We start from the raw sequence: 57,671 nt of genomic DNA on the forward strand, positions 1-57,671 counted from the left end.
TCGCTAGTTGCCTTGCTGAAAGGGGCTAATTTGTTGAGGTCTGGCGCTTGCTTGTTTTCGGTTACAGGGCGATAAACAATCTCAGGTAGGTCTCGTTGCCGTGAATGCGTTTACCTAACAAGTTTAAATTGTCAGGGAATGCTGCCGCGCACCCTGACCTACAAAGAACAGGCGGTTATTTTGTAAATAAGAAAAAACTTATTTACAAAATAAGACGACCGGTCGCATAATGCGGCCCATGGCGAAATTGGCACCCAAACAGCTCAAAAAAGACAAGCTCCTGGAGCAGGGCGTCAGCTTACTGCTGGAAAAAGGCTATCACGCCACCGGCTTGAAAGAGATCCTGGATACCGTGCAAATTCCCAAGGGCTCGTTTTACGCTTATTTTGAAAGTAAGGAACGCTTCGCGGCGGAAGCAATTCATCATTACATCGAGCCGTTCATTCAACGGCTGTCGGGATATTTGCAAAACCCGGAAACGGACGGCTTGGCGGCTTTGAAGGCTTACTACTTGGGATTGATAGCCGAGGTGGCGCAAACCGGTTTCAAGGGCGGTTGTCTGCTGGGCAATTTAATGGGCGAGATCGGCGACACCAGTCCCTTATGCCGCGATGCCTTATTGGATGCCGTCGGCAGGTATAGTGCGTTACAGCAAGCGGCGTTGGAACGCGGCCAAAAGCAAGGTTCCGTAAGACTGGATCGCTCGGCGAAAAGTATGGCGGATTTGATGTTGAACGGTTGGCAGGGGGCGCTATTGCGGATGAAGGTCGAACAATCAGTGGAGCCTTTGCAGGCGGTTTGTCGGGATTTGTTGGATGATTATTTTAGAGCGTGAATCGATACGGTTTTCTGCAAACTGTCATGAACGATATTGCTTTTGGAGGAGTTTTTTGAAAATCCTATTTATCCTGATTCCATTGTGTTTTTGTTTAGGGGGATGTTCCGAGCAATCTGAAACAACCTCCTCAAATAAGTCAGAACGGCCTGCTGTTGAACTTGTTGAAAAGCCAGAAGCGGTGGTAGCCGTTGTTTCAGAGAACCCAGTAGAGCCTCCCAAAAAGTCGGAAGCGATTCCTACAGAACTCGCGGTCGATAATGCGGAAGCATTGATTTTCGAGCTTCCCGAAATCAAAGCGTGGTCGGACTATATCGATCAAAAATCGCAAGGTAAGGTGCATGCGGCAATATTAACCACTGCTAAAGAGCCACAAGACATAGATGGAAAGCAATATTGGCCGGTTGATTTTTTTGAGAGTCAAGACACTCATATGCATCGTTGGGAGTCGTTTTGGGTGCGTATTGATGGAAAGGAAATATTGGTAGATGATTTGGCTGACGGTCCGATTAGCTTGCAGAACTGGCGAGATCAAAAGAAGCCGTTGGAACGAATAAAGTCTTAAAGAACCTTAGACATGCTAGACGCCGGAAGCGCAACTTTTAAAGAGGTAACAACTTTGGACATTCCACCGGAGCAACGAATTATGAACAACGACCCTAAACGCATCATTGACGCCGCGATGCAATTGGAACCAGCAATTCGCGCCTTCATTGCTGAAACGCTATTGGAATCCTTGGATTTTGAGGAAGACTTTCCCGTTTCGGCTGCATGGCAGGAAGAAATTCAGCGCCGTTGTGCTGCCATTGATAACGGAACGGCTCGACTCGTCGATCACGAATCAGCGATGGCTCAATTGCGCGCAAGCCTTGCCTAATGCTGGTTATTTGGAATGATGAGGCATTGACCGAAGCGAATGCAGCTACCTTGTATTATCGGGAAAAACAAGCGGAGTTGGGGCAGCGTTTTGTCGATGCTGTTGAGGACGCGGCAGCAAAAATCGCTCACCGACCATTGCTATATCGCAAATTAGCGGGCGATGTTCGCAAATGCAAACTACCTCACTTCCCTTTCGGCATTGTTTACAGCGTTCGAGAGGATGCGATATACATCATCGCCGTGATGCATATGCGACAAGAACCGGGTTATTGGAAGCATCGGATTAAAGCGTAAATCAGACATGACAAACAAATAACCGCTGCCCACCCGGCAGCATTTTTTAACGCCGGCAAATTAGACGACCGGTCATTTATTAGGAGATCATCATGCCCAAGTACATCATCGAACGCGACATTCCCGGCGCCGGCCAGCTGACGCAGGCCGAGTTGCAAGGCATTTCCCAAAAATCCTGCGGCGTGTTGCGCGACATGGGGCCGCGTATCCAATGGCTGCACAGCTATGTCACCGGCGACAAGGTGTATTGCATTTATATCGCCGAGAACGAACAAGCGATTCGCGAACACGCCGAGCATGGTGGTTTTCCGGCCAATCGCATTGAACAAATTACCACCATCATTGACCCGACCACGGGCGATTGATGATGACTTATGGTTCCCACGCTCCGGCGTTGGAACCGAGCCAGGGACGCTCCAGCGTCCCGAACCGCAGGAGCGGTTCAACATACATTCCCGCGCTGAAGCGTGGGTACAATAACAACAAGGGGAGAGAACACCATGACATTTAAACTAAGCACCTTTACCGCCGCGCTAATGCTCGGCACCGCCAGCTTGTCCGCCAGCGCCGACGAAACCTGCGCCTCGCCGTATATGGCGAAAATCACCGGCCAGGAGGATTTCGTGTACATCTGGACCTTGGGCGCGGAAGGCATTGGCGACGAGCAGGACAAGCTGGTCACCGTCGACGTCAATCCCAAGTCGGCCAAGTACGGCAAGGTGATCGGCAGCCTGTCGGTCGGCGGCCGCAACGAAGCTCACCATTCCGACTTTACCGACGACCGTAAATTTCTGTGGGCCGGCGGTCTGGATACCAACAAGATTTTCATCTTCGACGTGTCTACCGACCCGGCCAAACCCAAGCTCAGCAAAACCATCACCGATTTCGTGGCCAAGAGCGGCGGCGTAGTCGGCCCGCACAGCTTGTACGCCTTGCCGGGCCGGATGATCATCACCGGCTTGTCAAATAACAAAGATCACGGCGGCCGCACCGCGATTGTGGAATACAGCAACGCCGGCGACTACATCGCCACCTACTGGCTGCCGACCGACAGCAACTTAGAAGGCGCGATCAAATCCGGTAAATACGCCGACGGCTATAACTACGACGTGCGGGTATTGCCGCGTAAAAACTTGATGCTGACCTCGTCGTTTACCGGCTGGTCGAATTACATGATGGACTTCGGCAAAATGCTGGCCGACCCGGAAGCGATGAAACGCTTCGGCAACACCGTGGTGCAATGGGACCTACACAGCCGCCAGCCGAAAAAAGTCTTCGACGTACCGGGTGCGCCATTAGAAATTCGTTGCGCCTGGGCGGAAGAGCATAACTACTGCTTCACCAGCACCGCGTTGACTTCCAAAATCTGGTTGATTCATCAAGATGATAAGGGCGAATGGCAAGCCAAGGATGTCGCGGACATCGGCGAACCGGCCAAAATCCCGCTGCCGGTAGATATTTCCATCTCCAGCGACGATAAAACCTTGTGGGTCAACACCTTTATGGACGGCAAGACCCGCCGCTTCGACATCAGCGACCCTTTCCACCCCAAACAAGTGTTCGAGCAAAAAATCGGCGCCCAGGTCAATATGGTGTCTTCCAGCTGGGACGGCAAACGCCTGTATTACACCTCGTCGCTGCTGGCGAACTGGGATAAGAAAGGCGCGGACAACGAGCAATTCTTCAAAGCCTATAGCTGGGATGGCAGCAAGTTGACCGAGCAGTTCTCGATTGATTTCAATAAAGAGAAGCTGGGTAGGGCGCATCAAATGCGGTTTGGGGCGTATGCTTTATATGGCAAAGCGCCGTAAGTTAGTTGTAATGCATTTCAGTTGAAAATGACCGTGGCCTTTATGACGATTTGTTTATAAAGGCCATGAGGTATGCAGTATTATCTGAAGATGCGAATAGGAATGTAATGGTCGTGTGCCGTGGAGACTAGTCATGAATGCTCAACCTCAGTTTATTACCGATGCGAATGGCGAAAAAACGGCAGTCATTCTGCCAATAGCCGACTATCAAGAACTCATGGAAGACTTGGCTGATTTAGCCGCAATTGCTGAACGAAAAGACGAACCCAGCATTCCATTTGAGACGGCGTTGTCAGAAATAGGTTTATGACGGCCTATGCCGTTGAGATCAAGCGGAGCGCGCAAAAGGAGTTGTTGCAATTGCTTAAGGCGGTTGCTGAAAAGGTTGTGACGTAAATTAGATGCAGTCTGGGGTAAAGGTCATTATTAATTTGGTGTCGCTATCGCGACTGGTGTTTTAAAGTCGGGTCTCGGCCCGACGGCCGAGATACTTTCTTTTGCTCCGCCAAAAGAAAGTATCCAAAGAAAAGGCGGCCCGGATGCCGCTTTGATCCTGCGCTCCGAAGCTTTTATCGAGGGTCGGCAGAAGGGACTTCCCAGCCCCTCCGCCGACGCACCGCATCCCTGCGGCGCCCCTTCGGGCTGATCTCGATAAAAGCCCCGGTGCTCGGCGCGGCATACGGGAGAAACCCCGCGCTAAATCCGCAGCTTATTATTTACGAAGTTTTGTAGGGTGCATTAGCGGTAGCGTAATGCGCCGAATGATTAGTGCCAAAATACTCAATGCACCTTACGTCTTTTAAATTATGAGTTTAGGAAAATGCAATTAGCCAAACTACGTATTGAGCCTTCACACTTGGCTATAGCTGCTCTTTGTCTCTGGTTTTTTTCGCTCTTTTTTCCAGGGTTTAAATATGGATTTGGAGGAGAGACTCTAAATGGTATTTATATATTGTTACTCGGGATACCGTTTGGTTGGATGAGTAACGGATGGGCCGTTTATGCAAACGTATTCTTTATTTCAGTATTCTTTAAAGTAATCAGTGAAAAAAAACCGGTCTGGTCGGTTTTATTTATGGTTGGATTCGCAGCTACTTTGCCCCTCTGTAATGAAATACTTGTCAACGAAAATGGGGGAATGTCACCGATTACTGCCTGGGGGTGGGGCGCTATTATCTGGATTGAAGCTCTAATTCTGATGGCTTGCGCCGCATTCGTACAAATAGGGCTTCTAGGTGCTCGGGGTTTGTGGTTGTCGGGTATTTTAATGATTGCCGTATTTTTAGGCGTCTACCAGTTGCATTTGCGCCAATTGCGAGAAGCTAATGAGCAGGAAAAAACGCTGTTTCTAAGTGGAAAAATGGCGTTCATGACGCTCGATCCTTGTGGAATTGAAGTGACTTGGCCCGAACGACAAATGATCCAGTCTAATGCCACGCTTGGCGTATACATGGATGCCCAACTGACTGAACCAAAAAAAGGCATGCCTCATTTATATCTTCCTATGCCTGACAATTACATTGAAATACAGGATGACCGCGAATGGATGGTTTATGGGCAATATAAGGGTTATGGTATTCGTGTACTTCGAGCCAAACAGAATAACTATCCAGTATTGGAAGCCAAAGCAAATCAAGGTGGTGCGGTTATTCGATTGATCGGTGAAAAAAAAGAAGTATTGTTTGAACAGCTGTTAAGAATTAAGTCTCTGGGAGATCGTAGTTATTATTGCCCATTAGATAGTCAATATGAGAAGAATTATCCACAGGGAAAGTTGGCGGACGGGGTTGATTCCGCGTTAAAAATAGTTTTAGGTTTTAACGGCTCACCAAAACAAATGGAGAAAAAATCGGCAATATCGGATGAGCTAGCAGAGGAACACTGCGGCTTTCACATGATACGCCTTAAAGATGGAAAACTTCATGGTGTTATGGACAGACGTAATGTAATCATCGATTTTTCATGGATTGAAGATTACACGGAGTTTTGCTCGGATCATTACGTTGCGCTGGTTCAAGTTAACGAGGGGACCAAGAATGATCATTCATTAGGTGGTAGCATGTTTTTATTTGATCGGAACACACTACGCCCAATTGTAAGGTTTACAAGCAATTCCAGAAAAGGCTCTGATAAATATAGTTTTTTAAACCCGAACAAACTTCAATCTGTGCGTATCAGTCAGTCTTCAATGCTGGTGCAAACAGAAATCGGTCAACTAATAGCTGAAAATGCTGAGTTTTTTTAAGTTTTCACTTCGGTCGGTAGGGCCGTAGATGTGCTGAACAACGTTAAGCGCATCGTTCGCGATAGTTAATTTTGATATTCCGGGATGGTTTTATCCCCTATGCCGCGCCGAGCACCGGAGCTTTTGGATGGAATAGCCCGTAGGGGCGATGCATGGATGCATCGCGTTGCCGAAGGGGCAGGAAGCCCCTTTCGGCGACCCCGTTCAAAAGCGAGGAGCGCAGGAAATAAGCGGCATCCGGGTCGCCTTTTCTTTGGATACTTTCTTTTGGCGACGCAAAAGAAAGTATCTCGGCTGTCGGGCCGAGACCCGACATTAAATCAAGCCGTCGCGTCAGCGGCACCAAATGAGTAAACACCATCCATGAAACACCCTTATCGCCAGAGTTTACATTGTCTGCACCCCGACGCCCGAGCGTCCGCCGCAGCATTCCCACGCTGGAGCGTGGGAACGATAGGGCTCCTATGCTTCCTCTTTAACCTGGTGATGCCAATAAGCCAAGCGCAGGAAACTAAACCCTTAGCCCCCGGCTACACCGCCCTACCTTTCGAACCGGCAAAACCCGGCACCTACACCCTGCCGATTATCAATCCAGCCGCCAACGGCGAAGTCCTAACCACCAACAACCAGCCCAAAAAACTCCACGACTTGATGGGCGACAAAATCATAATACTCAGCTTCATCTACGCCGCTTGCAGCGACGTCAACGGCTGCCCGTTGGCAACCCAGGTGTTGCAAAAAATCAGCCGGCAATTGCAAAAACAGCCGGAGTTGGCTGACAAACTCAGATTATTAACGCTGAGCTTCAACCCCACGCAAGACACGCCGGAAATGATGCGCCATTACGGCGAGGGCTTTAAAACCGGGGATTTTGATTGGCAGTTTCTGACTACGCGCGACGAGGCCGCTTTGCAGCCGATCCTCGACGGTTACCAACAAAACGTGCAAAAAGTCTACGACGACAAAGGCCAGTTCACTGGTACGTTTTCGCATTTGCTGCGGGTGTATTTGATCGATAAAGACAAGAACGTCCGTAACATTTATAGCGTGGATTTTCTGCATGCCGACACCCTGATCAACGATGTAAAAACCTTGCTGGCCGACGCCAAACCGCAAGCCGCGCCGCTACCGGCACAGGCTGAAATGTTGTTTCAGCCCGGCGACAATAAGCAAAACTACCAACAAGCCGATTACCAAACTCGCTCCTTAGCGCTGGCCCAGCGTCTGGGTCAGCCGACTAATTTGCTGGTGTTTGCGCAAAAGCCGTTGCTGGGGTTGCCGAAATTGCCAGTGCCTGAAGACAATCCGCTCACGCCATCCAAAATCGCGCTGGGCCGTAAGCTGTTCTTCGACCGGCGGTTATCGTTGAACAATACCTTTTCCTGCGCGATCTGCCATATCCCGGAGCAGGGTTTTAGTAACAACGAAATGACCACCGCGGTGGGGATTGAGGGGCGTAGCGTCCGGCGCAACAGTCCGTCCTTATATAACGTCGGTTATGCGCAATTGTTGTTTCATGATGGCCGAGAGAACAGTCTGGAGCAGCAAGCCTGGGGGCCGCTGCTGGCGCATAATGAAATGGCGAACCCGTCCATCGGCTATGTAGTGGATAAGCTAAAAACCAGCGCCGATTATCGCGGGCTGTTCGAAAAAGCCTTCAACAAAGGGCCGACGATGGAAACCATCGGTCAGGCTTTGGCTAGTTATCAGCGCACTTTGAATGCGGCCGATTCGCCGTTCGACCGTTGGTATTTCGGCAAACAAAAAGACGCACTGAGCGAGACGGCCCAGCGCGGCTTTGCCTTATTCACCGGCAAAGCCGGTTGCAGTGCTTGCCATAGCATCGGTGAAAAATCCGCCTTATTTACCGATCAAAAGCGCCATAACACTGGTATCGGCTATACCGAGTCCATGCAAAAAGTCCCGGAAAAGCAAAGAGTGCAAGTCGCGCCCGGCTTGTTTGTGGAGGTAAATAGCGACAATCTGAAAGGTCTGAATGCTGATAAACCGGGCGATCTGGGCTATTACGAGATCAGTCAAAATCCCGCCGACCGCTGGGCTTACAAAACCCCGTCGCTGCGTAATGTCGCGCTCAGTGCGCCCTACATGCATAACGGTTCCTTGCCGACTTTGGCAGAGGTGGTGAAGTTTTACAATCAAGGCGGCGCGGCCAACGAAAATTTATCGCCCTTGCTCAAACCGCTGGGATTGTCCGCGCAGGAAAGCGCCGACCTGGTAGTGTTTTTGGAAGCGCTGAGCGGCGGTAACGTCGGCGCCTTGATTTCCGATGCTTTTGCCGCGCCGGTCGGCGATAACGGAACGGCGGGGCAGCCGCCGAGCGCCGGCAAAGGTCGATAGCCGCCGGGTTGGCCGGTTTTCTGTCACAAAATGGTAATATGACGCTGCTAACTTAACAGGATCATTGGACCTTTAGACTAAACATGCTTATGTCGAACTTGAAAATCCTGGTCGTGGAAGACGAAGAAGCTATCAGGGAGATGCTGGTCATGGTGTTGGAGCAGGCCAACCTGACTGTGATCGCCGTTGGTAGCGCCGAGCAGGCAAGGGAGAGTCTGGCCGATAACATGGTGGATCTAATTATCCTGGACTGGATGCTGCCGGGCATTAGCGGTGTTGAACTGGCTCGACGCCTGAAAAACGAGCCGGGCTACAAGGAATTGCCTATCATTTTGCTCACCGCGCGCGGCGAGGAAGAAGACAAGATTCGCGGTTTGGAAATTGGTGCCGACGATTATGTGACCAAGCCTTTTTCGCCGAAAGAACTCATCGCCCGGATCAAGGCTGTGATGCGCCGCAGCGGTAAGCTGTCGGAATCCGGCCTGCTCAGCGTAGGCGACCTGACCCTGGACGCCGAGCAACACAAGCTGACTATCGCCGGCCGCAGTCTGGAAGTCAGTCCTACCGAGTTTAGATTGATGCAGTTTTTTATGACCAATCCCGATAAGGTTTACAGCCGCACCCATTTGCTGGATCAGGTCTGGGGCCGTAGCGTGTACATCGAGGAACGAACTGTGGATGTGCATATTCGCCGCCTGCGCAAAATCCTGGCCGAATACGGCCGCGAGGAACTGATCCAGACCGTACGCGGATTCGGTTACCGCTTTTCGATGGCAGACTGATTATTCATGCAGCGTTGGCAGCGGGAAATAAATATTGCGATTGCTTTACTGATACCGGCTTTGGTGCTGAGTTTTTTTGTCGGGCATTTCAGTCATTTTTTGTTGGCGATTACGCTATTTCTGTATATCAGGCAGACCATCAGCATCAACAAGCTGGAACGTTGGCTCAGTCAGGGCGGAATCGGCGAACGGCCCGATTTTAAAGGCATCTGGGGCGACATCTACTATCACCTGTATAAAATCCGTAAAAGTCAGAAACGCCGCAAGAAAAAGCTCGGCAAGATGCTGGAGAGTTTTCGAAAATCCACCAGCGCCTTACCCGATGCGATTGTGGTGTTGGGCGCGTATGGCGAGATCGAGTGGAGCAATAAGGTTGCCCACGATTTTTTGGGGCTGAAACGATCCGATAATGGCCAACGGATTCCTAATCTGGTGCGGCATCCGCTGTTTATTCAGTATCTAAAAGATCAGGATTACCAAAACAAGATCTGCATTCCATCGCCGATCAACGAAAACATGATTTTGCAAATCGGTATCTTCCCTTACGGGGCCGGATTGCGCCTGCTGATGGCTCAGGATGTTACCCATTTGAAGAATATCGAACGGATGCGCACCGACTTTGTGGCCAATGTGTCGCACGAGTTACGCACGCCGATTACCGTGTTGCGCGGTTATCTCGAGACCTTGCAGGAACTTGACGACGGAACGGGTCCTTACACGCGCTCGTTTCAAAACATGGCGGCGCAAACCGAACGCATGCAAGCATTGATAGACGATTTGCTGCTACTGGCGCGCCTGGAAAGCAAAACTAAAAAATTCGAATGCGTCAATGTTCCGGAGTTGCTGGGGCAGGTTTGCCGGGAAAGCGATCTGCTGGAACGGGACGAGCGCCGGGTCGAGCTGGTTTTGGATAGCCGAGCCAATGTACGTGGCGATATGGAGGAATTGCGCAGCGCCTTCAGCAATCTGTTGGTCAATGCCATGAAATATTCGCAGCCTAGCTCGCCGGTTAAAGTGAGTTGGCGGGCTAAGCCCGACGGCAGCGTTTATTTTGAGGTGGAAGACTTTGGTGACGGGATCTCTAGTGTGGATATTCCCAGGATTACCGAACGCTTTTACCGCGCGGAAATTAAACGCAATCAAAAAATCCCCGGCACCGGTTTGGGCTTGGCCATCGTCAAACATGTGTTGGTCAGGCATGATGCCAAGCTGGACATTGAAAGCCAACTGGGCAAAGGCAGTAAATTCCGTTGCGTGTTTCCGCGGCAGCGCGTGTGTTGAGGCGTGGCTGAATCGCGGTTAAAACGTGGCCGGCGGATTGGCGAATCGGTAAGTTTGCGAGGCGGATTTTTTGGCGGCATCCATGGCCGCTTGCTTCAGCGCTTCGGTATTGTCGGCATCATAAGGGCAGATGGCGATCCCGATACGGCAATTGAGTTGGGCTGTGTCGTGTTCCAGCGCAAACGGTTCGGCGAGTTTTTCGATAATTATTTTAGCGATGCGCTCCACGCTGTCGATTTTTTCCAGTTCGGTGAGGATAATCGCAAATTCCGCACCATCCATTCGTGCTACCAAATCGGTTTCGCGGACATTAGCCAGCACCCGTTGCGCGGCTTCCTGCAAAATGCTGTCGCCTTGCGCATAACCGAAGCGCTCGTTAATGTCTTTGAAGTGCTCGATGTCTACCACCAGCAAGGCCAAAAACCAGCCACCGCGCTGAGCTTTTTTTATGTCTTGCTCCAGTCTGTCGTAAAACAGGCGGCGGTTACCAATACCCGTGAGCGGATCTAAATTAACCTGTTTCCACAGTTGTTCTTCTCCGAGCTTACGTTGGGTAATGTCGAAAAACAGGCCGATGCGCTTTAGCGGGATACCGTTGCCGTCGAAAATGGTGTTGATGTTGAGCTGCTCGACATAGAGTTCGCCGTTTTTACGTCTATTCCAGATTTCGCCCTGCCACTTCCCTTTGGTATTGATAGTTTGCCACATGGCTTGAAAAAAACTATCGTCATGCCGGCCAGAGCTCAGAATCCGGGCGTTCTTGCCGATTATGTCGTCGGCGGAATAACCGGTAATGCGGCTGAATGCCGGGTTAATCGAGACGATAGTGGCATCCGCTTCGGTGATCATCATCGCTTCGCTGCAATTTTGGTAAAACAACATGCCCAATTGCCGATCTTCTTCAGCCAATTTGTATGCAGTGATGTCTTGCAGAATACCGGTCATACGCGGGCTATTGCCGAGTTGGTGGCAACCGGAGCCGCGAATCCAGCGGATTGCGCCGTCGATGCGGCGAATGCGGCATTCGAAATCCCAATTGCTGTGCGTGGTGCGAGCAAGCTGGAAGCCGGCATTGACCATGTCGCGATGCTCCGGTGCCACATGGCCGAGAAAAGTATGATAGGTCCAATGCGGCAGCAGATGGCTGTAGCCGAAGATTTGGTCGTGTATGTCTGTGCGTTGCACCGAATAATCTTGTAAGTCCAGGTCCCAGGCGCCGGTATCGATGGTTTCCAATGCAAAACTCAAGCGGGCTTCACTTTGTTGCAAGGCCTGGTTGATTTGTTGTTGATGGAATAAAGTCAGGGCTAGCGGTATGCCGACGCTAGCGAGGATGAATAGGTAAAACCAGATGTTTAGCAGGCCGCTTTGCAGGTGTGTGGTGGCGAATGCGCCCAACTGATGCTGCAAACCCCACAGGGATTGAATGGCGGTCATTGTCACCAAAAGCAACACGCCGTGACGGCCGAATCTGACCGCCGCCCAAACCACAAACAGGAAGGCCCAATAGGTTTCGCCGTAAGCGCTCAGCAGGTTGGGAAACCAGCTTAAAAACACCGCTTGGCCGCTCAAAAAACTCGTTGCTATGAAGGCCAGCGTTTCCAAAACGCGTTTGGGGGCAAACCAGTCTTTCGGCCAGTGTCGCCAGATCAGAATCAAGGGCGTGACCAAGGCGATTCCGAATACATCGGCCATCCACCAGTGCAGCATACTGGGCAGCAGGGCGTCGGCAGGCAGATACTTGCTTAAAAACAACGTCATGGGGCCGATCAGTGCGCTAAAGCAGGCGGCGATGATGCCTGTCAACGTCAGCCAGGCAAAATCCCGAGGATGCCGCAACGATAACGAAAAGCTTGGGTTGCCGAGCAGCAGCCAGGCGCCAAGCCAGGATTCCAGGATATTGCCGGTAGCGATGCTGGCGGAGATTAGCCAGGAGTCGCCGACCAGCATGCCGGCAAGAAACGCGCCGATGAACACGCCCGGCCAATAGCGCTTACCGCCCAACAGAAAGGTGGCCATCCCCAGGCCGGCTGGAAACCAAACCAGCGTGACATTGCCGTTGTCGGAAAAAAAAGCCAATACCAGTTTGGCCAACATGGCGTAGAGCAGGGCGATACCGACTATTTTTAGTCCAACGATAATGCGCGGAGTAAAGCCCATGAGGTTTTGGAATGTGTGCTTGTAAGTTGAAAAGTGTATATCAGTAGTCGGTATTCTCCAGTTTTTCACTCTGGTTTTAATGCGAATCGGTCGAGAAAATCGCAGACAAGCAAGCGGATAACTCTATAATTGCCCGCATTTTGAGCTTGACCGAGGAGTGGGGATGATTTCCGAAACGGTTGTTGAGTTATCGCGGGCGCAGTTTGCGCTGCATGCGGTGCAATATTTTCTATGCGTACCGTTGACGCTGGGTTTGTCGCTATTGTTGGCGGGCATGGAATCCTGGTTTGTTATAAGCGGGCAGGGCGTTTACCAGCGGTTGACGCAATATTGGGGCAAGCTGTTTGCCATCGGTTTTGGCTTGAATATGGCTGCTTCGCTGGCGATGGCCTGTCAATTCGGGGCCAACTGGTCATATTTTTCGCATTATGTCGGCGACGTGTTTGCCATACCCTTGTTACTGGGTTTTGCCGGTTTATTTTTAGCCGCCAACGGGCTGGGTTGGTTTTCATTCGGCTGGCAGCGCTTGGGCAAGTGGTCGCATCTTGTGGTGACTTGGTTAATCGCTATCGGCTGCCACTTGAGTTTGTTTGGCTTTCTGATTGCCAGCGGCTGGATGCAAAATCCGGTGGGTGCGGAATTAAATCCGCAAACGCTGCGGCTGGAGTTGCTCGATTTATCGCTGGTACTGGGCAATCCGCTGGCTTGGGCGAAAATTGTGCATAGTCTGCTGGCCAGTTATGTGGTGACCGCCGGCTTTATGTTGGCTATCAGCGCTTACTATTTACTCAAGCAGCGCCAAATCGAACTGGCGCAACGTTCTTATCGCATCGCCGCGGCTTTTGGTTTGGTGACTGTGATTGCCACCATGGCGATAGGCGATGTCAGCATTTATGGCGCGGGTGCGATGCAGCATAACAAGCTGGCGGCCACTAACGGTCTGCCCAATGATGCGACTCTGGAGCAAAATCGCCAGCGCATCAGCAATGGCGTAAAAGCTTATGCTCTGCTGCAAGAATTGCGCGACGACAAAAAGGAGCCGGAATTGCTGGCGGCATTTGCCGCCGCCAAAGTCGATTTGGGCCATGCCTTATTGCTGAAGCGCTGGCGGGAGAGCGTGACCGACGCCAACCCGGCGCAGATAGAATTAGCCGTGCGCGCCAGCGTGCCGGCTACCGCGCCATTGTATTGGGGATATAGATTGATGATTGCAGCAGGTGTATTGCTGGCACTGCTGTTTTTAGCGGCGAATGCCTCTAGCATTCTCGGTTGGCGCCATGTCTGGTTATTTAAAACCAGTCTTTATGCCTTACCGTTGCCTTGGCTGGCGAGTGCCAGCGGCTGGTTTATCTCGGAGTTCGGCCGGCAGCCCTGGTTGGTTGCCGATATGCTGCCCACCTGGCAAGGTGTGTCCACGCTGACTGTCGCCGATCTAGCAGTCAGCCTAGCGTCTTACGGTTTGGCATATACCGGGCTGCTGGCGTTGGCTGTGATGTTAACTTTAAAATTTATCGAGCAGGGCAGTGTAGAAGTGTTGCCGTTTAACCAGGAGCCAAGTCATGTTGCTTGATTATGAAATGCTGCGCTTGGTCTGTTGGGGCGTGTTGGGCTTGTTTGTCGTGGGTTTTGTGCTGAGCAGCGGTATCGAGATCGGCGTCAGCATGTTGTTACCGTTTTTGAATGCCTCCGAAGCGCAGCGCGCCGAGCTGGTTGCCAGATTGGCGCCAACCAGCGCCGGCAATCAGGTCTGGCTATTGGCAACCATCGGTGTGTTGTTTGCCGGCTGGCCAACAGTGTATGCGGCGACGTTTGCCAGTTTTCAGCCTTTGCTGTTGTTGACGGTGTTATCGCTGTTCGTGCGGCCTTTGGGTTGGTATTTCAGAGCGAGTGTGACTCGCGAAGACTGGCTAAAAAAATGGGATAAAGCTCTGTTTATCAGTGGCTTGCTGCCGGCGGCGCTGTTGGGGGTGATGGCCGGTAATCTGTTGAAAGGCGTACCGTTTCATTTGGCTAGCGATATGCACATTGCTTTTCTGGGCAGTTTTTCCGGGCTGTTCAGTCCGTTTGCCTCGCTGGTCGGTGCTACCTGCGTGGCATTATTGACGATGCATGGCGCGATTTACCTGCAAACGCATAGCCAAGACGCGCTTTATCAGCGCAGTAAAGCCTTGGCGATGTCCGGCGGCCTGGCTTTTTTGGTGTTGTTTGCGCTGGCGGGCGGCTGGATTACCCATCTGGAAGGCTATCATGTCACTACCGACATTATGCCTAGTGGCGTTTCCAATCCCTTGACTAAATTCGTGAAGCGCGGCGACGGCTTGTGGTTGGACAATTACGAACACGAACCGGCCTTATGGGCGTTGCCTACTTTGGCCTTTGTTTGCGGGATAGCCGCCCTGGTGCTGACGCGTCTGGATAGGGCATATTGGGCGCTGCTGGCCAGCGCGGTGACGGTGGTGATGGTGATTTTGACCATGGGTGTGTCCCTGTTTCCGTTTTTGGCACCGTCCAATATATCGTTAAACAGTTCGCTGACTATTTGGGACGCCAGCGCCAGTCAAGTGACGTTGAACTCGCTGCTGTGGGTGACTGGAGTACTGCTGCCGCTTATGGCTATTGCGACGCGCGGCCTATATAAAATGTTACCTTGAGCCCATCAATGTTCATTTGGGAAGGACTACGTGCATCGAGACTTCCTTAACCGGGCTAACTCTGCTAAAACCTAGTTTCCTAACAACTATAATTAATACAGGTAGGCGCATCATGAAGAAAATCCTTAATCACACCCTGATCGGCGTTCTGGCATTTATCCCGATTATGGTGATTGTGCAAATCGTCTTGTTCGTAAAAGACCGGCTTACAGATTTGTTTCAATTCGTTTACGGTTACTCCGACAATTATCTGGTGACGTTTCTGTTGTTTGCCGCCAGTTTCGCGACCATTACCTATGTGGGACATCGGGTCAGCCTGGGCCGGTTTTCCATCATTGCGATGTTCGAACACTTGATCGAGCGGATTCCGCTACTAAGCACGATTTACCGCGTCACCAAAAAGCTGGTGAACATGATCGCCGGGCATCAGTTGCAAGAGCCGCGTGAAGTGGTGTACATCGAATATCCGAAAGACGGCATTTGGGTACCTGCCTACGTTACCAACAAGACCGACGACCGTTATGTGTTGTTTGTACCCACCTCGCCCAATCCTACTTCAGGTTTTGCGGTGATTGTCCACGAATCGAAAGTGATCAAGTCGGACATGAGCATCGAGCAAGTGACTAGTTTTATCATCAGCGTCGGCGCCGATTTCGAAAAAGTCGCGGAAATCGCCAAACTACCCAAGTAAGTTTGTCTGTTTGTTGCAGCGATGACCTATCCGCTGCAACAAAATCCCTTCTCGGCTTGATGCCGTATCAGCCAACCGGACTGTCATGCACGATCCAAGCTATTTACTCGCCGAAGCACTCGGCAATCGCCTAAACATCCTAAGTCTACGTCTAGCCTTGTCCGAATCCTGTACCGGCGGCGGTATTGCCAAGGCAATTACCGATGTGCCGGGTAGTTCCGGATGGTTTGATCGTGGTTTTGTCACCTACAGCAACGATGCCAAGATCGATATGCTGGGTGTCAAACCGGAGACTTTGGCGAGAGTGGGGGCAGTTAGCGAAGAGACTGCTTTGGAAATGGTGGCGGGCACTTTGACCAATAGCCTGGCCGATCTGGCTTTGGCCGTCACCGGTATTGCCGGGCCTGATGGCGGCACGCCGCTAAAGCCGGTCGGAACCGTATTTATCGCCTGGCAAAAGCGTGGCGCTAACGGTGCTTGCTTGAAGAAACAATTCAGCGGCGACCGGCAGTCGATACGGCAGCAGGCGACGCTGTTTTGCTTGCAGCAACTTTTACAAATGCTGGAAAACGCGTAATCCCGGCGATTTTTATTTCTTTGGCAGCGGCTGACAAAAACAATCGAGGTGTTTCCAGGGGCTGCTCTGCACATAGCCTGGGTTCAATCCGGAGTCGGAACGGGGCTTGATTGGCCAAAAAGCTTTTAACCCCGGCCCACAAGTTACGCTAGAATGCCGCTTCTTTTCCTTGCGGATGTTGTCGCCATGTTGAAAAAACTCTTTCTTTGCACAGCTGTTTCCTTGTTGCTAAACGCTTGTGCCACCAGCCCCACCGGCCGCTCGCAGTTTATTTATATGCCGGACAATCAGGTCGATCAGATGGGTTTGCAAGCCTTTAGCAGTATGAAGAGCAAAAACCCGATCAGCGGCAATCAGCGCTACAGCCAGTTCGCCCAATGCGTGGCGTACGCTATTACCCAGCAAACCGGCGGGCAATGGGAAGTGGTGGTGTTTGAAGACGAATCCTTGAACGCCTTTGCCCTACCTGGCAACAAAATCGGCGTGCATACCGGACTTATCAATCTGGTGGATAACCAGGACCAACTGGCGGCGGTAATCGGTCATGAAATCGGCCATGTCTTATCCAGACACAGCAACGAGCGCTTGTCGCAGGAAACGGCGGTCAGCACCGGTCTGGCCATGGTACAAGCGGTGACGCAGCCGCAAACCGCGTTGGGTCAAACTGCATTGGGCCTGTTGGGCGTGGGCGCGCAATATGGCGTAATCCTGCCGTACAGCCGGATTCACGAAACCGAAGCCGATACCATAGGCTTGGATTTAATGGCCAAGGCCGGCTTCGACCCGCGGCAGAGCGTCAATTTATGGTTGAAAATGGACAAAGCCGCGCAAGGCGGTCAGCCTATCGAATTTATGTCCACTCATCCATCGCATGCCAGCCGCATCGATAATTTGAATCAAAATATGGGCAGAGCCGTCCAGCTACAGCAACAAGCCTGGGGTGCCGGCAGACAACCGCGTTGCAGCAAATAATGAACCCGCATTTATCCCAGTTACATCCTTACCCGTTTGAAAAGCTTGCCACGCTGAAACAAGGCATTACGCCGCCAGCCGATAAAGCGCATATCGCGCTGTCGATTGGCGAACCCAAGCACGCCACCCCGCACTTTATTCAGGAAGCCTTGCTGCAACATTTGCACGGCTTGACCCAATACCCCACTACCAAAGGTTTGCCGGAACTGCGTCAGGCTTTTGCCGACTGGACTTGCCGCCGCTTTGGGATTCCGCCCGGTGGTGTGGACGCCGAAACCCAGGTGTTGCCGGTCAACGGCACTCGCGAGGCCTTGTTTTCCTTGGTGCAGGCCGTGGTCGATCCCGCCGACAAGCCGGTGGTGATCATGCCCAATCCGTTTTATCAGATCTACGAAGGTGCAGCTCTGCTGGCAGGCGCCGAGCCGTATTATCTGAATACGGTTGAGACCGACGGCTACTTGCCGGACTTTGACAGCGTGCCGGAGGCGATTTGGCAACGCTGCCAGTTGATTTTTATCTGCTCGCCCGGCAACCCGACTGGCACGGTGCTGACTCCAGCCGATCATCTGAAATTATTAGCTTTGGCCGACAAGTACGATTTTGTCGTCGCCTCCGACGAGTGTTACACCGAACTCTATGACGACGAAGCCCATCCCCCGCAAGGTTTGTTGCAAAGCGCTTATCAGGCCGGTATTACCGATTTCAAACGCTGTGTGATTTTCCAAAGCCTGTCCAAGCGCTCCAATGCGCCGGGCTTGCGTTCCGGCTTTGTCGCCGGCGACGCCGAGGTGTTGAAGCAGTATTTTAAATACCGCACCTACCACGGCTGCCCGATGCCGGTGCCGACCCAGTACGCAAGCATCGCCGCTTGGAACGACGAGGAGCACGTCAAGCACAACCGCCAGTTGTACCGCGACAAGTTCAGCGCGTTTATCGAAATTTTGCAGGATGTCTGCGAGGTTAGCCGGCCGCAGGCCAGCTTTTACATCTGGCTGAAGACACCGATCTCGGATACAGAATTTGCGCAAAAGCTGTTTGCCGAGCAAAACATTACGGTACTGCCCGGCAGCTACTTGTCGCGCGATAGCGGCGGCATCAATCCCGGCGCCAATCATGTGCGGATTGCCTTGGTCGCGCCTATTGAAGAGTGTGTAGAAGCTGCGCAACGGATTAAAGCATTTCTCAATGAAAACAACCCATAGGATGTGCTGAACAACGTGAAGCGCATCGGTCGCGAAGACGATGCGCCTCCTGCGTCGGCACATCCTATCCCCGTTAATCACTAACCCTAAGAAATACCATGTCAAACCTGGAAACCATCATCAACGACGCCTTTGAAAACCGCGCCGACATCAGCCCGTCCACCGTCTCCGCCGAAGTCCGCAACGCGGTAGCCGAAGTCTTGAATATGCTCGACAAAGGCGAAGCTCGCGTCGCCGAGAAAAAAGACGGCGATTGGGTCACCAATCAATGGCTGAAAAAAGCCGTGCTACTGTCGTTTCGCATCAACGAAAACAAAGTCATCGAAAGCGGCGACGTGCGTTACTACGACAAAGTGCCGACCAAATTCGGTCAATACAGCGAAGCCGATTTTGCTCAAGCCGGCGTCCGCGTGGTGCCGAATGCGGTAGCCCGTTACGGTTCCTACATTGCCCCCGGCGCGATCCTGATGCCGTCTTACGTCAACATCGGCGCTTACGTCGACAGCGGCACGATGGTCGATACCTGGGTAACGGTCGGCTCTTGCGCGCAAATCGGTAAAAACGTGCATTTATCCGGCGGCGTCGGCATCGGCGGCGTGTTGGAGCCGCTGCAAGCCAACCCTACCATCATCGGCGACAACTGCTTCATCGGCGCCCGCTCCGAAATCGTCGAAGGCGTCATCGTCGAAGACAACTGTGTGGTATCAATGGGCGTCTACATTGGCCAAAGCACCAAAATTTTCAACCGCATGACCGGCGAAGTCAGCTACGGACGTATCCCTGCCGGCTCGGTAGTTGTATCCGGCAATCTGCCTTCCAAAGACGGCAGCCACAGCTTGTATTGCGCGGTGATCATTAAGCAGGTGGACGAGAAAACTCGCAGCAAAACCGGGATTAATGAGTTGTTGCGGGATTGATTGACGATTTCCGCCAGGTCAGCTGAAGATTTGTCATCTCTTCGGTGACATTTTCGTGAAACTGCAAACAACTCTAAAACATTGCTGGTCGGGGTTGTAAACCCCGACCGATAATATTGTTATACCTAAATTGCTTGTTAGTCATTTCTTAATTACAAATGGATAATTTTTTGAGTTTAGTGAAAACACCAGAGTGGTGGATTAGCGTGGTTTTTGTAGGAATAGTTATTAACTTATTCTCTACACTGGCTTTAGCTTTTATGCAGCGGAAATATGCCTATTTAGTTACTCGATGGGCGGAGCGAAATGAAAAGTTAGCAAAGCTCCGTAATGAACGGATTCATAGTTTGGCAAACTCGGATCATGATTTAGTTCTGGCGTGCATAAATCTCAACAAAATAAGATTGGATAGCATTTTTGAATTTGTACTGGCAATTTTGATGTTAACTTACGCCTTGTCTGCAAGAGATTCTTCTCCAATTAGCTATGCGGTATGCTCAATAGGAGCTTTGCTTTCCTTAATGCAAGGGATGTTATCGACAATAAAATATGGGCAAGAATTATTGTTGTTGACAGAGGCCAAATTGTTGAGCGATAGGATCAAGTCTAAGGACAGTATGATTGCTGCCGAATAATAAATCCGGAATAAGCGTGAGTATTTCTAAAACTTCAGGATATAACTCTCGATCTTTCAGAGAACGCTTCGCGCAATATGATATACAAACAAAAAACCTGCCGTTCTCCATTGAGGGGTTGTTTATTATTTAGTAACCCACATGGAGATGTTTTCAAACTCTGCCATCCGCCCGAATCGTAAACACCATCACCAACTCCTCATCCTGTTGTAAGGTCAACGGCGTCGGCAGGCCGTCCGGGCCTGGTTGATCGCCGATAATCGGCTCAATGCAGACATACTCCGCTTTTTTATCGCTCCAAATCCCAAATGCCAATGTTAGACCTTCCGTCAACGGCGAGATGTCGCAAGTCATGCTGACCGTGTAATCGGCTGTAGTTAATTTGACCGGTGCTGTTGGCGATTTTGCGTAGTGTACCCTCAAGCTATCGTGCGGGAGCGTTGCAACTTCGATCTGCGTATCCTCAATGTCGATAAAGCTGTTAGGCGAAATCGAGAAATAAGGGTGGAAGCCGGGGCGAACCAGGGCGGTTTCCGACACCGCGCGAATGCGGGTGCTGACGGTCAGGGTTTTGCTGTTGGCTTCCGTCAGCTCTTGCCAGTCGGTGATTACCTCGACAGAGCCCCAATTCACATCAGCCGGCGCTGTGAGGTTTTTTTGATGCGGCAGATCGCTGTCGCAAGGTGTTATCCGGTATTCGCCGTGTTTAAGTGCGAAGGGCGGTGTTAATTCTTCAAAGTTGGGTATGCACAGATACACGCCGCCCCGCGAGCCGCCGTCTGGTTTGTCGTGTAAGGGTTGGATAATATGAATATCGTCTAATTGCCAGTTGATCAGGGTGCCCGTGTCGGTAAATTTCATTGGGGAAATATGTCCTGTACTTTAATGGTGTTGCGGTATGAGGTGGTACGAGTTCGGCTCCATGCTTCGCAAGTGAACTGAATTGAGCTGATTTTCTCGGTTAAAAAAGTGCTTTAGCGGCTATTGTAAACAACGAGGCCAATAAAATGGGGGATTTCGGCTTGTGGTGCCGAAGTTTCAGCTAAACGATGCGCCCAAGTGACTATGGATTAACGCCAATTTGCCGGGCTATCGACTATGAGAAAATCAATCCGGACACGCGTTTTTCCAAATCGAACTGATGCAAACAATCGATATTTTTTCTTTGAAAGATCATGCCGGAGAATATCAACACTGGCCGTTGCAGACGCAGTTGTTGATCAAGGGTCTGCCGAGTTCTTGTTATGTGCCGGGCTACCGGCTTTTACATCAATTTCAAACGCCGGCCCACGAATACCTATTAATCTGCGATTGGGATTGTCCCTTTGAAGAAGCCACGGAGATAATCTTGCTGGATAGCCAACTTAAGGTGTTGGCGGTGCGATCGTTTGGCGTGCCCTACGGCTCATTTTTGTTGAACGAGGTGTTGGTGCTGGACGAAGCCAATTTAAAACTGACGTTTTTTCGAGATGAACATTGGCAAGTGACTATTACGCCGCATAATTTGCCTTGCTTGCATTTTTCCAGCAGAAGTTGGCTGCCGGCATTAAGAACGCGGATACAGTTGAAACGGCTTTAGACATTTTGCGTGTCCGGCTGGCGTCTCTCGCTGTGAGTGTTGAGTCGGCATGAGGGATTTTCGAGGCCGACTAATGCATTTGTATATCGAGCTGGTAAGCTAGCGTTCGCGAATCAAACTACTGCGATGCCAAGCAGTCGAATTCAGGACGGGAACGTTGTGGTAGCTGAGGGTGCGTTAACGCATGGCAAGGATGAGCGGCTATGCGTTACAATGTTGCCACTAGTGCCAAGGAGGCCAAACAGCATGAATGCGAACCCTTTCGATACGCTGCAGCCGCGCACCTGATTTTAATGCCGCTTTGCCGGCTCCGTTTTTCTCTTCAATCCTAACCTGCGAGCACACCATGCCAGAAAATATTTCCAATAATGCCCTAATCCTCGCCTTGTTGTCCCTGAACGGCGAGATCGCTATCCAAAAAGATTATCTGGAATCCGGCGAGATCCCGGAAGACGAGGTGACCGACGAGGAAGAAGTACTGGACGATTTGGAGCAAGCCTTCATGGAATTTGTCGATGTCTACAAAGCCCGTGCCAAAGCCGACGACTCACTGCCCAGCATCGAAGAACTGCTGGCCGGCGAAGAAGGCTAATACTGCATGATCGTAGTTTACGGTATCAAAAACTGCGATAGCGTCAAAAAGGCGCGAACCTGGCTGGAAGCGCGGCAGATTGCCTACCGCTTCCACGATTATCGGATCGATGGGCTGGATGCGGCTTTGCTGCAAAGTTTTGTCGATGCGCTGGGCGTGGATGCCGTGCTTAACCAGCGCAGTACTAGCTGGCGCCAACTGGACGACGCCCAAAAATCCGATTTAACCCCCGACAAAGCCGTGCAACTCATGCTGGCTGTGCCGACCTTGATCAAGCGCCCGATTCTCGATAATGGACAGCAACTGATCGTCGGCTTCAACCCCGATCAGTACCCTACCGAATAATGAGCGAAACCCTTTCTTTGTTAGAAGCGCTGATTCGTCGCGAATCAGTGACCCCCACCGATGCCGGTTGTCAGGATTTGCTGGCGCAACGTTTGACCAAGCTTGGCTTTACTGACGAACGCCTGAATTTTGCCGACACCCAAAACCTCTGGCTGCGAAAAGGGCAACAGGCGCCGCTGTTTGTATTCTTAGGGCATACCGACGTGGTGCCGACCGGGCCGTTAGCGGCTTGGGATTCGCCACCGTTCGAACCGACCATCCGCGACGGCAAGCTTTATGGCCGTGGTGCGGCGGATATGAAAGGCGGCATTGCTGCATTCGTCACGGCCGTCGAGCGTTTTGTGGCTGAATATCCCGAGCACAAAGGCTCGATAGCCATCATGATGACCAGCGACGAGGAGGGCATAGCCACTCACGGTGTGGTCAAAGTGGTCGAAGTGCTGGAACAACGCGGCGAAAAGATCGACTGGTGTCTGGTCGGTGAACCCTCGAGCGATAAAAAAATCGGCGATGTGATTCGGGTCGGGCGGCGCGGCTCCTTATGCGCCAAGCTGACAGTGCTGGGTATTCAAGGCCACGTGGCTTATCCGGAATTGGCGGAAAATCCGATTCATACGTTTGCGCCGGCTTTAAAAGAGTTGACCGAGGAAGTGTGGGATCACGGCAATCAATTCTTCCCGCCAACCCGCTTGCAGGTGTCGAATATCAACGGCGGCACCGGTGCGGAAAACATCATTCCCGGCCAGGTGGAAGTGCAGTTTAATTTGCGTTTTTGCACTGAGTTGGATGAAGCCACCATCAAGAGCCGCACCCAAGCGATTTTGGACAAACACGGTTTTAAATACGATCTGCAATGGCGATTGTCGGGTAATCCGTTTCTGACTTCGCAAGGCGAATTAATCGACGCCACGCATGCGGCGATTGAAAGCGTCTGCCGCTTCCAGACTTTGGACGATACCGGCGGCGGCACCTCTGACGGCCGTTTTATCGCGCCGACCGGTGCGCAAGTGATTGAGCTGGGGCCGTTGAACGCCAGTATTCACAAAGTTAACGAACATATCGGTCTGGATGAGTTGGAAGTTTTGAGTCGGATTTACCAACAGATTTTGGTGAACTTGCTGGCGTATTAAGCAGGTTCTTAAAATATCGGGCACTCCCGCTCCAGCGGGAGCCCAACTGCCCACACAGGACTGGCACCCAACCTGTTTAAACAATTGCCTTCTCCCGGTCGTCACCCACTCGGCCTCTAATGCTTTGCCCAAACCGCTAGAAAGTTAGAGCAGCGCCGGCCACAGATTTAACTATTCCGAAGCGCCCAGGGGATTATCTTCAAGCAGTGAGTACCGATGGTTTGATGCCGAATTCCGCCGGATACTAATCGCAACGACCACGCTATACTTTTAAGCGCAGATTTAGGCGTAAATTTGGTCGACGGTCTGAAACGGAATATTCCGATATCAACAGGGGAAAGCATGACTACTGGCCCTGCTCCACAAAAGTTATTGGCGCGCTACCGGCATTACTATCCGGCTCTGCTGATTTTGCTGATTTCGCTGTCTGCCTTGTTTGTGGCTTGGCAAGATCTGAATTGGCGTTATCAGCAGCGGTTACAGGAATATTTCGATTTCGAAACCCAACGCCTTACCAGCGACATCAGCAAGCGCATGGCTTTGCATGGCCAAACGCTACGCAGCGCCGCCGGCTTATTCGCCGCCAGCGACGAGGTTACCCGAGAGGACTGGCGCGCTTTTGTCGAAATGCTGGAGTTGGATCGCAGCCATCCCGGGGTGCAAGGCGTGGGCTATACGGTTCGGATTCCCGCCGGGCAGCTCGAACAGCATATTGCCGATATTCGCCCCCAGGGTTTTCCTGACTATGTAGTTAATCCGTTAGAGCCGCGCACCGAGTATTCCAGCATCATCTATTTGGAACCGTTCAGCGGCCGCAATCTCCGCGCGTTCGGTTACGATATGTACTCAGAACCGATTCGGCGCAAAGCGATGGAGCGCGCGCGGGATAACGGCGAGTTGGCCTACACTGGTAAGGTGGTTCTAATCCAGGAAACCAAGGCCGATTTACAAGCCGGAATGTTGGCGTACTTCCCGGTGTATCGCAACGGCAGCATCCCGCAAACCTTAGAGCAGCGCCGTTCCGCTCTACTGGGCTGGGTATATATTCCTTACCGCATGAATGACTTGCTGAAAGCCATCCTGGGACAGGATTTATTGGCCTTGCGCCTGGAAATTTTTGATCAGGACGATCTGAGAGCCGATGGCCTGCTTTACGATAGCCAGACCGGCTTGATGCCGGCAGCGTTTAAAACCCAGGATGATGCCAAGACACGCAGCCAGCGTCTGGATTTGGGCGGGCATTTTTGGACGTTGCGTTACACGGCCATGCCAGCCTTCAGCAAGACCGCCAAATTCGAGCCGCCCTGGGTTGAAGTATTGGCGTTGGTGCTGATCAGCTTTTTGCTGTTTTTTATTACCTGGGCCTATATCAATGCGCGCCGAAACGCGGCGATTGCCCTGCAATTGACCGAGTCCTTACAGCAAAGCGAAAGTAGGTTCCGCAGCTTGTTCGAAAACTCGCCGGTGGCTTATCTGGCACTGGATAGGCAAGGTAATTTGTTGGATGTTAATCCGCAATTGTGCGCGCTGCTGGACTACGACGTTGATGAACTTATAGGCCGAAAATTGTTTGAATTTGTCGCGCCGGAATCGGTTCAGGATTTTCAATTAAAACTGCAAATGCTCAATCATTATGGTTTGTTGGAATGCGAATTGTCGTTGCTGACAAAATTGGGGCACATGCTGACCGTGATTCTCGACGGCCGCTTGCAAGGCGATAAAACCCGTCCGGCGGTTATTCATTGTATTTTGACCAATATTACCGAGCGCAAACGCGCCGAAGATAAGCTGCAATTGGCGGCCAGGGTGTTTAGCGATGCGCATGAAGGCATCACCATCACCGATGCGGCCGGTAACATTATCGATGCTAATCCGACATTTTGCGCAATAACCGGTTATACCCGCGAGGAAGTGATCGGCCGCAATCATAGTATTCTGCAATCGGGAAAACATGATTCGCAGTTTTATAAAAACTTGTGGCAAACCCTGCAAACCGAGGGCTGTTGGCAAGGCGAGATATGGAATCGCAAGAAGAGCGGCGAGTTATATGTCGAATTGCTGACGATCTCGGCGATGCGCAACCGCACCGGCGAAATTCTGAATTATGTCGGTTTGTTTTCCGACATTACTCAAGCCAAACTCCAGCAGCAGGAACTGGAGCGCTTGGCACATCACGATCCATTGACGCAATTGCCCAATCGTATCTTGTTCAACGACAGATTTTGTCAGGCCTTGGCGCGCTGTAAACGCGATAGTACGTTATTGGGCGTCGTGTATATGGATCTGGACGGTTTCAAACAGGTCAACGACCAGTTCGGTCACGAAGCTGGTGATACATTGCTGATCGAGGTGGCTGAGCGGATAAAGGCTAATCTGCGCGAGGATGATACGGTGTGCCGATTAGGCGGCGACGAATTTGCCTTATTGATGGGAGGTCTGGAATCCAAGCCGCAGTGTGAGCAGGCTTTGTTGCGTGTTCATCAGGCGATTTCCCAGCCCTACTATATCGGCGGGCAAACCGCCAAGATTGGCGTCAGTAGCGGTATTACTTTATGTCCGCTGGATGTGGGTACGCCGGATTGCTTACTCAGTCACGCCGATCAGGCCATGTATCTTGCCAAACAGCATGGCCGCGGCTGCTATGAATTTTTTCAGCTCGGTTGAGTCTGCTCAGCAAGCGTTTAATTTTTCAACTCAATAAGAGGATATACCCATGCGTTGCCATCAAGTCGATTTTCAGATTATCGGTCATGACATTCAAATGGTCGAAGTCGAGCTCGACCCCAAAGAAACCGTGATCGCCGAAGCGGGGGCGATGACCTATCTCGAACAAGATATCGACTTTGAAGCCAAGATGGGCGACGGTTCCGGCGGGGTGATGGATAAACTGTTTGGTATCGGCAAACGTATGCTGACCGGTGAGTCGGTATTTTTGACTCATTTTACCAATCACGGTTCGCAAAAACGCCGGGTGGCGTTTGCCGCGCCGTTTCCCGGCTCAATCGCGGCATTGAATATGGCTGAATTGGGTGAGGAGGTGATTTGCCAGAAATCGGCGTTTTTGGCTGCCGCCTACGGCACCCAAGTGGATATTGCCTTTAACAAACGCTTGGGCAGCGGCTTTTTCGGCGGCGAAGGCTTTATTCTGCAACGCCTGCGCGGTGACGGAATGGCCTTTATTCATGCCGGCGGCACGGTGATTCGCAAGGAATTGCGTAACGAAACCTTGCGTCTGGATACCGGCTGTCTGGTGGCCTTCAGCGGCGACATTGATTACAACATCGGCATGAGCGGTGGCTTGAAAAGCATGCTGTTTGGTGGCGAGGGGCTGTTTCTGGCGACCTTGAAAGGTACGGGTTCAGTGTGGATCCAGAGCATGCCGTTTTCGCGTCTGGCGGAGCGGGTGCTGAGCCAGTACCGGCCCACGATTGGTCAAGATAGCCAATAAATAGCCTGGGCGATTAAAGCAGGCCATGCTCGGCGAACGAAAAGGGCTGGCCGTCGCCGACGATAAAATGGTCCAACACGCGAATATCGAACAGGCCTAGGGCCTGTTTCAGTTTGTCGGTGATTTGCCTGTCGGCCTGACTGGGTTCATTGATGCCGGACGGATGGTTGTGCGCAAATATGACCGCTGCGGCGTGGTGAAACAAGGCCCGCTTTGCCACTTCGCGCGGATAGACGCTGGCGCCGTCGATGGTGCCTCTAAATAGTTCTTCCCACTGAATCACCCGATGCTGATTGTCCAGAAACAGGCAAGCGAACACTTCGTAACTGTAGCTGCGCAATTGGGCGCTGAGATAGGCGCGAGTGATGTCAGGGCTGGTCAAGGCATTGCCGCGCTGCAGGACCTCGGCGAAATGGCGGCCGGCCATTTCCAACACCGCTTGCAGCTGAGCGTATTTCGCATCGCCTAAACCGTTGCTTTGGCAGAAGCGGTGTTGATCGGCGCCGAGCAAAGCTTGCAAGGAACCGTATTCGCTCAACAAGTCGCGGGCCATATCCACCGCCGATTTTCCGGGCGTGCCGGTGCGCAGAAAAATCGCCAACAGCTCGGCGTCAGTCAGCGCGGTGGCGCCGCGTTGCAACAGTTTTTCGCGGGGTCGTTCGTCCGCGGGCCAATTCTTGATGCTCATCAACTCCTCCAGGCCGTTAATCATTGATTTTAAGCATAGAAGAAGCGTCTAGAGTTTGCCATGAGGCAAAATGAAAAGTTTAAATGACCAATTGCTCCGAGAATTTAGGTATGTTGCACCCAAAGGTTGAGGAGAAGGGGGCGTGGGAGCCGCAACGCTTTGGCATCGTTGCCGCAGCTTGGCGAACGGAGCCTGCGCTCCTTTCGCCAAGCTTATCCAGCGGGAAATGCTTACTTCAAAATGTTCAATCAGGAACTCCCCAGCAACCCCAACGCACTCAAACTAGGCAAAAAGAAATAACTGCCGCCGCGCGTCGTCACAAACTGCTGAAACCCGCAAACCCGCCGCCGCAATGGTTCATCCTGAATCGTAAAATTACGATTTTCCGCCACGCCGCTGCCGATCAAGGGGTCGTCTTCGTCGTACAAACCGGCGAATTTGACGCTGTTGATCCAGGTGTGTTGCACAAATTCGAACTGGCGCTCGATATTCGCGTTCAAGCAGATGAACAACAAGCCGCGTTCTTTGCCGTCGTCTTTTGCCGGGTTTTCCAGAAAATTGCCGTAGCTGCGGCCGCGGCGCAGGATGCGATGGCGGTTGGCGACTTTTAGCGCTTCCGCTTCGGTCGCGCCTAAGCCCACTGCTCTGGGATTGGCGCGGCGAATGTGCGAGCCCAGTGGGCAGCCGGTGCCATGCGGGTCTTTGGTAAAGTTAAAACTGTTATCGACCTTGTTAGGGTCGGTGTCCTGATTGGGCTCCACCACTGCACCGCTTTTCCAGCGGCCGACGAACTTGGCGGCCAGATAGTCGGCGGTAATACCTTGGCGTGCGGCTTCTTCTTCCATGAATTGCCAGAATGCGCCGACATCTTGCTTCAACTGGCGTAACACCAGATAGGTGCCGTTTTTGCCAAAGGCTTCGCCGGCAGTACCCAACTGTGGCATTTTGGTAAGCTTGCCGTCGTATTGATTCGGATAACCCAGCAAAAACTCGCCGGTGGCAATTTCGCCAGAGCCGGTAGTGGTAGGGAAGCCGTCTACGACAGGGTCGGAAATGCCGTCCGCAAAGCCGAAATGCTCCAAGGTAAAGCCGTTGGCGTCCTGCTTTTTCTCGCCGGCATCCAAGCGCTGCACGACGCTCAAGCCGGCGCCCTTAAAGGCCTTTTCATGGTATTTCTGGCTGGCGTTGTGGATAGCGTCGTTTTTGGAAAACAGCATGAATAACATATCCACCCGTTTGGCGCCGCTGCCCCAATCCCACACGCTAGGATCGTTGATGCCACGGTCGCCCAATAGGGCCGAACGATGCTCGGAATGCATGCCTTCCCGGAAGGACAGCTCAAAGCTGTACAGGCTGTCTTTATCCAGATTTAGCTGTTCGAAACCGGAATAACTGATTGCCAGGTTTATGCGGTTTTCGGTTTCGTCGGTCGGTTTATCTGCGCCGTGGCTGATTTGCTTTTGTTCGACCAGATTTTTCAGCCAGGGCTTGGTTTTGCCGGCATCGTCGATTTTTAACAGGTAATAGCTACAGTTGGCCATATGCTTGTTATAGCCGCTAAACACGATGCCTTGTACGTCTTCTAATTTATCGATGGTGGTCATTGTTGGAGTCCTTTTATAAGCATTTCAGCCAAGCAGCCAGATTGGTCGTGGAAAACAAGCCTTCGTGAATCGCCCGGTTATTGGCGACATTTTTCACGGACAAATCGATGTAGGCGCTATACCAAACCAACTCGGCGAGCTGGCTGTTTCTGGCGAAATTTTTGAAACGTTGTTCGTCGCGGGAGCCGCCGCGCAAGGCCAGCCATTGCGTATCCGGAAAGCCGCGGTCCTTACCCAGTTGGGTGTTGCTCCACACCGCGGTCAAGCCGACGCTGGCGTGGTCGATAAATTCGCCCAGATAGTTTTCCCAGCTACCGTCGTAGTTGCTCATGAATAACAAGCGCTTGTTGCCGGGCAGAATCACCCAGCGGGCAAAATGGATGGTGACGATGCCGCTCAAGTCGCCCTTGGTAGCCACCAGTTTGGCCACCAGATTGATGCCGGCCAGCACGACGCGTAAGGTGGTCAATCTGAACCAGCCGGGTTTGATTTCAATGACGCTGGTCAGATGATTTTGCAATTGCCGGTCTTCCACGCGCTGAATAGCTTCCATTTGCTCGGAAACAACCCAGGGCTTGTCGTCCTGTTTGTCGCGCATCTCGTTCCAGCGCAACAGCACCGCGAAGGCGACGCCGGCGATCAGTACCAATACTGCCAAAAACTCCACCAGCGGCCCGAACATGCCGAAGAAGCCGCCTACCAGCAGAATGCCTAATACCCCCAGCAAACCATTGAATATCATCTGGCCGGCACTATTTAAAAACGGCTGCGGCGTGGGTTTGTTGATGGTGCCTAAATGCTTGACGATCTCGGCATGAATCTCGGCGGGCTGTTTAGCCGCCAATTCCGGGCGATTGGCATCAATATAGTCTTGGATACGCTGGCGGATTTGCTGTTGCTCGACAATCGTATTGCGGGTCTGGCCGGGGTGGGCGACGTAAAAGGCATTAGCACCGAAATCGTTTTTCAATAAATAGTCGGCCAGTTGGCTGGTGTTATTGCCCGGATAATCCTTGCAGCAGCTATAGACGGTATTCACAAAGTCCGGGTTTCCGGCAAGCAAATCTGTGATGAATTGCTTCACATCGCCGTCGATATTGGCCTCAAACGCCAGCAGGGCCGGCTCGCCGGTATCCACCTCCGAGGGATGCGTGCCGGGGATAACGAAAAAGGTACAGTAGTGCAGCTGTTGATAATTGGAAAATTTAATCACCGGATTGTTTTTGATATCCGTGCCTATCGGCGCCAGATACTTTTCCAGCGTTTCCAGCTGGTCCGGCAATATCTCCGTGATAACGGTCATGGGGTTTTGTTGCATACACACGTCCTCTTGAAATTATTATCGTGCTGGTGAAGAAATTACCGATCAAAACTCAGGACAAATTGATCGGGAAACGGTCCGTCGTACAAGATGCCGCTGGATATTTTTAAGTTGTTCAAGCGCAGCAAACTGGCTACCAAGGTCGGGATTTGGATGCGATTGATGTATTCGCCAAAACAGCGGTGCATGCCATCGCCAAAGTGCATATAGCGATCCAGCGCACGATCTTCGCGTACGCTGAACGGCTCCGGCCAGGCGCTTTCGTCGAACATCGCCGAGGCGGTAAAGGCGAAGACTTCGGCACCGGGCGGAATTTTCACGCCGGCAATCTCCGCGCCGTTCTTACAATGCCGCCGCATCGCCGCCGCCATGGTGTTGAAACGAAACACGTCGAAGCACAAATGCAATAGCTTGTCTTCGTCATCGACCGCCTGTTTGGCGCGTTGCAATACATCCGGCTTGCTGAGCAATTGCTCGACAATCAAGGTGGTTGCCATTGAGGTGGTATCCAGCGCGCCGACGATCAAGCCGGAGATGTTGCGGCGGATGCCGTCGTCGTCCAGATCGTGTTCGCCGTCCATGCCCATTTTGATTAGCCGCGATAGAAAATCTTCGAACTGCTCGCCTTGTTTGATGCGCTCCCGGCGTTCGGCGATCAGATTCAGCAGATACGGCCCCATTTCCCGGAACGATTGTTCTGCGGTGATTTGAATGCTGCGATTGTTGCTGAGATTTAAAAATAGATCGTGAAACAAGGAACGCATCCAGCGCATCATCGTCACTTCGTCTGGGCCCGGCACGCCGAGGTAATCGCGAATAAAACGCCGCGCTACCGGGCGGGTTAATTGCGACACCATATCAATCCGGCCCAGCGGCAAGGCTGCTTGGATCATCTCGTCGCAATGCTGGCGGACGATGCGGCGAATCAGTTGGTCTTCGCCGGGCTTGATGACCCGGCGCAGTGCGCCTTGTTCTTTGCTGTAGGCTTCCGAGCGGTCCATCCCTAAGAAAAACGGCCCGTTCAAACGCTGCATATTCGGGGCGTTGATTTCGGCGATGGTGAATTCGGTATCGCGCGCCAAGGTCTCGCGCACATCGCTATCTCGCGTCACCAATGCGCGTTTTCCCAGCACCAACACCGGCTTGTGCTTGCGTAACAGCCCGAATAGCCAGCGCTGCACCGTGGCTCCGGTCAACATTGCAACGCCGCGGGCCAGGTAGTAACTGACTATATTTTGCGGGGTGGTGGATGTGGGGTGATAGTCCAGCACTGGTGCCGGCGCTGGTCGATGTTCGCGGTACATTTTCAAAGCCAGGGTGCCGGTGGGTGTGGCCGTCAATTGCTCGACAAAAGCCTGGTAGGCGGTCGGTAACTCTGCCTTGGTCGGCTGTACGCCGCCGAATTGGGCCGGCAACAACACCGGCGCGGATAGCGCTGCTAGACAATAATCGGCGATGCTGGGTTGCTTACCCAGCAAATAGGCTCTGCCGTCGGCCAGCAGCGCGTCCAGCTCCGCAAAGATCGCTTCGATTTGTTGTTTGCAGGGTTCGACTTGTCCGGGATCGGCAGGTAGGGATTTTTCCATGGCTTTAGCCAATACGGGATAAGCGCGTTCGGCCAACCATTTTTGCCAGTTAGGCACCCGCTGTTGCCAGAACGAAAGCACCGTTTCTTTGTGTGGTAGCAACATCGCATAGCCGTAATTGCGCGTTGCCAAGCCCAATTTGTCGACCAGCAACGCCAGCAAGCGTTCGGTTTCCGCCATGCCTTTCTCGTCGCGTGGATAAAGCCGCAGTTCAGCGGGTAAACGGGCATCGATGTATTGCAGCGATTCGCGCATGGTACATAAGGTTGCTTCGCTGGTGATCAACACCGGCATGGCCTTAGCATCGGCGCCGGCCAACAGGAAAGCGGGTAAATGCAGCATCGGCACACTGCCTTCTTCCCGGTACGGCACTCCGCCGTAGTCGAGCATCCAGCGGACTAATTCGCTGATATGGGATACCGGAATCGTCAATAAACGATTCAGCTGTTTGGATTTGGCGCCGCGCCGCGTGCTTCCGGGTTTGATCATGATTCCTTCCTCTTGCTTGCTATTGTTATAGTTTTTAATGCTATAGCTGGCATATACCGGCGACTGTTAGTCGTATCGGCTTGAATGGCATGTTGATATGCGCACTTGGTAAAACAACTTGCCGGTCTGCTCAGGTATGCCGTTATCGGCGGCTAAGCAATTGTTAATCCATCCGTGAACCAAACGCCGAGCTTTAGCGGAGTATCAATAATAGACCAATCGTAACTAATTGAAATAAAAAGCGAAAGACAAAATGTTGCTTAGCAACAACCGTGCCTAAATGCGAAGCACGTCACAAAACGCGGTGGGTTGCGCCCGCTTGGTGCCTAGCAAACGGAAAGCTTCTCTGCCGCTGGAATCGGCTGCAAATCATTCCGGTTCTTTCTCTGCGGACCTTAATCAGATTGTCATTTGCCGCTGCCTATAATCCGGGCCTCTTCACAATGCTTAGGAGCAGTCGCGATGCAATTATTAAAACCCAGCTGTCATTTTTTAAAACCGGCCAAACTGGCATTGGCAATCGCCGGCCTGTTAGCGCTGAATGCGCCGGTATTTGCGCAAACCGTTGATGTGCCGCAAATGGAGCAAGGCATCCAGATCGGCGATTTGGCACCCGGCCGCGCGATAGTTTGGAGCCGTGCCGACCGCCCTTCGCGCATGATGCTGAAATATGCTTATAACCCGCAGTTTAATGACGCGATTAGTGTGCGTGGTCCGTATGCATTGGCCGAGACCGACTTTACCGCCCGCCAAGACCTGACCGGTTTACCCGAGGGCAAAGACGTTTATGTCAAAGTCTGGTTTGAAGATTTGACCAACGCCCGCGGCAAAAGCGAACCGGTCATTGGACATTTTCATACTATCGGTAAACGCGACGATATTCGCTTTGTCTGGGGCGGGGATACCGCCGGCCAAGGTTGGGGTATCAACGAAAGCTTCGGCGGCATGAAGATTTACGAAGCCATGCGCCAAGTGCAGCCGCAGTTTTTCATTCAAAGCGGCGACAATGTGTATTCCGACGGCCCGATTCCGGAGAGCAAGCTGGCCGAGAATGGTCAGCTCTGGACTAACGTGGTGACGCCGGAAGTGAGTAAAGTCGCGGAAACCTTGGACGAGTTCCGTGGCCGCTACAAATACAATCTGTTGGATGAAAACGTCCGCCGCTTCAATGCCGAAGTGCCGCAAATCTGGCAGTGGGACGATCATGAGGTGGTGAATAACTGGTCAGATTCCAAAGACCTGAGCGCCGATCCGCGCTACACCGAAAAAAATATACCGACGCTAATTGCCCGCGCCACTAAAGCCTTCCTGGAATATGCACCTCTGCGTCCGCACGATGCCGAAGAATCCGAGCGGATTTATCGCAAAATTTCCTACGGTAAATTGTTGGATGTGTTTGTGTTGGATATGCGTAGCTATCGCGGCCCGAATACCGCTAATCTGCAATCACAAGAAAATGCCGAAACCGCCTTCCTCGGTGCGGAGCAAATGGCTTGGTTGCAGGACGAGTTGAAAAATTCAAAAGCCACCTGGAAAGTCATCTCCGCCGACATGCCTATCGGTTTGAATATTGGTGACGGTAACACCGCCCAAGGTCAAGCGCGTTGGGAAGCGGTTGCTAACGGTAACGATGGCGCTGCCGCGGGTCGGGAATTGGAAGTTGCCCGTTTGTTGAGCTTTGTCAAGCATGAGCATATCAACAACCTGGTTTGGCTGACTGCCGATGTCCACTATGCCGCAGCGCATTATTACGATCCTGCCAAGGCGGCTTCCAAAGACTTCGCGCCGTTCTGGGAGTTCGTTGCCGGTCCGTTAAATGCCGGTTCCTTCGGGCCTAACAGCACGGACGGCACCTTCGGCCCACAAGTGGTTTTCTCGAAAGCGCCGCCAGCCGGCCAAGCCAATCTGTCACCTTACGCCGGCCTGCAATTCTTTGGCGAAGTGAATATCGACAAAAAAAGCCGCGCCATGACGGTGGACTTCAAGGACATCGACGGCACGGTTGTCTTCAGCAAAACCCTGGCGGCGGAAGCCGAACGTGAGCGCGAACACGATCATCACGACCGCGATCACGACTAACACCAAGTCGCCCGGGCGGTATTTGCCGCCCGGCAATTTCTCTGGTTAAGCCATTTAACTTCAAGCAAAATAAGGACTCTATTCATGTTGAAACCCACGTTATTGACTGTTGCCATGCTAGTTTCACTCGGTGCGCAAAACAGTGCCCACGCGCTGCCGCACAGCGAACATCACGAACATGCCAGTGCCGGCCCATTGGTCATAGGCCATCGCGGCGCATCAGGCTATCGTCCTGAACATACCCTGGCCGGCTACGCCTTGGCGATTGAAATGGGCGCGGACTTTATCGAGCCTGATTTGGTGCTGACCAAGGACGGTCAAATGATTGCTCGTCACGAACCGATGATAGGCGGTACCACCGACGTGGCTAACCACCCGGAATTTGCCAATCGCAAAACCACCCGTATGGTCGATGGCTTTGCGGTGACCGATTGGTTTGCCAGCGACTTTACCTTGAAAGAAATCAAAACCCTGCGCGCCATTCAAACTCGCGGCCGGGATAATTCTTATGACGGCGAGTTTGAAATTCCAACTTTGAACGAAGTGATTGCGTTGGCCAAGCAACAAAGCGAAAAAACCGGTCGCCGGATTGGTATCTACCCTGAAATCAAGCATTCCACTTATCACGCCGATCTGAAGAACGTTAAAGGTAAGCCGCTATTTGGTAAGAATTTCTTCGAAGATAAACTGCTGAAAAAACTACACAAGGAATACAGCAACAGCGCTTGCGCGCCAGTGTTTATCCAGTCATTCGAAGTCAGCAATCTGCAATATTTGAGCCGCAAGACCGACATCAAATTGGTACAGCTGATTGATGCGGACGACGTCAATGCCGACGGCTCGATGTCGCTGGTTGCGCCGTATAAACAGCCGTATGACTTTGTCGTGAAAGGCGATCAACGTACTTTCGCCGATTTGCTGAGCAACGACGGTCTGGATTTTGTAAAAACCTACGCGGATGCGGTAGGTCCGTGGAAGCCTTATCTGGTGAAAACCGTAGCCGTCGATTTTGACCGCAACGGCGACGGCAAAGTCAACATTAATGACCGTATTGTTGAAGGTAGCACCGGCGTAGTAGAAATGGCCCACGACAAAGGCTTGCTAGTGCACACCTGGACCTTCCGCAATGATGCCTCCGGTTACGGCTTTGCCGATCCGCAACAGGAAATGACTTATTACTTTGATTTGGGTGTGGATGGCTTGTTTACCGATTTCGCCGATACCGGGGTTGCGGCCCGCGATGCGTCGATTAATGCGGAACATGCCGATTTTTTGGGACGTTGTGAATCTCGCGACGACGATGGACATGAAGGTCATGCGCGCCATCATGTTCGCTGATTTGTTGTAATTCTTTAAAGTAAAACCCGGCGCGGGCGGTGCCGGGTTTTTAGGTCTGTCACATAAATTATGTGAGGCCTAGTTGGATATAAATCTACAAGTTGGTCTGTGGGTGAAAATGGGCAAGTTGCTAGTCTCCAAATCTCATGCCTTTCCCGTTGTTCCATAAGTTCTCTCCGGCAATGGCCTGTTTTGGGCGTCACGTAAAAGTCTTTCCATATCCCCCAAGTACGATGGAATTAAACGTCGATAAATTTTACATTTTTTAGTGGAAGTTGAGTATTCTTCTGGGTAATTTATAGCATAAAAGTCATATATATCAATTTATTAGCTATTTTACTTTAGATTGGCTCATATTTTGCTTATTTGTGGAGGCGTGCAGCCATTTTAGCTGCTGCCATTGAAAATTTAACTTCTACTTAATTCTGGAGATACTATGAAAACCAATGCTTTTGCGGCGCTTGCTGCTGCTGTGCTACTAACCCCAGCCGCACATGCGGGATTTGTGAATGGTAATTTTGAAACTGGCGACACTAGCGGCTGGACAACTGGCGGTGGCTACAGAGGTAACGAATTTAACTCTACTCTGGATCCTGTGAATTACTTGCCAGGAGGCAGTCACTACAGTTCATCCATAAATCATTCTGCTATCGTGACTGCCGGTTTTGATGCCAACACTGGGAACAATCTTAACCGGGTCTATAGCGGGAATTACTCATATCGCGTGGAAGACACTGTTACTGGCGGTTATGGTTCCGCGATTACGCAAACGGTAAGCAATTATCAAGACAGCAGCATTTTCTTTGCGTGGGCTGCGGTATTGGAAGGTGCTCATGGTGTCAATGATGCTGCCACTTTCAAATTAACATTAACAGACTTGACCAGTATGTCGGTTTTGGTAAACAGAGAATATAACGCGGCTACTACCGGTGCTGGCGTTGATTCGCGTTTTACCTATAACGCTTCAACCGGATACTATTACACTAGTTGGCAAGTAGAGCAGTTGACCAACCTTACGCTAGGTCATACTTACCAGCTGAGCTTATTGGCTGCGGACTGCGAGCCAACCGGGCACAGAGGCTATGTCTATCTCGACGGTTTCGGTGCTGTGACTCCGCCAGTAGTTGAAACCGTTCCAGAGCCAGGTACCTTGGCTCTGCTAGGTGGCGGTTTGTTGGGTATGGCCCGTCTGGCGCGTCGTAACGGTAAGGTTAACGCGATCGCCGCTTAATTAAGGTGTCGTAAACAGCCTGAAGATTGGAACGGGCAGTTGGAAAAATCTGAATGCCCGTTCATGATGTTAGTTTTTTCTTTCAGGCCGTTTCTTTGAGATGTACCGCAGACTTCGGTTTGCGGTACTCGATGTCAAGCTGACGCCTCCGAACAGTTTGAGCGTTACCCGCGGGTGTTAGGATTCGGAAAAAATTGTTGCTGCTTAATTTTCTCACGTAGCAATGCGAGAGCCTGGTGATCATCCCAGCCGCTCATAGTAGAGCCGTCCGCGAAGACGACGATAGGTGTCGCCATTCGCCCCATCCCAAAGAAAAATCCAATATCGTTCATCATTTCCTGCGGATATGAGCAACCCGGGCTAGCAGGTTCGCTAGGTGTATTTTCGCGCATCATTGTCTGCCAGGATTTTGCGGCATTGCTAGAGCAATAAATATTGGCTGCTTGTCGGTAGCCTTCTTCGGTTAATCCAACCGGTGCAACAAAAGCGGAAACATCTTCTTGCTCAAAGGCTCTTTCAAGTTTTCGGCAAAATGGACAATCCGGAGCCGACCAAATTACCGCCACTGCCGGTTTTCGGCGTTGAATAAAAATAAGCTTTTCAAATGGCAGATACTTGATCTGCTCTTTCAGCCAATTTCTTTTTCCTTCTGAGTTGCTTTCCAATGGGGAGCGAATGCTCCAGCCTTGAGACCTTACATTTCCCAGCCAAGCCATATCTTCTCGAAAATAGGCGGAAGGAGCACCTGGCTGCCCCGAGCGGACCGCATAAAAGCCCGGAAAAATAGTGGGTTCGATGTGGTGTCCTTCCCGCAACGCTACACGTGTTTCTCGTTCGAACGCGGTTTTAGCTTTGGGTAGGTCAGGTTTCCAAGAGGGGCTGTCAGCAAGCGTGCTTTGGCCTGCTATACAAAGGGTCGCGATTAAAAAGCTTTTTAATGTACTCATGTGATTTTTGATGTCAGATTTCTTTACAAGACATTGTCAGAAATGTCCGGCAGGTGATTTCGGCGTCTGCGGTTTTTGCAGATGCTATTCGGAGTAGGAATTTAACGCTGTTGGGGGCATTTTGATAAAACCAACCGATCTGACGGGCCGCTATTTTATCTCTACTGCTGCGCGGTTATTAAATATATTCCTGGCATTTTACAGCCATTTGACATCGATCAAATGGCCTTATCCGATCAATGTCATGATGTTGTCCAAGCCTTATGGCTTGAAGTGCATCTCCTTTGATAACGCGCAGTTGCGCGGCAAAGGCGAATTATAAAAACATCGTCACAACCGGAAAACTTATGAAATTAATCAGCCAAGTATTATTGTTAGTTATCGCAGTAACCACCCTGGCCGCATGCGGCGAGCAAGGTGTCGGCCCAGCCAAACCGAAAGCTGATTCCTCTAAAGAAATCAAATAAGCGGCTTTAGCTTGGAACGCGATATTGCCGTGTCTTTGCAGTCCGGCAATATCAATCCGGGATGCCGACGTGGACAGTGCAATTTACCGCGCAGGAATTAACCACGGTTTTCAATGCGCCTAAATTGTGGATTTTTATCCCGCGTTGCTTGACGGAAATAATGCCTTGTTGGCTTAAATAAGCGAGCTGTCGGCTGACCGTCTCAATCGTCAGGCCCAGAAAATTGGCGATATGCAAACGGCTCATCGTCAAATTGAATGCCGTGCCGGAAAAACCCAATGCCGCATACCGTTGTGAGAGCATCAATAAAAAAGTGGCCATCCGTTCCTTGGCGGAGCGATGTCCAAGCAAGATAATCTTGTCGTGGTCGGACGCAATCTCCTTACCCAAAATTCTCATCAGCTGGCTGTGTAAGCTAGGGATCTTGCCGCATAATTCATTGAGATTGCTTAACGGCAATTCGCAAACCGAGGCGGTTTCCAGCGCTACAGTGGAACAAGTAAAACGCCCATATTGCAGCGAATCCAGCCCCATCAATTCTCCGGGCAAATAAAACCCCATGGTTTGTTCTTCGCCTTCCGCGTTAGCGATAAAGCTCCGGAAAGAGCCGGATTTGATGGCATACAAGCTGCGGCAAGTATCGCCTTGACGGTACAGTAAATCGTCGATTTGCAATGGCCGTCGTTCGCGGACTATCGTCGCCAGTTCTGCCACTTCGGACTGTTGTAAACCACATGGCAAGCACAATTCGGACAGCTTGCAGGTTTGGCAAGTGACCTTGGTGGAGTTGGTTTCAGTCACGTTTGCCCTTGGTTAATGTCGCTGTAGATTGCATAGTAACAGAGCTGGTTAAATTACATGCCTTGCCTTGTGCTCTTACCAGATTTTCCCCGTCTTTCTTGAGCCGGCCAGGTTTGTTCAACTGACTGCATCCTATTTCCGATACGCCATCCTTTCGTGACTATGGTATTTTAGCGACCCTATATCGCGCCGCCATTCGCCGGCTTACAACACAGGAATATTCGCAAAACCATGGGTGTACAGGAAAACTTCGAACAACTCCCGCTAAAAGAATTCACCGAAAAAGCCTACCTGGATTATTCCATGTACGTGATTTTGGACCGGGCTTTGCCGCATATCGGCGATGGCCTGAAGCCGGTACAACGCCGTATCGTTTATGCGATGTCGGAACTGGGTTTGACCGCGCTGGCCAAGTACAAAAAATCGGCACGTACCGTCGGTGATGTGCTGGGTAAATACCATCCGCATGGTGATTCGGCTTGCTATGAAGCCATGGTGTTGATGGCGCAGGACTTTTCTTATCGCTATCCGTTAATCGATGGTCAGGGCAACTGGGGGTCGCCGGACGATCCGAAATCCTTTGCGGCGATGCGTTACACCGAATCGCGGCTAACTGCCTACGCACAAACCCTGCTCAGCGAATTGGGTCAAGGCACGGTGGACTGGACCGACAATTTCGACGGCACCTTGAAAGAGCCTAGTTTAATGCCCGCCCGCTTGCCGAATGTGTTGCTGAACGGCACCATGGGCATTGCTGTGGGTATGGCCACCGATATTCCGCCGCACAATCTGCGGGAAGTCGCGAACGCCTGTCTTCAATTACTGGACGATCCTGAAACGCCACTGGAAAACCTGCTGACGCATATCAAGGGGCCGGATTATCCAACAGACGCCGAGATCGTCACGTCTACCGCCGATATTCAAAAAATGTATGCGACCGGCAATGGCTCGGTGAAGATGCGTGCCAAATATGAGCTGGAAGATGGCAACATCGTCATCACCGCTTTGCCGCATCAAGTCTCCGGCGCCAAGTTGCTGGAACAAATTGCCGCGCAAATGCTGGCAAAAAAGCTGCCAATGATCGAGGATTTACGTGACGAATCCGATCACGAAAATCCAACTCGCCTTTTAGTTATTCCCAAGACCAAGCGTATCGATGTCGATGCGGTGATGTCCCATTTGTTCGCTACCACCGACCTGGAGAAAAATTACCGGGTCAATATGAATATGATCGGTTTGAACGGCAAACCACAGGTCAAAAATCTACGGATGATTTTGACCGAATGGATAAGTTTCAGAACCGAAACCGTACGCCGCCGTTTGCAATATCGCTTGGATAAAGTGCTGGCACGTTTGCATATTCTGGAAGGTTTGCTCATCGCTTATCTGAATATCGACGAAGTGATTGCCATCATCAGAGCCGAAGATCATCCCAAGCCGGTTTTGATGGAGCGGTTTGGCTTGAGCGATTTGCAAGCCGAAGCCATCCTTGAGCTGAAACTGCGCCACTTGGCCAAGCTGGAAGAAATGAAGATTCGCGGCGAACAAGACGAATTGGAGCAAGAGCGCCAAGCGCTGGAAAAAACCTTGGGTTCCGAGCGTTTGCTGAATCGTCTGATCCGCAAGGAAATCGAGCGCGACGCGGAAAAATACGGCGACGCTCGTCGTTCGCCCATCGTCGCGCGCGATGCTGCGCAGGCGTTGGATACCACAGAGCTAATAGCCAATGAGCCGGTCACCATTATTCTGTCGCAAAAAGGTTGGATACGCGCCGCCAAGGGTTATGACATCGAAGTGGAAAGTCTCAGCTATCGTGCCGGCGATGCCTATTTGTCGTCAGCGAGAGGCCGAACTACCCAGGCTGCTTATGTGTTGGATTCCACCGGGCGAGTCTATACGATTACCACCCACGATCTGCCGTCCGCGCGCAGTCAGGGTGAGCCGCTGACCGGTCGGCTTAATCCTCCGCCAGGCAGTTTGTTTACCGACGTGTTTACCGGGCAGCCTGACGATTGGTTGTTGATTGCTAGCAATGCCGGTTACGGTTTTCGAGTGCAGCTAAAAGAACTGCAAAGTAAAAATAAGGCCGGTAAGGCATTGTTGAGCTTGCCCACTGGGGCCAAAGTTTTAACCCCGGCGCGAATTCCATGTGGTCACGACTTGTTGGCGGTTGCGACCTTGCAGGGTCGGTTGCTGATATTTCCGGCGATGGATCTGCCGGAGCTTGCGAAAGGCAAAGGAAACAAACTGATTCAGATTCCCGGTGGGGACTTGGTTTCTGGAAAGGATGCGGTGGTTGCGGTATCAGCGTTGTCGGCGAATAGTGAATTGAAAATTGTCTCCGGTAAGCGACACGTCACGCTCAAGGCTATGGATATTGCTCAATATACCGGTCATCGTGCTAATCGTGGCACAGCATTGCCGCGTGGCTTCCAAAAAGTGGACGGTTTGGACTGCGTCGTCGATTAAAACTTCAAATACATTATGTCGATGTTTGTGCTGATCAGTAATAGGCTAAAAAGAGTTTGTTAGTGAAAAGTAAAAAATCTGTTGACGTAATTAATCTATGTCTTTATGATAGCGATCTTTCTGGAGTGCTTCTGCTCTTCGGGATAATAAGAAGGTCAATTCGGGGTATAGCGCAGTCTGGTAGCGCGTCTGCTTTGGGAGCAGAATGTCGGGAGTTCGAATCTCTCTACCCCGACCAAGATTTGCGCTTGTAGCTCAGCTGGATAGAGCATCGGCCTTCTAAGCCGAGGGTCGCAGGTTCGAGTCCTGCCAAGCGTGCCATCGCAAAAATTCATCATTATGGTGAGCGTAGCTCAGTTGGTAGAGTCCCGGATTGTGATTCCGGTTGTCGTGGGTTCGAGCCCCATCGTTCACCCCAATAAGATCAGATGTTTAGCGGTTTGATGATTGCCACGAAAGTGTCAAATTTCCTGGAAAATCGCTAGGCAATCAAACATTTCGTCTTTGCAGGCGATAGTCTCAAAAATAATTCAAAATTTATCGTTTTTGTCTATACAAAAGACAGCATCTAGATTAGAAAACTACCGGGGTAATTTTTGCGATTTGTACTGCATTTTTTCCCTGCTTAGTAAAGCCGCTTTGCGTTCCAAGCCCCAGCGATAGCCCGATAATTTTCCGTCAATGCTTAATACCCGGTGGCATGGTATTGCTATGGCCAAAGGATTGGCAGCGCAAGCGCTCGCCACCGCACGCGCCGAATTCGGCGAACCTATGCGCCGGGCAATTTCGCTGTAACTAGCGGTGGCGCCGACAGGGATTGCCCGTAATGCCTGCCAAACGCGCTGTTGGAACGGTGTTCCTCCAGTATCTAAAATTAACTCCAGTCCCAACTCTGGTATGTCGATAAATTTTCGTAATTTGGCGAAAATGCGTTCTAATTCGGGGGAGACGTCTATAAATTCCGCTTCGGGATATTTGTCCTGGAAGGCTGTCGTCAGTTTATCCGGAGCATCGCCCAAGGCAATTGCGCAAACGCCGCTTGGTTTTACAGCCACAAGCAGCCAGCCCAACGGACATATCCCGGTTGCAAATCGAATTTGGCTACCGGGTTCACCGTGATGATTCGGAGAAATAGTCATGTTCATATCTAGTCCCAATTTATGCTGGCCTACGGCAACAGTGTTTGGCAAAATTTGCTGTCCGCATGTTACTTAACAAAAGAATGAAAAAATTACTAAACCAAAGCTTTTTAACCAATTTTATCTCCCTGTTAATAATCGTTGTCGGCTATGTCAGCCCGTTTTATCCGGAAACTTTGAAAGCGATCGGTTTTTTTGCGTTTTCCGGGGCAATTACCAACTGGTTGGCCATTCATATGCTGTTCGAAAAAGTGCCGTTCTTATATGGATCGGGGATTATCCCGGCGCGCTTCGAAGAGTTTAAAGCATCGATCAAGGCCTTGATGATGCAGCAGTTTTTTACCGTCGAAAATATCGAGCAGTTTATCGAAAGAGAGGAGCAGCAGGGCGGCAAGGTGTTGAACCTGCAACCTTTGCTAAACGCGGTCGATTACGACAAGGTCTATGAAGGCTTGGTGTCTTCGATCATGGCGTCATCGTTCGGCGGCATGTTATTGATGATGGGTGGCGAAGAAGCCTTATTGCCGTTAAAGCAACCCTTTACCGAAAAAATGCAGCACACCCTATCGGAAATGGTGGAGTCCGAACGGTTTAAACACGCTTTGCAGCAAGGATTGAATGCGCACAAGATCGGCGAGGATTTAACCGGCAAAATCGAAATGGTGATCGATAGGCGGTTGAGCGAGCTAACGCCGCAATTGGTCAAGGAAATGGTGCAATCCATCATCAAGCAGCATTTGGGGTGGCTGGTGGTGTGGGGTGGCGTATTCGGCGGGGTGTTGGGCGCAATCTTCGGCTTTGCTTGAGCGGAGTGACGATGACGACCATCGAGCTGGCTTACGATAGTTTCGGCGAACCCGGCGACACGCCGTTACTGATTGTGCATGGTTTTTTGGCTGCCTCGCGCAACTGGCGTTCGGTGGCCAAACGCTTGGCCGAGCGGCAGCATGTTTATGTATTGGATATGCGCAATCACGGCAGTTCGCCGCATGCCGAGGTGCTGGATTACCCCAGCATGGCCGCCGATCTGTTGGCTTTTATGGATAGCCACAGTATTGTCAGCGCGCACCTGCTGGGGCATAGCATGGGCGGTAAGGCGGTGATGTGGTTTGCCTTGCATTATCCGGAGCGGGTTGCTGGTTTGATCGTTGCAGACATTGCTCCGGTCAGGTATCAGCATAGCTTCGACGATCTGGTAGACGCTCTTAGCCGTTTGCCGGTGGATAGCATTGGCAACCGTAAGCAAGCGGAAGAGGCGCTAGCCGAGGCCGTTCCGGATTTGGCCTACCGGCAGTTTTTATTGCAAAACCTGTTGCTGAAAGACGGTAACTATTACTGGCGGATCAATCTGGATATTATTCAAAAAAATGCCCATCACATTGTTGGATTTCCGGATGTCGGCGGCACTCGGTTTGTCCGGCCGGTTTTATTCATCGGCGGCGGAAATTCAAAATACCTGGATGAAGAAGCGATTTACGCGGTGTTTCCGCAAGCACAAATCGCTAAAATTCCGGACACCGGTCACTGGTTATATGTCGAAGAGCCGGACGCGTTTTGTAGCTTGGTGGAGGATTGGATACTTGCTGCGTAGCGCTTAAGTCCTTGATATAGGGTGGTTTAGAACCTTGGTACACTAGTCAGAAATCGGAATGACGATAAGCTTACCACCGCAATTTAGCTAGTTCAGTGCGGAGCTGTAACACATGACAGACAACTCATTTCAACACAATCATGGTATCAGGCGAGGCAAACTTGCGGTGCCACTTGAGGATTTGTTGCTCACTCAGTCGGACCACGGGCTCAGCGATTATTTGTCACTATCCCTCAGCGAGTGCGGCGAACACACCAAAGTCAGTATCACTACGACCGATGTCGAGCCCTTAACCTATTCGGCGTTTATTCATATTTCCGCGCCGCTGGACTTCGCTTCGGTGGTGTTTGTGGCGCAGCCGGTTAAGCTGGGTGAGTTGAGCGATCATCGAACATTGCCTGATAAAAGAAAAGCTTGTGTTAGAATCGCGCGGCTTGCACCGTTTTGGCGAGTGTTGCGGCAAAAGGGATCGCAACGCCGACGCTAAGACGCTGCGATAGCTGATGGTTGGCACGCCGAGCCATCACTTTTTTCTTAACTTTTTATTCGAAACGCTCATGAACAAACCCAAAAAAGTCGCAATCCTCACGGCCGGCGGTTTGGCGCCTTGCCTGAACTCCGCTATCGGCAGCCTGATTGAACGCTACACAGAAATTGATCCCAGCATCGAAATTATTTGCTATCGCGGCGGCTACAAAGGCCTGCTGCTTGGCGACTCTTACCCTGTGACTGCCGAGGTGCGCGCCAAAGCCGGCTTGCTGCAACGTTTCGGCGGCTCAGTGATCGGCAACAGCCGCGTCAAACTGACCAATATCAAAGACTGCGTGAAACGCGGTTTGGTGAAAGATGGCGAAGATCCGCAAAAAGTCGCGGCGGACCAATTAATCAAAGACGGCGTCGATATTCTGCATACTATCGGCGGCGACGACACCAATACTGCCGCTGCCGATTTGGCGGCCTTCCTGGCCAAAAACGACTACGGCCTGACCGTTATCGGTTTGCCGAAAACCGTCGACAATGACGTATTCCCGATCAAGCAATCTCTAGGTGCCTGGACTGCCGCCGAGCAAGGCGCACTTTACTTCATGAACGTGGTGGCCGAGAACAATTCAAACCCACGCATGCTGATCGTCCACGAAGTGATGGGCCGCAACTGCGGCTGGTTAACTGCCGCGACTGCGCAGGAATACCGCAAGTTGCTGGATCGCGCCGAGTGGTTGCCTGAGTTGGGCTTGAGCCGCGAGTCGTATGAAGTGCACGCGGTTTTCGTACCGGAAATGGCGATTGATTTAGAAGCCGAAGCCAAGCGTTTGCGCGAAGTCATGGACAAAGTCGACTGTGTGAATATCTTCGTTTCAGAAGGTGCCGGCGTAGAAGCTATAGTTGCCGAATTGCAAGCCAAAGGCCAGGAAGTGCCGCGCGATGCATTCGGCCACATCAAACTGGATGCAGTTAATCCTGGCAAATGGTTCGGTGAACAATTCGCGCAAATGATCGGTGCGGAAAAAACCCTGGTACAAAAATCAGGTTACTTTGCCCGCGCTGCCGCAGCCAACGTTGATGACATGCGTCTGATCAAATCATGCGCCGACTTGGCAGTGGAATGTGCCTTCCGCCGTGAATCCGGCGTCATGGGTCATGACGAAGATAACGGCAACGTATTGCGCGCTATCGAGTTTCCACGTATCAAAGGCGGCAAGCCGTTCAATATCGATACCGACTGGTTCACCGAAACGCTGGCGGCCATCGGCCAGAAAAAAGGCGGCAAAGTCGAAGTTAGTCATTAATACGTTTTTGGCTTGATCACAGGGGCGGATTTATCCGCCCTTTTTTATTTATAGAGGGCGAATAAATTCGCCCCTACCGGCAAATTTCATAAGCCCAATTCTGTTAAATCGGCATGATCGTCCGGTCGCCGGCCCAACGGCCAATGGAATAAGCGGTCATCGGCCTTAATCGGTAAATCGTTGATGCTGGCAAAGCGGCGCTGCATCAATCCGTATTCGTTGAATTCCCAATTCTCGTTGCCGTAGCTGCGAAAACAGTTGCCGGCGTCGTCATGCCACTCGTAAGCAAAACGCACCGCGATCCGGTTGTCGGTATAAGCCCACAACTCTTTGATCAGCCGGTAATCCAATTCCTTGGCCCACTTGCGTTGTAAAAATTCGCGGATTTGTGCGCGACCCACCGGAAACTCGGCGCGATTGCGCCAACGACTATCTTCGGTATATACCTGGACGACGCGATCTGGATCGCGGCTATTCCAGGCATCTTCGGCCATCCGGACTTTTTGCGCGGCGGTTTCGGCGGTAAATGGCGGTAAAGGCGGTTTGCTGTCCATTGTTGTGCTCCTGGGTGGGTTGATAAAACATGTAGACAGATTCGTCTACATCTGGCGATGGTAGCAATTGTAGACAGACTTGTCTACAATCGAAAAATGATTTCTGATTCCACAACTAGTATTTCGGACCGCCCGCCTCGGGAGCGGATCTTGCTGACCGCGCATGATCTGTTTTATCGCGATGGTATTCGCGCCACCGGCATCGACAAAGTGATCGCCGAGTCTGGCGTGACGAAAGTGACGTTCTATCGGTATTTCCCCAGCAAAAACGATTTGATCCGGGCGTTTTTGGATTACCGGCACGACCTGTGGATGGCCTGGTTTAACGATGCCTTACAGCGTCACGGCGGGCGAGCGGGTGCGGGATTGATGCCGCTGGTGGCGACTATGGCAGAATGGTTTCGCAAACCGATTTATCGTGGCTGCGCGTTTATCAATACTGTTGCCGAATTAGGTGGTGTATTACCCGATGTGCTGGACATCTGCCAACAGCACAAACAGGATATGGTGCGGGTGATTGCCGAGCTATTGCCGGATGGCCCAAACCGGCAGCAGTTGGCAAATGCGGCTGCGGTTGCGATCGACGGCGCCATAGTCAAAGCGCAGTTGGAATCACAAGATGCGCTGGATAAGCAGTCCCTAACAAGCTTGGAGACGCTATTGGCAGCGCTCGACGCGTTTGCCGGATCAATGTCGCCTGAAACGCCGAACGATTAGCTTTTCCAGCCCTATCGCCGCGTAAATGACTACGCTAACCCCCAAAATCAACAGCCACTCGTCACGCCCGATTGCCGCGCTACCGAACAAGGCCTGCATCGGTGGCCAGTAGGTAAACAGTAGTTGCAGCAAGGTCATGCTAACCACGCCAAAAATCAGCCATAGATTGGAAAATACGCCGACGCGGAACATCGAATAATTTAGCGAGCGGCAGTTGAATAGATAAAACAAGGAACCGAATACAAACACGTTGACCGCTACGGTGCGGGCTTTGGCCAGGGTTTCGTTGTGCGATAGTTCCCATTCGAACAGGCCGAACGCGCCGGCTAGCAATAAAAAGCCGACCAGACAGATACGAAACATCAGGTGTTTGGTCAAGATCGGTTGTTTGCGGTTACGCGGCTTACGCAGCATCAAGCCTGGTTCCTTGGGTTCGAAAGCCAGCATCAAGCCCAGTAACACCGCAGTGGTCATATTGATCCACAGAATTTGCAGGGGTGTGATCGGCAGGGCGACATTGGCGAATACGGCGGCAGTAATCACCAGACCCTCGCCGAGATTGGTCGGCAAGGTCCAGGCGATGAATTTCACCAGATTGTCGAACACGCCGCGACCTTCCTCTACCGCCGCTTCTATGGTAGCGAAGTGGTCGTCAGTCAATACCATGGCTGCGGCTTCTTTGGCGACTTCGGTGCCGCCCATGCCCATCGCCACGCCGATGTTGGCTTGCCGCAGTGCCGGGGCATCGTTGACGCCGTCCCCGGTCATGGCTACCACGTGACCGTTGGCTTGCAGCGCTTGCACCAATTGCAATTTTTGCTCCGGCGCGATGCGGGCGAATACATCGCAGTCCTTGACGTGTTTGCGATAGTCGGCCTCGCTGTAGTTTTGCAGTTCGGCGCCGCTGATTACGCGTTCGGTGTGGCGCATACTCAGCTGCTTGGCGATGGCCAGCGCGGTGACTGGGTGGTCGCCGGTGATCATTTTCACCGAGATACCGGCCTTATAACAGGCGGCAATGGCTCTGGCAGCCTCGGGGCGGGGCGGGTCGATCATGGCTTGCAAGCCCAGAAAAGTCAGGCCGCCACCCACTTCGCGGTGTTCAACGGCATCGTCATTGTGCTCTGCACGTGCAAAGGCCAGGACTCTCAAGCCTTGTGCGGCAAACGCTTCGGCTTGTTGGTTCAGGCGGTCTTTATCCAGCGGCACCAATTGCATGTCGGCGGCAAAGGCCTTGTCGCAGCGCTGTAACAGGCTTTCCAGGGAACCTTTCAAATAAATATGCCGGGCATCCTCGGCTAGATCGTGGTGCAAGGTTGCCATGAATTGGTGTTCCGATTCGAAAGGAATCGCGTCCAGACGCGGATGATCGCCGCTGACGCTGGCTTGATGCAGACCGGCTTTGTGGGCGGCTACCAACAAGGCGGCTTCGGTAGGATCGCCTTCGATACGCCAGCTGTCGGCGTCGGCGATTAATCGGGCGTCGTTGCAAAGCAGTCCGGCTTTTAGACATTCCAATAATGTCGGTTTTTGGGTTGGGTTGACCGCTTGTCTATTACTGCTGAATTCGCCGTCCGGCGTGTAGCCGCTGCCGCTGACCTCGAATACTTCACCGCCGGCCTGCACGAATTGCACGGTCATTTGGTTTTGCGTCAAGGTGCCGGTCTTGTCCGAACAGATCACCGTGGTACTGCCCAGTGTTTCCACCGCCGGCAGTTTGCGAATGATGGCATTGCGCTTGGCCATCCGCGAGACGCCGATAGCCAGGGTAATGGTCAACGCGGCCGGCAGGCCTTCCGGGATGGCGCCAACTGCCAGCGCCACCGAAGCCATGAACATATTCAGCATGGTTTCGCCGCGCCAAACACCCACCGCAAAGGTTACCGCCGCGCAGCCGACGATGACCCAGAGCAACAATTGACTGAATTGGCTCATTTTTAGGGTTAGCGGCGTTTCCAGTGGTTCGGCGCTGCCGATCAGCTTGTTGATGCGGCCAATCTCGGTGTTGTCGCCGGTGCTGACGACTACGGCCAGCCCGCTGCCGTAACTGACCAGTGTCGAGGAATACGCCATATTGGCGCGATCAGCCAATAACGTAGCTGAGGGCAGGGTTTGCGCCTGTTTTTCCACGGGTACAGATTCGCCGGTGAGTGCGGACTCGTCGATTTTCAGTTCGCGGCTTTGCAACAGGCGCAAATCCGCCGGTACCTTGTCGCCGGATTGCAGGAACACCAAGTCGCCGGGCACTAATTCCGCGGCGGCGATACTCCGGCGTTTGCCGTCGCGCAGGACATTGCTGCTGATGTTCAAGGTCTGCGCCAGCGCGTTAATGGCTTTGAGGGCGTTGGCTTCCTGGATGAAGCCGATCACAGCATTGATGATGACGACGCCGAAGATTACGCTGCTGTCGGTCCATTCCTCTAGGAACGCGGTGGTGGCAGCGGAGAACAGCAGGATGTAGATCAAGGGCTGATGAAATTGCGCCAGTAATAAAAGCAAGGGGCCTTTACCACGGCGAGCAGTCAGACGGTTTGCGCCTTTTGCCGCTAGGCGTTTTTGCGCTTCTCCATCACTCAGGCCTTGCCCCAGTTCTACGCCAAAATGCGTTAATACAGTTTCCGGCGTTTGGCTGTGCCAGTCGGCTTTAGGGTAATTGTCCATATGCTCAGATTGATGGTTGAAAACGGCGTTGGCGTAGTTGGCCCAGGGGCAAATAGGTCAGTGGCTAAACCCATGAATTGACAAACAGTATTTTGTACTTGTTCCCTAAAAGGTATGGGGTTATAGTCCATACCCGAGGTCTATGATCTCATTCTAAATTAAAATAAAAACAAATAGTTGGAGGTATTTATGGGCGGAGTTATCGAATTAATGGTGTTGATGTTGATTATTGCCATCTTCGCTTTCGCACCGTTAGGGTATTTCATTTACATGTATACCATGAAGAATGGCGAGCCGTTTGGCGACATCGAGCCGCACGGCGATAGCGATTCGGCGCTATTGAGAAATGTCAGTAAAGCCATTCTGATGGTTAAAGGCAAGCTGGGTAAAAATTAAATTAGCGCTTTTGTTCGTCAGTCATAGAAAGCCGGGGCCAGCCCGGCTTTTTTGTGCGGATTAGCTTATTTCGAGCCGCAGCTTGGGCAATTTGGGTTTTTCTTCAAGCGCATGCTGTGCCATTCCATACTCAGTCCGTCCAGCAACAGTAAGCGGCCCGTCAATGTGCTGCCGGTGTTGACTATCAACTTTATCGTTTCCAAGGCCTGGATGCTGCCGACGATGCCGGTGATCGGCGCTATCACGCCGTTTCTGGCGCAATTTTGCAATTCCTCGCCGTCGCTTTGATAGAGGCAGTTATAGCACGGGCTATCGTTTAACCCCGGCGTAAACACGCTGACTTGACCCTCGAAGCGGATCGCCGCGCCAGATACCAATGGAGTTTGTTGGTCGACGCAAGCCTTATTGATGGCAAAGCGGGTGGTGAAGTTATCGCTGCAATCCAGCACCACATCAGCATCCGCCACTTCTACAAGTAGCTGTTCGCCGGCTAATCGCTGTTTGCGAGCAAATACTTTTACGCCAGGATTAATTTTTTCCAGAGTCTGTTGGGTTGAAATAACTTTATCCAACCCTATATCGGCTGTGCTGTGAGCAATCTGGCGTTGCAAATTGGTCAAATCGACCTGATCGTCGTCGTAAACGGTGATCTGGCCGATACCCGCCGCGGCCAGATACATAGAGGCAGGTGAGCCTAAACCACCAGCGCCTACTATTAACACTTTGGCATCGAGTAGTTTTTGCTGACCGGCAATATCGATTTGCGGCAGCATGATTTGCCGGCTGTAACGGAGTAATTGTTCGTCGTTCATGGTTTGCAGAGGTTGGGTGAGGCGCAGATGATGCCAAAGAGCTTGACAGAGTGCAAAAGCCGGATATTATTAGCACTCGTTGCTAGAGAGTGCTAATAAACTTGAGGCCGCTTAAAAGCTCGCTTCTTCCGTAAGGGGTAGCTGTTTTTTAAATAGCTTTATTAAGTTTTTAACCTTTAACTTTATCTACATTAAGGAGACATTGATGAAAATTCGTCCGTTACATGACCGTATCGTCGTAAAACGCGTTGAAGAAGAAACCAAAACCGCTGGTGGCATCGTGCTGCCCGGTTCAGCTGCAGAAAAACCAAGCGAAGGCGAAGTTCTGGCAGTCGGTTCAGGTAAACCGTTAGATAACGGCCAAGTGCGTGCCCTGGAAGTTAAAGTTGGCGACAGAGTGTTGTTCGGCAAATATTCCGGCACCGAAGTTAAAGTCGATGGCGAGCAATACATCGTCATGCGCGAAGAAGACATCATGGGTGTTTTGGGTTAATCCCAATTCGTTCGACACACTCTTTTTCAATTTAACCAATATCTCAGGAATAAGAAATGGCAGCAAAAGACGTAAAATTTGGTGGCGACGCTCGTGCACTGATGGTGCAAGGCGTTAACGTTCTGGCTAACGCAGTAAAAGTTACTTTGGGTCCTAAAGGCCGTAACGCTGTGTTGGATAAAAGCTTTGGCGCGCCAACCATCACCAAAGACGGTGTATCGGTTGCGAAAGAAATCGAATTGAAAGACAAATTCGAAAACATGGGCGCGCAAATGGTTAAAGAAGTTGCTTCTAAAACTTCTGATGTAGCCGGCGACGGTACTACAACTGCGACCGTTTTGGCTCAAGCCATTGTTAACGAAGGTTTGAAATCAGTCGCAGCGGGTATGAACCCAATGGACTTGAAACGCGGTATTGACTTAGCTGTTACTGCAGCGGTTGCAGCGATTCAAAACGCCTCAACACCTTGCACAGACAACAAAGCTATCGCCCAAGTAGGCACCATCTCCGCAAACTCTGACGAGTCTGTCGGTAGAATCATCGCCGAAGCGATGGAAAAAGTCGGTAAAGAAGGTGTTATCACCGTTGAAGAAGGCACCGGTCTGGAAAACGATCTGGATGTGGTTGAAGGTATGCAGTTCGACCGCGGCTACCTGTCTCCATACTTCATCAACAAACAAGAAAGCATGAGCGTAGAACTGGACGACCCGTTTGTTCTGCTTTACGACAAAAAAATCTCCAACATCCGCGAATTGTTACCGATTCTGGAAGGCGTAGCTAAATCAGGCCGTTCCTTGTTGATCATTTCCGAAGATGTTGAAGGCGAAGCCTTGGCAACTCTGGTTGTTAACAACATGCGCGGCATCGTTAAAGTCGCCGCGGTTAAAGCTCCAGGCTTCGGCGACCGTCGTAAAGCCATGCTGGAAGACATCGCGGTTCTGACCGGTGGTGTGGTGATCTCTGAAGAAGTCGGTCTGTCTTTGGAAAAAGCCGACATCAGCCAATTGGGTACTGCAAAACGTGTCCAAATCAACAAAGAAAACACCACCATCATCGACGGTGCTGGTAACGAAGATCAAATCAAAGGCCGTGTTGCGCAAATCCGTGCCCAAGCCGACGAAGCGACTTCCGATTACGACCGTGAAAAACTGCAAGAGCGTTTGGCCAAACTGGCTGGCGGCGTAGCGGTTATCAAAGTCGGTGCTGCGACCGAAGTGGAAATGAAAGAGAAGAAAGCTCGCGTTGAAGACGCGCTGCATTCAACTCGCGCTGCGGTTGAAGAAGGTGTGGTGGCCGGTGGCGGTACCGCGCTGATCCGTGCATTGTCTGCGCTGGAAGGCCTGAAAGGCATCAACCACGACCAAGACGTAGGTGTCAGCATCCTGCGCCGGGCGATGGAAGAGCCTTTGCGTCAAATCGTCAGCAATGCTGGTGACGAAGCCTCTGTGGTCTTAAACGAAGTCAAAAAAGGCACCGGTAACTTCGGTTACAACGCCGCAACCGGCGAATACGGCGACATGATCGCAATGGGTATTTTGGACCCTGCGAAAGTAACCCGTTCCGCCTTGCAAAATGCAGCATCGGTTGCCGGTTTGATGATCACTACCGAAGTAATGATTGCCGATGCGCCAGCCGACAACAAAGCCCCTGCAATGCCTGATATGGGCGGCATGGGCGGTATGGGCGGCATGATGTAATCGCCGTTCGGCCTCGGCCAGAAAACCCCGGTTGCCGCGAGGTGCCGGGGTTTTTTATTGCCTAGCGCTTTTGGTGTGGAACGTTTTACGATGTATTGCCATGCAATAGATTGATTTTTGCTGCGAAACATTCGATAACGGTATCAGGAAATTATTCTCAGCTCGAAGCTATTAACCATGACCAACGATTTTTCGATTCTGATTGCCGACGACAATGAAATCAATCTATGGCTATTGCGCGAGCAGTTGGAATACTGGACGACGAATATCACGTCGGCAAAAGACGGGCGGGAGGCCTGGCAATTATTGCAACAACGCCGCTACGACTTCATCTTCCTGGATGTAAATATGCCGTTTTTGAGTGGTTTCGATGTCGCCGTAAATTTGCGCGGCACCGAAAACTACAATCGGCAAACGCCGGCAGTCGCCGTCACGGCTCACGCGCAAAATCAGCAGCAGGAACGGGCAATTGCAGCCGGGTTTAACGAATGTCTGGTCAAGCCGGTCCGCCTTTACCAGTTGGAGCAATTGCTGGTGCGTTGGCGGCAACATGAGCCAGTGAATGCCGAGTATTATGCCGGGCAACTTTTGCGTAAAGCCCAAGATAATAAGCAATTGAGCCAAGTCATGATGGTCAAATTATTTGAGCAGTTGCCGGGATTAATACTTGAGATCGAGCGGGCCGTGGACAATGGCTTACTGCAACAGGCTTGGGAGTTGAACCATAAACTGCATGGCACCTTTTGTTTTTACGATTTTGCCGACTGCCTGGCGGTCGTCGAGAACTTGCAAAAAGCATTGGCACAAGCCGACGCAGAGTTGGCGCGCCAGCGCTTTAGTACGATGAAAATTAAGCTGGTTCGGCTTTTGGATAACCAGGATCAAGTTCTGAAATATCTGGGTGACGATGGTTGCATACTATGACCAAGGTGAATCTGGCGTGGTTCTAACTTGGCCACTTTTAGCGACTGCCGCGCTTTCCAGTTCGACGCGCCCGCGCAAATGATGCAAACTGCACCCTATATTGCAAAGTAAAGACAAGGTAGCTTTTATGAATACAGACCCCTGCACTTACGTCATTTTCGGTGCTACCGGCAATTTGGCGCGATTGAAGCTGATGCCCGGTTTCTATCATCTGGAGCTGGAAAAAAAACTGCCGGAAGGTACGCGTATCCTGGCGGTGGGCCGCCGTCCCTGGGATCGAGCGACTTGGCTGGCAGAAGTGAAGACCTTACTGCTAGAACAGGCAAATACGCCTTTGGACGAGGCCGTATTCAACCGTTTTGCCGAAAGGCTGGATTATCATCGCGGCGATCTCGATCAGCCGGAATGCTATAAAACCCTGGCGGAAACCCTAAACGCTCAGCCGCGATTTTCCCGCAATATGGCCTTCTATCTCGCCATCGGTCCCAGCGATTTCGGCAACGTCATCGAGTCCTTGAGCCAGGTGGAACTGCTGAACGAAGAATATGGCTGGCGACGCGTGGTGATCGAAAAACCGTTCGGTTACGATCTGGAAAGTGCGCAGGCCTTGCAAAAACGCCTCAGCCGGTACTTGAGCGAAGACCAGATTTACCGCATCGACCATTATCTGGGTAAAGGTATGGTGCAGAACGTATTGGTGTTTCGTTTCGCCAATGTCATGTTGGAACCCTTATGGAATCGAAATTACATCGATCATGTGCAGATTACGCACTCCGAAGAGCTGGGCATAGGTAGCCGCGGCGAATATTACGACAGCGCCGGAGCGATGCGCGACATGTTGCAAAGCCATCTATTGCAACTGTTGACGCTGGTGGCGATGGAGCCGCCGGTGTCTATGGACGCTGAATCGCTGCGCGACGAAAAAGTCAAAGTGCTGAAGTCCATTCGGCCGATCCCGAAATCGGCCGTGCATGCGCATGCCTTTCGCGGCCAATATGCCCGAGGCAATATCGACGGTCATAAGGTGGTTGGCTACCTGGAAGAAGCCAATATTCCCGCTGACAGCAGTACCGAAACCTATGCGGCGATGAAATTGTTGATCGACAACTGGCGCTGGCGCGGCGTGCCGTTTTATTTACGTACCGGCAAACGCATGGCCAAGGGCCAATCCTCGATTTCGATCTGTTTTCGGCATCCGCCGTTTCAATTTTTCCGCGATACCCATGTGCAGTGCATGACGCCGAACTGGATATTGTTGGGGATTCAGCCCGAAGAATGCATCCGCATCGAAATGACCGTCAAGGAGCCGGGCTTAGAAATGCGTACTCGCACCACCAGTCTGGATGCCAGCTTCCGCAATCCCGACGAACGCCGCGTGGATGCTTACGAAGATTTGTTATTGGATGTGATGAAAGGCGACCGTTCGCTATTTTTGCGTTTCGACGAAGTGGAATATGCCTGGCGCATCGTTGACCCGATTTTGCAAAATTGGGTAACCGAGCGGGACTATATCGCCACCTATCCGGCCGGCTCCTGGGGACCGGAAGAAAGCCGCCGCTTGTTCGAGAAGGAAGACCAGTATTGGCGCAGTTCCTTGATGCCGGAGTGTCAGCCGTAACAAAGGCTCCTGTGGTTTCTGTTAGTCATTCTTACCACGATGCGGTAGCGCCCGGTTTCTTCCGTCTTGCGGATTATTAACTCGACCCTTAACTGCCGTTCGCCCTGACGAAGAGCAAACCGGCCTGAGCTCCGACGCGCTCAACGCGAACGGAATATCAGTGCTAAATAGGGCCGGGTTGATAAGTGTTTCGAGCCAACGAAAAACAAAACTGCGTGAAATGCCGTGGGGGTGTGGCATTTCACACGGTTTTATGAAGCCCACCAAGCCTTAGATTTTTTCCGAACCAGCACAAAGCCCTTATTCTCAGGCGTTTAAGTCTCTGAATCCAGTCATGGCGTGAACTTTGCTGCGCCAAATGCCACGATTAACTCCAGCATGGCCTGGCTTCGCGCATGGCATTTTCAGACCACGATATTTACCGAATTTTTTTAAGTACCCGCCCGCAAATCCAGCGTTTTTTGCGACAGCGCATTCGTTGCGACGACACTGCGGCCGATCTGATTCAAGACATTTTTTTGAGATTGACGCTGTTGAAGCCACCTCCCGCCAGTGAGATCGAAGTCCAGGCCTGGCTGTTTAAAGTGGCATCCAATCTATCTCTCGATCATCTGCGCACGCAAAAACGCCGTTATGAACTGCTTGATCAATATCTGGGCGACGAAACCGACATCGACGCTTCGGCAGCGCCGGAGCGGACGGCGGAAGCGCAAGATCAATTGCGGCACATTCAGCTGGCACTGGCCGATTTGCCTGATCAATGCGCCGAGATTTTATACTTAAGCCGTATCGAGGGCTTAAGCCATATTGAAATTGCCAAGCAACTGAAAATCTCGACCAGTTGGGTGGAAAAACAGCTGGCAAAAGCGTTGCTGCAC

The 57,671-nt window shown here is 51.7% G+C and carries 54 protein-coding genes and 3 tRNA genes (1 of these 57 cut by a window edge); 44 read left to right on the plus strand and 13 right to left on the minus strand.

Going from position 1 to position 57,671, the window contains the following annotated elements; genetic code table 11:
- Positions 1–238: 238 nt before the first annotated feature.
- From G006_RS0117905 to G006_RS0117945, 8 genes are all read left to right on the plus strand, one after another.
- Complete coding sequence (locus G006_RS0117905; RefSeq protein ID WP_020484600.1) at positions 239–835, plus strand: TetR/AcrR family transcriptional regulator; 597 nt, start codon at positions 239–241, stop codon at positions 833–835.
- 55 nt (positions 836–890) lie between these two features.
- Positions 891–1,400 (plus strand): hypothetical protein, encoded by a 510-nt coding sequence (locus G006_RS27220; protein WP_020484601.1) that lies wholly within the window; start codon positions 891–893, stop codon positions 1,398–1,400.
- An 81-nt stretch (positions 1,401–1,481) separates the two neighbouring features.
- Complete coding sequence (locus G006_RS0117915) at positions 1,482–1,712, plus strand: addiction module protein (protein ID WP_020484602.1); 231 nt, start codon at positions 1,482–1,484, stop codon at positions 1,710–1,712.
- On the plus strand, positions 1,712–2,008 hold the full coding sequence (locus G006_RS0117920; protein WP_020484603.1) for a type II toxin-antitoxin system RelE/ParE family toxin: 297 nt from the start codon (positions 1,712–1,714) through the stop codon (positions 2,006–2,008). The genes G006_RS0117915 and G006_RS0117920 overlap by 1 nt, the downstream gene beginning before the upstream one ends.
- A gap of 92 nt (positions 2,009–2,100) precedes the next feature.
- Positions 2,101–2,373 (plus strand): DUF4242 domain-containing protein, encoded by a 273-nt coding sequence (locus G006_RS0117925; protein WP_020484604.1) that lies wholly within the window; start codon positions 2,101–2,103, stop codon positions 2,371–2,373.
- A 135-nt stretch (positions 2,374–2,508) separates the two neighbouring features.
- On the plus strand, positions 2,509–3,819 hold the full coding sequence (locus G006_RS0117930) for a selenium-binding protein SBP56-related protein (protein ID WP_020484605.1): 1,311 nt from the start codon (positions 2,509–2,511) through the stop codon (positions 3,817–3,819).
- Positions 3,820–3,952: 133 nt separating this feature from the next.
- Positions 3,953–4,129, plus strand: coding sequence for a hypothetical protein (locus G006_RS28920; RefSeq protein WP_020484606.1), 177 nt, complete (start codon positions 3,953–3,955; stop codon positions 4,127–4,129).
- 510 nt (positions 4,130–4,639) lie between these two features.
- Positions 4,640–6,064 (plus strand): hypothetical protein, encoded by a 1,425-nt coding sequence (locus G006_RS0117945; RefSeq protein WP_020484608.1) that lies wholly within the window; start codon positions 4,640–4,642, stop codon positions 6,062–6,064.
- A 97-nt stretch (positions 6,065–6,161) separates the two neighbouring features.
- Here G006_RS0117945 and G006_RS28675 read toward each other — a convergent pair whose 3' ends face one another.
- Positions 6,162–6,425 (minus strand): hypothetical protein, encoded by a 264-nt coding sequence (locus G006_RS28675; protein ID WP_020484609.1) that lies wholly within the window; start codon positions 6,423–6,425, stop codon positions 6,162–6,164.
- Positions 6,426–6,550: 125 nt separating this feature from the next.
- On the opposite strand from G006_RS28675, the gene G006_RS25885 reads away from it, so the two are divergent.
- From G006_RS25885 to phoR, 3 genes are all read left to right on the plus strand, one after another.
- Positions 6,551–8,422, plus strand: coding sequence for a cytochrome c peroxidase (locus tag G006_RS25885; RefSeq protein WP_020484610.1), 1,872 nt, complete (start codon positions 6,551–6,553; stop codon positions 8,420–8,422).
- 89 nt (positions 8,423–8,511) lie between these two features.
- The gene (gene phoB / locus G006_RS0117960; RefSeq protein WP_020484611.1) at positions 8,512–9,204 is read left to right on the plus strand and encodes a phosphate regulon transcriptional regulator PhoB; all 693 of its coding nucleotides are present in this window, start codon (positions 8,512–8,514) and stop codon (positions 9,202–9,204) included.
- A 6-nt stretch (positions 9,205–9,210) separates the two neighbouring features.
- Positions 9,211–10,485, plus strand: coding sequence for a phosphate regulon sensor histidine kinase PhoR (gene phoR, locus G006_RS0117965; RefSeq protein ID WP_020484612.1), 1,275 nt, complete (start codon positions 9,211–9,213; stop codon positions 10,483–10,485).
- 18 nt (positions 10,486–10,503) lie between these two features.
- Here the strand turns inward: phoR and G006_RS27225 are convergent, their stop codons facing one another.
- Positions 10,504–12,645: a sensor domain-containing diguanylate cyclase gene (locus tag G006_RS27225; protein WP_020484613.1), complete on the minus strand. Its 2,142-nt coding sequence runs from the start codon at positions 12,643–12,645 to the stop codon at positions 10,504–10,506.
- A gap of 163 nt (positions 12,646–12,808) precedes the next feature.
- Between G006_RS27225 and G006_RS0117975 the strand changes: the two genes are divergently transcribed.
- From G006_RS0117975 to G006_RS0118010, 8 genes are all read left to right on the plus strand, one after another.
- Positions 12,809–14,215: a cytochrome ubiquinol oxidase subunit I gene (locus tag G006_RS0117975; RefSeq protein WP_020484614.1), complete on the plus strand. Its 1,407-nt coding sequence runs from the start codon at positions 12,809–12,811 to the stop codon at positions 14,213–14,215.
- Positions 14,205–15,296, plus strand: a complete 1,092-nt coding sequence (cydB, locus tag G006_RS25895; RefSeq protein WP_020484615.1) for a cytochrome d ubiquinol oxidase subunit II — start codon at positions 14,205–14,207, stop codon at positions 15,294–15,296. Before G006_RS0117975 ends, cydB begins: the two co-directional genes overlap by 11 nt.
- A 112-nt stretch (positions 15,297–15,408) precedes the next feature.
- Positions 15,409–15,987 (plus strand): DUF502 domain-containing protein, encoded by a 579-nt coding sequence (locus G006_RS0117985; protein WP_020484616.1) that lies wholly within the window; start codon positions 15,409–15,411, stop codon positions 15,985–15,987.
- Positions 15,988–16,072: 85 nt separating this feature from the next.
- Positions 16,073–16,564: a CinA family protein gene (locus tag G006_RS0117990; protein ID WP_020484617.1), complete on the plus strand. Its 492-nt coding sequence runs from the start codon at positions 16,073–16,075 to the stop codon at positions 16,562–16,564.
- Between the two features lie 186 nt (positions 16,565–16,750).
- On the plus strand, positions 16,751–17,536 hold the full coding sequence (locus tag G006_RS0117995; protein WP_026147142.1) for a M48 family metallopeptidase: 786 nt from the start codon (positions 16,751–16,753) through the stop codon (positions 17,534–17,536).
- Complete coding sequence (gene dapC / locus G006_RS0118000) at positions 17,536–18,738, plus strand: succinyldiaminopimelate transaminase (RefSeq protein ID WP_020484619.1); 1,203 nt, start codon at positions 17,536–17,538, stop codon at positions 18,736–18,738. The genes G006_RS0117995 and dapC overlap by 1 nt, the downstream gene beginning before the upstream one ends.
- Before the next feature lie 98 nt (positions 18,739–18,836).
- Positions 18,837–19,655: a 2,3,4,5-tetrahydropyridine-2,6-dicarboxylate N-succinyltransferase gene (gene dapD / locus G006_RS0118005; RefSeq protein ID WP_020484620.1), complete on the plus strand. Its 819-nt coding sequence runs from the start codon at positions 18,837–18,839 to the stop codon at positions 19,653–19,655.
- A gap of 170 nt (positions 19,656–19,825) precedes the next feature.
- Positions 19,826–20,290 carry a hypothetical protein gene (locus G006_RS0118010; protein WP_020484621.1) on the plus strand — a complete coding sequence of 155 codons (465 nt, stop codon included), beginning with the start codon at positions 19,826–19,828 and terminating at the stop codon, positions 20,288–20,290.
- Positions 20,291–20,443: 153 nt separating this feature from the next.
- Here the strand turns inward: G006_RS0118010 and G006_RS0118015 are convergent, their stop codons facing one another.
- On the minus strand, positions 20,444–21,151 hold the full coding sequence (locus tag G006_RS0118015) for a hypothetical protein (RefSeq protein WP_020484622.1): 708 nt from the start codon (positions 21,149–21,151) through the stop codon (positions 20,444–20,446).
- A gap of 280 nt (positions 21,152–21,431) precedes the next feature.
- Between G006_RS0118015 and G006_RS25900 the strand changes: the two genes are divergently transcribed.
- From G006_RS25900 to G006_RS25910, 6 genes are all read left to right on the plus strand, one after another.
- A complete protein-coding gene (locus tag G006_RS25900) occupies positions 21,432–21,869 on the plus strand; it encodes a hypothetical protein (protein ID WP_020484623.1) in 438 nt (145 codons plus the stop codon).
- Between the two features lie 346 nt (positions 21,870–22,215).
- The gene (locus G006_RS0118025; RefSeq protein ID WP_020484624.1) at positions 22,216–22,461 is read left to right on the plus strand and encodes a hypothetical protein; all 246 of its coding nucleotides are present in this window, start codon (positions 22,216–22,218) and stop codon (positions 22,459–22,461) included.
- Positions 22,462–22,467: 6 nt separating this feature from the next.
- On the plus strand, positions 22,468–22,806 hold the full coding sequence (locus G006_RS0118030; RefSeq protein ID WP_020484625.1) for an ArsC family reductase: 339 nt from the start codon (positions 22,468–22,470) through the stop codon (positions 22,804–22,806).
- Entirely contained in the window at positions 22,806–23,936 is a 1,131-nt protein-coding gene (gene dapE, locus G006_RS0118035) for a succinyl-diaminopimelate desuccinylase (RefSeq protein ID WP_020484626.1), read from the plus strand. Before G006_RS0118030 ends, dapE begins: the two co-directional genes overlap by 1 nt.
- A 342-nt stretch (positions 23,937–24,278) precedes the next feature.
- Positions 24,279–26,600, plus strand: coding sequence for a sensor domain-containing diguanylate cyclase (locus tag G006_RS25905; protein WP_020484627.1), 2,322 nt, complete (start codon positions 24,279–24,281; stop codon positions 26,598–26,600).
- A gap of 49 nt (positions 26,601–26,649) precedes the next feature.
- Positions 26,650–27,384 carry a TIGR00266 family protein gene (locus G006_RS25910; protein WP_020484628.1) on the plus strand — a complete coding sequence of 245 codons (735 nt, stop codon included), beginning with the start codon at positions 26,650–26,652 and terminating at the stop codon, positions 27,382–27,384.
- Positions 27,385–27,397: 13 nt separating this feature from the next.
- Here G006_RS25910 and radC read toward each other — a convergent pair whose 3' ends face one another.
- The 4 genes from radC to G006_RS25920 all read right to left on the minus strand — a co-directional run bounded on the left by radC (position 27,398) and on the right by G006_RS25920 (position 33,072).
- The gene (gene radC, locus G006_RS0118050; RefSeq protein ID WP_026147144.1) at positions 27,398–28,072 is read right to left on the minus strand and encodes a RadC family protein; all 675 of its coding nucleotides are present in this window, start codon (positions 28,070–28,072) and stop codon (positions 27,398–27,400) included.
- A 248-nt stretch (positions 28,073–28,320) separates the two neighbouring features.
- Entirely contained in the window at positions 28,321–29,676 is a 1,356-nt protein-coding gene (locus G006_RS25915) for a Dyp-type peroxidase (RefSeq protein WP_020484630.1), read from the minus strand.
- Positions 29,677–29,689: 13 nt separating this feature from the next.
- Positions 29,690–30,994: a hypothetical protein gene (locus G006_RS0118060; RefSeq protein WP_020484631.1), complete on the minus strand. Its 1,305-nt coding sequence runs from the start codon at positions 30,992–30,994 to the stop codon at positions 29,690–29,692.
- Between the two features lie 41 nt (positions 30,995–31,035).
- Positions 31,036–33,072 (minus strand): cytochrome P450, encoded by a 2,037-nt coding sequence (locus G006_RS25920; protein ID WP_020484632.1) that lies wholly within the window; start codon positions 33,070–33,072, stop codon positions 31,036–31,038.
- A gap of 462 nt (positions 33,073–33,534) precedes the next feature.
- Between G006_RS25920 and G006_RS0118070 the strand changes: the two genes are divergently transcribed.
- The 3 genes from G006_RS0118070 to G006_RS0118080 all read left to right on the plus strand — a co-directional run bounded on the left by G006_RS0118070 (position 33,535) and on the right by G006_RS0118080 (position 37,720).
- Positions 33,535–35,151, plus strand: a complete 1,617-nt coding sequence (locus G006_RS0118070; RefSeq protein WP_020484633.1) for an alkaline phosphatase D family protein — start codon at positions 33,535–33,537, stop codon at positions 35,149–35,151.
- 84 nt (positions 35,152–35,235) lie between these two features.
- A complete protein-coding gene (locus tag G006_RS0118075) occupies positions 35,236–36,489 on the plus strand; it encodes a glycerophosphodiester phosphodiesterase (RefSeq protein WP_020484634.1) in 1,254 nt (417 codons plus the stop codon).
- Between the two features lie 436 nt (positions 36,490–36,925).
- Positions 36,926–37,720, plus strand: a complete 795-nt coding sequence (locus G006_RS0118080) for a PEP-CTERM sorting domain-containing protein (RefSeq protein ID WP_020484635.1) — start codon at positions 36,926–36,928, stop codon at positions 37,718–37,720.
- Positions 37,721–37,884: 164 nt separating this feature from the next.
- Here the strand turns inward: G006_RS0118080 and G006_RS0118085 are convergent, their stop codons facing one another.
- Complete coding sequence (locus G006_RS0118085; protein WP_020484636.1) at positions 37,885–38,667, minus strand: thioredoxin fold domain-containing protein; 783 nt, start codon at positions 38,665–38,667, stop codon at positions 37,885–37,887.
- A 121-nt stretch (positions 38,668–38,788) separates the two neighbouring features.
- Between G006_RS0118085 and G006_RS0118090 the strand changes: the two genes are divergently transcribed.
- Positions 38,789–38,989: a hypothetical protein gene (locus tag G006_RS0118090; protein WP_020484637.1), complete on the plus strand. Its 201-nt coding sequence runs from the start codon at positions 38,789–38,791 to the stop codon at positions 38,987–38,989.
- 196 nt (positions 38,990–39,185) lie between these two features.
- On the opposite strand, the gene fnr is transcribed toward G006_RS0118090, so the two are convergent.
- A complete protein-coding gene (gene fnr / locus G006_RS0118100) occupies positions 39,186–39,935 on the minus strand; it encodes a fumarate/nitrate reduction transcriptional regulator Fnr (RefSeq protein ID WP_020484639.1) in 750 nt (249 codons plus the stop codon).
- 231 nt (positions 39,936–40,166) lie between these two features.
- On the opposite strand from fnr, the gene parC reads away from it, so the two are divergent.
- The 4 genes from parC (at position 40,167) to G006_RS0118120 (ending at position 42,822) form a co-directional block, all read left to right on the plus strand.
- The gene (gene parC, locus G006_RS0118105) at positions 40,167–42,404 is read left to right on the plus strand and encodes a DNA topoisomerase IV subunit A (RefSeq protein WP_020484640.1); all 2,238 of its coding nucleotides are present in this window, start codon (positions 40,167–40,169) and stop codon (positions 42,402–42,404) included.
- Between the two features lie 161 nt (positions 42,405–42,565).
- Positions 42,566–42,642, plus strand: a tRNA-Pro gene (locus G006_RS0118110).
- Between the two features lie 6 nt (positions 42,643–42,648).
- Positions 42,649–42,725: transfer RNA gene (locus G006_RS0118115), tRNA-Arg, on the plus strand.
- A gap of 21 nt (positions 42,726–42,746) precedes the next feature.
- Positions 42,747–42,822 (plus strand) — tRNA-His (locus G006_RS0118120).
- A 163-nt stretch (positions 42,823–42,985) separates the two neighbouring features.
- On the opposite strand, the gene G006_RS0118125 is transcribed toward G006_RS0118120, so the two are convergent.
- Entirely contained in the window at positions 42,986–43,543 is a 558-nt protein-coding gene (locus G006_RS0118125) for a methylated-DNA--[protein]-cysteine S-methyltransferase (RefSeq protein WP_200860471.1), read from the minus strand.
- An 83-nt stretch (positions 43,544–43,626) separates the two neighbouring features.
- Here G006_RS0118125 and G006_RS0118130 point away from each other — a divergent pair, with 83 nt between their 5' ends.
- From G006_RS0118130 to G006_RS0118145, 4 genes are all read left to right on the plus strand, one after another.
- Positions 43,627–44,349: a hypothetical protein gene (locus G006_RS0118130; RefSeq protein ID WP_020484642.1), complete on the plus strand. Its 723-nt coding sequence runs from the start codon at positions 43,627–43,629 to the stop codon at positions 44,347–44,349.
- A gap of 11 nt (positions 44,350–44,360) precedes the next feature.
- Complete coding sequence (locus G006_RS0118135) at positions 44,361–45,134, plus strand: alpha/beta fold hydrolase (protein WP_020484643.1); 774 nt, start codon at positions 44,361–44,363, stop codon at positions 45,132–45,134.
- A 112-nt stretch (positions 45,135–45,246) separates the two neighbouring features.
- Positions 45,247–45,621, plus strand: coding sequence for a hypothetical protein (locus G006_RS25925; RefSeq protein WP_020484644.1), 375 nt, complete (start codon positions 45,247–45,249; stop codon positions 45,619–45,621).
- A 70-nt stretch (positions 45,622–45,691) separates the two neighbouring features.
- Positions 45,692–46,921, plus strand: a complete 1,230-nt coding sequence (locus G006_RS0118145; protein ID WP_026147146.1) for a pyrophosphate--fructose-6-phosphate 1-phosphotransferase — start codon at positions 45,692–45,694, stop codon at positions 46,919–46,921.
- 86 nt (positions 46,922–47,007) lie between these two features.
- Here the strand turns inward: G006_RS0118145 and G006_RS0118150 are convergent, their stop codons facing one another.
- Complete coding sequence (locus G006_RS0118150) at positions 47,008–47,475, minus strand: nuclear transport factor 2 family protein (protein ID WP_020484646.1); 468 nt, start codon at positions 47,473–47,475, stop codon at positions 47,008–47,010.
- 150 nt (positions 47,476–47,625) lie between these two features.
- On the opposite strand from G006_RS0118150, the gene G006_RS0118155 reads away from it, so the two are divergent.
- On the plus strand, positions 47,626–48,192 hold the full coding sequence (locus G006_RS0118155; RefSeq protein ID WP_020484647.1) for a TetR/AcrR family transcriptional regulator: 567 nt from the start codon (positions 47,626–47,628) through the stop codon (positions 48,190–48,192).
- On the opposite strand, the gene G006_RS0118160 is transcribed toward G006_RS0118155, so the two are convergent.
- Positions 48,163–50,853 carry a cation-transporting P-type ATPase gene (locus tag G006_RS0118160; protein WP_020484648.1) on the minus strand — a complete coding sequence of 897 codons (2,691 nt, stop codon included), beginning with the start codon at positions 50,851–50,853 and terminating at the stop codon, positions 48,163–48,165. The genes G006_RS0118155 and G006_RS0118160 overlap by 30 nt on opposite strands.
- Before the next feature lie 189 nt (positions 50,854–51,042).
- Between G006_RS0118160 and G006_RS0118165 the strand changes: the two genes are divergently transcribed.
- A complete protein-coding gene (locus G006_RS0118165; RefSeq protein WP_020484649.1) occupies positions 51,043–51,249 on the plus strand; it encodes a hypothetical protein in 207 nt (68 codons plus the stop codon).
- A gap of 65 nt (positions 51,250–51,314) precedes the next feature.
- Here G006_RS0118165 and G006_RS0118170 read toward each other — a convergent pair whose 3' ends face one another.
- Positions 51,315–52,061 (minus strand): HesA/MoeB/ThiF family protein, encoded by a 747-nt coding sequence (locus tag G006_RS0118170; protein WP_020484650.1) that lies wholly within the window; start codon positions 52,059–52,061, stop codon positions 51,315–51,317.
- A 205-nt stretch (positions 52,062–52,266) separates the two neighbouring features.
- Here G006_RS0118170 and groES point away from each other — a divergent pair, with 205 nt between their 5' ends.
- From groES to G006_RS0118195, 5 genes are all read left to right on the plus strand, one after another.
- Positions 52,267–52,554, plus strand: coding sequence for a co-chaperone GroES (gene groES, locus G006_RS0118175; protein WP_020484651.1), 288 nt, complete (start codon positions 52,267–52,269; stop codon positions 52,552–52,554).
- A 56-nt stretch (positions 52,555–52,610) separates the two neighbouring features.
- Positions 52,611–54,251 (plus strand): chaperonin GroEL, encoded by a 1,641-nt coding sequence (gene groL / locus G006_RS0118180; RefSeq protein WP_020484652.1) that lies wholly within the window; start codon positions 52,611–52,613, stop codon positions 54,249–54,251.
- Between the two features lie 177 nt (positions 54,252–54,428).
- The gene (locus G006_RS0118185) at positions 54,429–55,175 is read left to right on the plus strand and encodes a response regulator (protein ID WP_020484653.1); all 747 of its coding nucleotides are present in this window, start codon (positions 54,429–54,431) and stop codon (positions 55,173–55,175) included.
- Positions 55,176–55,302: 127 nt separating this feature from the next.
- Entirely contained in the window at positions 55,303–56,793 is a 1,491-nt protein-coding gene (gene zwf, locus G006_RS0118190; RefSeq protein WP_020484654.1) for a glucose-6-phosphate dehydrogenase, read from the plus strand.
- A 395-nt stretch (positions 56,794–57,188) separates the two neighbouring features.
- A protein-coding gene (locus G006_RS0118195; RefSeq protein ID WP_020484655.1) for an RNA polymerase sigma factor crosses the window boundary here: on the plus strand, positions 57,189–57,671 show its 5' portion. It continues 27 nt past the right edge of the window; only the first 483 of its 510 coding nucleotides appear in the window; it begins with the start codon at positions 57,189–57,191; the stop codon falls past the right edge of the window.

The organism is Methylomonas sp. MK1, assembly GCF_000365425.1.
GTDB lineage: Bacteria > Pseudomonadota > Gammaproteobacteria > Methylococcales > Methylomonadaceae > Methylomonas.

Bases quoted from the DNA above. Each gene is read 5' to 3' on its own strand.
- G006_RS0117905 (WP_020484600.1), top strand. From the start codon at position 239: ATGGCGAAATTGGCACCCAAACAGCTCAAAAAAGACAAGCTCCTGGAG.
- G006_RS0117915 (WP_020484602.1), top strand. From the start codon at position 1,482: ATGAACAACGACCCTAAACGCATCATTGACGCCGCGATGCAATTGGAA.
- G006_RS0117920 (WP_020484603.1), top strand. From the start codon at position 1,712: ATGCTGGTTATTTGGAATGATGAGGCATTGACCGAAGCGAATGCAGCT.
- G006_RS0117925 (WP_020484604.1), top strand. From the start codon at position 2,101: ATGCCCAAGTACATCATCGAACGCGACATTCCCGGCGCCGGCCAGCTG.
- G006_RS0117930 (WP_020484605.1), top strand. From the start codon at position 2,509: ATGACATTTAAACTAAGCACCTTTACCGCCGCGCTAATGCTCGGCACC.
- G006_RS28920 (WP_020484606.1), top strand. From the start codon at position 3,953: ATGAATGCTCAACCTCAGTTTATTACCGATGCGAATGGCGAAAAAACG.
- G006_RS0117945 (WP_020484608.1), top strand. From the start codon at position 4,640: ATGCAATTAGCCAAACTACGTATTGAGCCTTCACACTTGGCTATAGCT.
- G006_RS28675 (WP_020484609.1), bottom strand. From the start codon at position 6,425: ATGGTGTTTACTCATTTGGTGCCGCTGACGCGACGGCTTGATTTAATG.
- G006_RS25885 (WP_020484610.1), top strand. From the start codon at position 6,551: ATGCCAATAAGCCAAGCGCAGGAAACTAAACCCTTAGCCCCCGGCTAC.
- phoB (WP_020484611.1), top strand. From the start codon at position 8,512: ATGTCGAACTTGAAAATCCTGGTCGTGGAAGACGAAGAAGCTATCAGG.
- phoR (WP_020484612.1), top strand. From the start codon at position 9,211: ATGCAGCGTTGGCAGCGGGAAATAAATATTGCGATTGCTTTACTGATA.
- G006_RS27225 (WP_020484613.1), bottom strand. From the start codon at position 12,645: ATGGGCTTTACTCCGCGCATTATCGTTGGACTAAAAATAGTCGGTATC.
- G006_RS0117975 (WP_020484614.1), top strand. From the start codon at position 12,809: ATGATTTCCGAAACGGTTGTTGAGTTATCGCGGGCGCAGTTTGCGCTG.
- cydB (WP_020484615.1), top strand. From the start codon at position 14,205: ATGTTGCTTGATTATGAAATGCTGCGCTTGGTCTGTTGGGGCGTGTTG.
- G006_RS0117985 (WP_020484616.1), top strand. From the start codon at position 15,409: ATGAAGAAAATCCTTAATCACACCCTGATCGGCGTTCTGGCATTTATC.
- G006_RS0117990 (WP_020484617.1), top strand. From the start codon at position 16,073: ATGCACGATCCAAGCTATTTACTCGCCGAAGCACTCGGCAATCGCCTA.
- G006_RS0117995 (WP_026147142.1), top strand. From the start codon at position 16,751: ATGTTGAAAAAACTCTTTCTTTGCACAGCTGTTTCCTTGTTGCTAAAC.
- dapC (WP_020484619.1), top strand. From the start codon at position 17,536: ATGAACCCGCATTTATCCCAGTTACATCCTTACCCGTTTGAAAAGCTT.
- dapD (WP_020484620.1), top strand. From the start codon at position 18,837: ATGTCAAACCTGGAAACCATCATCAACGACGCCTTTGAAAACCGCGCC.
- G006_RS0118015 (WP_020484622.1), bottom strand. From the start codon at position 21,151: ATGAAATTTACCGACACGGGCACCCTGATCAACTGGCAATTAGACGAT.
- G006_RS25900 (WP_020484623.1), top strand. From the start codon at position 21,432: ATGCAAACAATCGATATTTTTTCTTTGAAAGATCATGCCGGAGAATAT.
- G006_RS0118025 (WP_020484624.1), top strand. From the start codon at position 22,216: ATGCCAGAAAATATTTCCAATAATGCCCTAATCCTCGCCTTGTTGTCC.
- G006_RS0118030 (WP_020484625.1), top strand. From the start codon at position 22,468: ATGATCGTAGTTTACGGTATCAAAAACTGCGATAGCGTCAAAAAGGCG.
- dapE (WP_020484626.1), top strand. From the start codon at position 22,806: ATGAGCGAAACCCTTTCTTTGTTAGAAGCGCTGATTCGTCGCGAATCA.
- G006_RS25905 (WP_020484627.1), top strand. From the start codon at position 24,279: ATGACTACTGGCCCTGCTCCACAAAAGTTATTGGCGCGCTACCGGCAT.
- G006_RS25910 (WP_020484628.1), top strand. From the start codon at position 26,650: ATGCGTTGCCATCAAGTCGATTTTCAGATTATCGGTCATGACATTCAA.
- radC (WP_026147144.1), bottom strand. From the start codon at position 28,072: ATGAGCATCAAGAATTGGCCCGCGGACGAACGACCCCGCGAAAAACTG.
- G006_RS25915 (WP_020484630.1), bottom strand. From the start codon at position 29,676: ATGACCACCATCGATAAATTAGAAGACGTACAAGGCATCGTGTTTAGC.
- G006_RS0118060 (WP_020484631.1), bottom strand. From the start codon at position 30,994: ATGCAACAAAACCCCATGACCGTTATCACGGAGATATTGCCGGACCAG.
- G006_RS25920 (WP_020484632.1), bottom strand. From the start codon at position 33,072: ATGATCAAACCCGGAAGCACGCGGCGCGGCGCCAAATCCAAACAGCTG.
- G006_RS0118070 (WP_020484633.1), top strand. From the start codon at position 33,535: ATGCAATTATTAAAACCCAGCTGTCATTTTTTAAAACCGGCCAAACTG.
- G006_RS0118075 (WP_020484634.1), top strand. From the start codon at position 35,236: ATGTTGAAACCCACGTTATTGACTGTTGCCATGCTAGTTTCACTCGGT.
- G006_RS0118080 (WP_020484635.1), top strand. From the start codon at position 36,926: ATGAAAACCAATGCTTTTGCGGCGCTTGCTGCTGCTGTGCTACTAACC.
- G006_RS0118085 (WP_020484636.1), bottom strand. From the start codon at position 38,667: ATGAGTACATTAAAAAGCTTTTTAATCGCGACCCTTTGTATAGCAGGC.
- parC (WP_020484640.1), top strand. From the start codon at position 40,167: ATGGGTGTACAGGAAAACTTCGAACAACTCCCGCTAAAAGAATTCACC.
- G006_RS0118125 (WP_200860471.1), bottom strand. From the start codon at position 43,543: ATGACTATTTCTCCGAATCATCACGGTGAACCCGGTAGCCAAATTCGA.
- G006_RS0118130 (WP_020484642.1), top strand. From the start codon at position 43,627: ATGAAAAAATTACTAAACCAAAGCTTTTTAACCAATTTTATCTCCCTG.
- G006_RS0118135 (WP_020484643.1), top strand. From the start codon at position 44,361: ATGACGACCATCGAGCTGGCTTACGATAGTTTCGGCGAACCCGGCGAC.
- G006_RS25925 (WP_020484644.1), top strand. From the start codon at position 45,247: ATGACAGACAACTCATTTCAACACAATCATGGTATCAGGCGAGGCAAA.
- G006_RS0118145 (WP_026147146.1), top strand. From the start codon at position 45,692: ATGAACAAACCCAAAAAAGTCGCAATCCTCACGGCCGGCGGTTTGGCG.
- G006_RS0118150 (WP_020484646.1), bottom strand. From the start codon at position 47,475: ATGGACAGCAAACCGCCTTTACCGCCATTTACCGCCGAAACCGCCGCG.
- G006_RS0118160 (WP_020484648.1), bottom strand. From the start codon at position 50,853: ATGGACAATTACCCTAAAGCCGACTGGCACAGCCAAACGCCGGAAACT.
- G006_RS0118165 (WP_020484649.1), top strand. From the start codon at position 51,043: ATGGGCGGAGTTATCGAATTAATGGTGTTGATGTTGATTATTGCCATC.
- G006_RS0118170 (WP_020484650.1), bottom strand. From the start codon at position 52,061: ATGAACGACGAACAATTACTCCGTTACAGCCGGCAAATCATGCTGCCG.
- groES (WP_020484651.1), top strand. From the start codon at position 52,267: ATGAAAATTCGTCCGTTACATGACCGTATCGTCGTAAAACGCGTTGAA.
- groL (WP_020484652.1), top strand. From the start codon at position 52,611: ATGGCAGCAAAAGACGTAAAATTTGGTGGCGACGCTCGTGCACTGATG.
- G006_RS0118185 (WP_020484653.1), top strand. From the start codon at position 54,429: ATGACCAACGATTTTTCGATTCTGATTGCCGACGACAATGAAATCAAT.
- zwf (WP_020484654.1), top strand. From the start codon at position 55,303: ATGAATACAGACCCCTGCACTTACGTCATTTTCGGTGCTACCGGCAAT.